Source organism: Burkholderia sp. AU27893 (genome assembly GCF_002223205.1).
Lineage (GTDB): Bacteria > Pseudomonadota > Gammaproteobacteria > Burkholderiales > Burkholderiaceae > Burkholderia.
On record NZ_NKFD01000001.1, the window covers coordinates 627906 to 684405 of the forward strand.

Genomic DNA, 56500 nt, shown 5'->3' on the forward strand with positions numbered 1-56500 from the left:
CTCGTCGATCTCGACTTCCCGCAGGCGCAGCGCACGGCCGCCGCGATTGCGCACGAGATCGCCGGCGCGCGCGTGCTGCCGCTGCAGGCGGACGTCGCGCGGCAGGACGCGGTGCGCGACGCACTGGCGCAGACCGAGGCGGCGTTCGGCCCGCTCGACGTGCTGGTGAACAACGCAGGCATCAACGTGTTCGCCGATCCGCTGGCGATGACCGACGACGACTGGCGACGCTGCTTCGCGGTCGACCTCGACGGCGTGTGGCACGGCTGCCGCGCGGCGCTGGAAGGAATGGTCGAACGCGGCCGCGGCAGCATCGTGAACATCGCGTCGACGCACGCGTTCAGGATCATCCCGGGCTGCTTTCCGTACCCGGTCGCGAAGCACGGCGTGCTGGGCCTCACGCGCGCGCTCGGCATCGAATACGCGGCGCGCAACGTGCGCGTGAACGCGATCGCGCCGGGCTACATCGAGACGCAGCTCACGCGCGACTGGTGGGACGCACAACCCGACCCGGCTGCCGCGCGCGCCGACACGCTCGCGCTGCAGCCGATGAAGCGGATCGGCCGGCCGGAGGAGGTCGCGATGACGGCCGTGTTCCTGGCGTCCGACGAGGCGCCGTTCATCAATGCCGCGTGCATCACCGTCGATGGCGGGCGCGCGGCGCTGTATCACGACTGACGCGATTGACGTAACGATTCGAAAGACCGCACGTGCGACGGCCGCGCGCACGCTGCGTCGAAACCAACAAGCGGCTGCATCCTGTTCGATGAAAACAAGGAGACACTGGAGATGAAACGCAGAACGTTCGTAACGCTGGCGGCCGCGGCCGCGGTGGTGATGGGCAGCCCGGTCGCGCATGCGGCCGACCCGGTCAAGATCGGCTTCCTCGTGAAGCAGCCGGAAGAGCCGTGGTTCCAGGACGAGTGGAAGTTCGCCGAAATCGCGGCGAAGCAGAAGGGCTTCACGCTCGTGAAGATCGGCGCGCCGTCCGGCGAAAAGGTGATGAGCGCGATCGACAACCTGTCCGCGCAGAAGGCGCAGGGCTTCATCATCTGCACGCCCGATGTGAAGCTCGGGCCGGGCATCGTCGCGAAGGCGAAGTCGCACAACCTGAAGATGATGACGGTGGACGACCGCCTCGTCGACGGCGCGGGCAAGCCGATCGAGGCGGTCCCGCACATGGGGATCTCCGCGTACAACATCGGCAAGCAGGTCGGCGACGGCATCGCGGCCGAGATCAAGAAGCGCGGCTGGGACATGAAGGACGTCGGCGCGATCGACATCACCTACGAGCAGCTGCCGACCGCGCATGACCGCACCAGCGGCGCGACCGACGCGCTGGTGGCCGCCGGCTTCCCGAAGGCGAACGTGATCGCGGCGCCGCAGGCGAAGACCGACACCGAGAACGCCTTCAACGCGGCGAACATCGCGCTCACGAAGAATCCGCAGTTCAAGCATTGGGTGGCGTACGGCCTGAACGACGAAGCCGTGCTCGGCGCGGTGCGTGCGGCGGAAGGGCGCGGCTTCAAGGCGGACAACATGATCGGCATCGGCATCGGCGGTTCCGATTCTGCGCTGAACGAGTTCAAGAAGCCGCAGCCGACGGGCTTCTACGGCACCGTGATCATCAGCCCGAAGCGCCACGGCGAGGAAACCTCGGACCTGATGTACACGTGGATCACGCAGGGCAAGGCACCGCCGGCGCTGACGCTGACGACCGGCATGCTCGCGACGCGCGACAACGTGTCGAAGGTGCGTGACGAGATGGGGCTCGCGTCGAAGTAAGCGGCTTGCCGGCTGCGGCGGCCACGCGGCAGCCGGCGATCGATGGATCTGCAAGAGTAGGGAGACGACGTGTCAGCGGCACTGCGTTTTGACAATATCGGCAAGGTCTTTCCCGGCGTGCGCGCACTCGACGGCATCTCGTTCGACGTGCACGCGGGCGAGGTGCATGGCCTGATGGGCGAGAACGGCGCGGGCAAGTCGACGCTGCTGAAGATTCTCGGCGGCGAATACCAGCCCGATGCGGGCAGCGTGCTGGTCGACGGCCAGCCCGTGCAGTTCGCGAGTGCGGCCGCGTCGATCGCGGCCGGCATCGCGGTGATTCACCAGGAGCTGCAGTACGTGCCCGACCTGACGGTCGCGGAAAACCTGCTGCTCGGCCGCCTGCCGAATGCGTTCGGCTGGGTGAGGAAGCGCGAGGCGAAGCGTTTCGTGCGCGAGCGGCTCGCGGCGATGGGCGTCGATCTCGATCCCGATGCGAAGCTCGGGCGGCTGTCGATCGCGCAGCGGCAGATGGTCGAGATCTGCAAGGCGCTGATGCGCAATGCGCGCGTGATCGCGCTCGACGAACCGACCAGCTCGCTGTCGCATCGCGAGACCGAAGTGCTGTTCAAGCTCGTCGACGACCTGCGTGCGCAGGGCCGCGCGCTGATCTACATCTCGCACCGGATGGACGAGATCTACCGGCTGTGCGACGCCTGCACGATCTTCCGCGACGGGCGCAAGATCGCGTCGCACGAATCGCTCGCCGACGTGCCGCGCGAACGGCTCGTCGCCGAGATGGTCGGGCGCGAGATTTCGGATATCTACCATTACGCGCCGCGCACGCTCGGCGACGTGCGGTTCGCGGCCGAAGGCATCGACGGCCCGGCGTTGCGCGAACCCGCGAGCTTCTCGGTGCGCGCGGGCGAGATCGTCGGTTTCTTCGGGTTGGTCGGCGCGGGCCGCAGCGAACTGATGCGGCTCGTGTACGGCGCGGATCACCGGCGCGCGGGCGTGCTGACGCTCGACGGCGCGCGCATCGACGTGAAGCGCACCGGCGACGCGATCCGCCACGGCATCGTGCTGTGCCCCGAGGACCGCAAGGAAGAGGGGATCATCGCGATCGCGTCGGTCGCGGAGAACATCAACATCAGCTGCCGCCGCCATTCGCTGCGCGCGGGGCTCTTCATCAACCGCAAGGCCGAAAGCGAAACGGCCGACCGTTTCATCCAGCGGCTCAAGATCAAGACGCCGAACCGGCGCCAGAAGATCCGCTTCCTGTCGGGCGGCAACCAGCAGAAGGCGATCCTGTCGCGCTGGCTCGCGGAGCCCGACCTGAAGGTCGTGATCCTCGACGAGCCGACGCGCGGGATCGACGTCGGCGCGAAGCACGAGATCTACGACGTGATCTACCGGCTCGCGGAACGCGGCTGCGCGATCGTGATGGTGTCGTCGGAGCTGCCGGAAGTGCTCGGCGTGTCCGACCGCATCGTCGTGATGCGCGAAGGCCGGATCGCGGGCGAGCTGCCGCGCGAACAGGCGAACGAGCACGCGGTGCTGAGCCTGGCGCTGCCGCAGACGAGCGCCGTCGAGGCAGCCTGACGCAGCACACGACAATCGAATCGGACATGCACGGCGCGGGCCGTGCGATGCAGGAGCAGGAGACTCAATCATGCAAGTCAACGAAAACCTTGGCAGCGCCGCCGTGAAGCCGTCGGCCGACGCGCTGGTGCCGCAGCAGAGCGACCGCCAGAAGTGGTGGCAGCATCTGACCGAATACAGCCTGATCGCGATCTTCGCGGTGATGTTCATCACGATGTCGCTGACCGTCGATCACTTCTTCTCGATCGACAACATGCTCGGCCTCGCGCTGTCGATCTCGCAGATCGGCATGGTCGCGTGCACGATGATGTTCTGCCTCGCGTCGCGCGACTTCGACCTGTCGATCGGCTCGACCGTCGCGTTCTCCGGCGTGCTGTGCGCGATGGTGCTGAACGCGACCGACAACACGTTCGTCGCGATCATCGCGGCGGTCGCGGCCGGCGCCGCGATCGGCTTCGTGAACGGCGCGGTGATCGCGTACCTGCGCATCAACGCGCTGATCACGACGCTCGCGACGATGGAGATCGTGCGCGGGCTCGGCTTCATCGTGTCGAAAGGGCAGGCGGTCGGCGTGTCGTCGGATACGTTCATCGCGCTCGGCGGGCTCACGCTCTTCGGCGTGTCGCTGCCGATCTGGGTCACGCTGCTGTGCTTCATCGCGTTCGGCGTGCTGCTGAACCAGACCGTCTATGGCCGCAACACGCTCGCGATCGGCGGCAACCCGGAAGCCTCGCGGCTCGCGGGGATCAACGTCGAGCGCACGCGCGTGTACATCTTCCTGATCCAGGGCGCGGTGACGGCGCTCGCGGGCGTGATCCTCGCCTCGCGCATCACGTCGGGCCAGCCGAACGCCGCGCAGGGCTTCGAGCTGAACGTGATCTCCGCGTGCGTGCTCGGCGGCGTGTCGCTGATGGGCGGCCGCGCGACGATCTCGGGCGTCGTGATCGGCGTGCTGATCATGGGCACCGTCGAGAACGTGATGAACCTGCTGAACATCGACGCGTTCTACCAGTACCTCGTGCGCGGCGCGATCCTGCTCGCGGCCGTGCTGCTCGACCAGCTGAAGAACCGCGGCGTCCGCGACTGACCCGATCCGCTCTCACGGAGACGAACCGCATGACCATCGACACTTCCGCGCACGACCCGCACTCGGCGAGCCACGCGCGCTATGCACGGTATCCGAGCCTCGAGGATCGCGCGGTGCTGATCACGGGCGGCGCGACCGGCATCGGCGCGGCGTTCGTCGAGCACTTCGCCGAACAGGGCGCGCGCGTCGCGTTCGTCGACCTCGACGCGGCGGCCGGCGCCGCGCTCGCGGAACGCCTCGCGCACGTACGCCATGCGCCGCTGTTTCTCCCGTGCGACCTGACCGACATCGACGCGCTGCGCCATGCGATCGACGCGATCCGCGCGCGCATCGGCGCGATCGCGGTGCTCGTGAACAACGCGGCGAACGACACGCGCCACGCGATCGGCGACGTGACGCCTGCATCGTTCGACGCGGGCATCGCGGTGAACCTGCGCCACCAGTTCTTCGCCGCGCAGGCGGTGATCGACGACATGAAGCGGCAGGGCGGCGGCGCGATCATCAATCTCGGCTCGATCAGCTGGATGCTGAAGAACGGCGGCTATCCCGTCTACGTGATGGCGAAGGCGGCCGTGCAGGGGCTGACGCGCGGCCTCGCGCGCGACCTCGGCGCGTTCGGCATCCGCGTGAATTCGCTGGTGCCCGGCTGGGTGATGACCGACAAGCAGCGCCGGCTGTGGCTCGACGACGCGGGCCGCGCGGCGATCAAGGCCGGCCAGTGCCTCGATGCCGAACTGCTGCCCGCCGATCTCGCGCGGATGGCGCTGTTCCTCGCGGCCGACGACAGCCGGATGATCACCGCGCAGGACGTGATCGTCGACGGCGGCTGGGCCTGACCGTTCGCACGACCCGCATCGTTTCTTCGACGAAGGAAAGGAGTTCACCATGACCGCCACGTCCTCGAGCGCATCGTCGTCCACCAGCCAGTCGCGCCGCGCGCGCCTGGCCGCCGCCGCGCAGCCGGTCAGCCCCGGCCCGCAGACGGCAGCCTTCGCGCAGGGCGTCGGCGCCGCGCATGCGGCGGCCGTCACGCTATCGAACGCATCGCTGCGGCTCGATGTGCTGCCGCATCTGGGCGGCGGCATCGCGCGCTTCGACTGGCGCGGCGACAATGGCGCGCTGATGCCGGTGTTCCGCCGCTGCGAGCACCCGGAGACGGCGACGGACCCGAACGAGCTCGCGTGCTATCCGCTGCTGCCTTACTCGAACCGGATCGGCGACGGGCGCTTCGAGTGCGACGGGCGCAAGGTCGCGGTGCCGCGCAACCGCCGCGACGAGCCGCTGCCGATCCATGGCGACGGCTGGCTCGCGCCGTGGCAGGTGGACGATGCGACCGGCACGTCGCTGCAACTGTCGCTCGACCGCACCGCCGGCGCGCCGTATGCGTTCCGCGCGATCCAGTCGTACGAGCTCGACGACGCGACGCTGTCGATCGCGCTGACGATCGAGAACGCGGGGCGTGCGCGGCTGCCGTTCGGGCTCGGCGTGCATCCGTTCCTCGTGCGCGATGCCGCGACCGAACTGGCCGCGGCTGCCGGCGGGCTGTGGCTGTCGGGCGCGGATTTCCTGCCGGTGCGGCACGTGAGCGTGCCGCCGGCGTGGCAGTTCGGCGTCGCGTATCCGCTGCCGGCCACGCTCGTCAATCATGCGTTCACCGGCTGGGGCGGCCACGCGACGGTGAGCTGGCCGCGCCGCGGGTTGTCGCTGACGGTGGCGGCCGACGCCGACGCGTACGTGCTCTACACGCCGCCCGGCGAGGATTTCTTCTGCTTCGAGCCGGTCGATCATCCGATCAATGCGGTGAACCTGCCGGGCGGCGCGACCGCGCACGGGATGACGCTGCTCGCGCCCGGCGAGCGGCTCACGCGGCGTTTCGCGTTCACCGTCGAGCGCGCCGATGCGCGCGGCAATGCGGCTTCGCGCGAGGCACGCCGGCGACGCGGGTAAAATACGCGGTCTACCAACGGTTTGCCGCGAGTACCCGCCATGTCTTCCCCGCTTACTTTCATCGAATCGCTGCGCGCCGCGTGGCAGCGCACGAATTCGCTGCTGTGCGTCGGCCTCGATCCCGAGCCGTCGCGCTTTCCCGTGCAGTTCGACGGCCAGCCCGATGCGATCTTCGAATTCTGCCGGCAGATCGTCGACGCGACCGCGCAATACGCGAGCGCGTTCAAGCCGCAGATCGCCTACTTCGCCGCGCATCGCGCCGAAGACCAGCTCGAACGGCTGATCGCGCACATCCACCTCCAGCATCCGGGCCTGCCGGTGATCCTCGACGCGAAGCGCGGCGACATCGGCAGCACGGCCGAGCAGTATGCGCGCGAAGCGTTCGAGCGCTACCGCGCGGATGCCGTCACCGTGAACCCGTACATGGGCTACGACTCGGTCGAGCCGTACTTCGAGCACGAAGGCAAGGGCGTGATCGTGCTGTGCCGCACGTCGAACCCGGGCGGCTCCGACCTGCAGTTCCTCGACACGAACGGTCGGCCGCTGTACCAGGTCGTCGCCGACCTCGCGGCGAACAAGTGGAACGCGAAGAACGGCCAGCTCGGCCTCGTGGTCGGCGCGACGTTCCCGAAGGAAATCGAGATCGTGCGCGGGATCGTCGGCGACATGCCGCTGCTGATCCCCGGCATCGGCGCGCAGGGCGGCGACGTGCAGGCGACCGTCAACGCGGGCCGCACGGCCGACGGCACCGGCATGATGATCAACTCGTCGCGCGCGATCCTGTACGCGAGCAAGGGCGAGGATTTCGCCGAAGCTGCGGCGCTCGCCGCGCAGAAGACGCGCGACACGATCAACGCGCATCGTTGACCGGTTGCACCGGTTGCCCGTCCGGGCAGCCGGTTCCGGCGGGCTCCCACGCGCGAGCCCGGCGCTTCCCTCCCGTCTTTCCGCTCTTCCGCATGCCCGGCCCGCACTGGCGCATGCGGACAACTTCCCGTCGCTTACGCACCGCATCCCCGCGCGCCAATCGCGCGATGCTGCCGCTTGTCATCGATCCGTAACGAAAATGTCAAGAAAGGAGCGACGCCATGCCCAAGCTGTCCCGACGTCTTCTGAGCGCGCTTGCCGCATCGTTGTGCATGAGCTTCGCCCATGCGGCGGATCTCTCGCACTGGCCGGCCGATAGCGCGAAGGCGCTGAACGAGATGATCGCCGCGCACGCGCACCGTGGCGACTACGCGGTGTTCGATGCCGACAACACGACCTACCGCTACGACCTCGAGGAGTCGCTGCTGCCGTACCTCGAGCGTCGCGGCGTGCTGACGCGCGACACGCTCGACCCGTCGCTCAAGCTGATCCCGTTCAAGGATTCCGCCGACTACCGGGAATCGCTGACGAGCTATTACTACCGGCTGTGCGAGATCGACGACCTGGTCTGCTACCCGTGGATCGCGCAGGCGTTCGCCGGGCAGTCGCTGGCCGACCTGAAGCGCCACGTCGACGCGATGCTCGCCGACGGCCAGCCGATTCCGATCCGCTACTGGCAGGGCGACAAGGTGGTCGACGGCACGGTGAACCCGCCGCGTTTCTTCCGCGGGATGCAGGAGCTGTACAACGCGCTGCGCGAGAACGGGATCGAGGTCTACGTGATGACGGCCGCGCACGAGGAGCTCGCGCGGCTCGTGCTGTCCGACCCGAAGTACGGCTACAACGTGAAGCCGCAGAACGTGATCGGCGTGACGACGCTGCTGCGCAACCCGGCGACCGGCGCGCTGACCACCTCGCGGTTGCAGATCAAGGCCGGCCAGTACGACGAAGCCGCGAACCGCAGCCTGGTGATCACGCCGTTCCTGATGAACCCGATGACGTGGTACGAAGGCAAGCTCGGCTCGATCGTCGGCTGGATCGACCAGTGGAAGAAGCCGGTGCTCGTCGCGGGCGACACGCCGACGTCCGACGGCTACATGCTGCTGAACGCGACCGACGTCGCGCGCGGCGGCGTGCGCGTGTGGGTGAACAAGAAGGACAAGCAGATGGCGCAGATCCGCGCGTGGTCGGACGAATCGGCCGCGCGGCAGAAGTCGCTCGGCCTGCCGGTGACGGCGGACAAGAACTGGATCGTCGTGAAGCCCGACGCGATCCAGTAAGCGGGCAGGCGGGGGCGCGGCGCGCGCCTCCGGCCCGATCAGCCCTCGCGCTCGTCGAGCAGCTTCAGCAGCCCGCGCAGCGCATGCGCGGCCGCCTGCGTGCGGATCTGTTCGCGGTCGCCCTTGAACACGAGCGTTTCGACGTCGGTATGCAGCCGATTGCTCCAGCCGAACGACACGGTGCCGACCGGCTTCTTCTCGCTGCCGCCTGCGGGGCCCGCGATGCCGGTGACGGACAGCGCGACCTGCGCGCGGCTGTTGCGCAGCGCGCCTTCGGCCATCGCGCGCGCGACCGGCTCGCTGACGGCGCCGTGCTTGTCGATCAGGTCGGGCGGCACGCCGATCATCTCGATCTTGGCCTGGTTCGAGTACGTGACGAAGCCGCGCTCGAACCACTGGCTGCTGCCGGAGATATCGGTGATCGCCGCGGCGATCATGCCGCCGGTGCAGGATTCGGCGGTGGCGAGCGTCAGGTGCTCGTCACGCAGCTTGTTGCCTGCGCGGATCGCAAGCTGGTGGACGACGGAATCGGTTGGCATGCGCGTCGGGAAACGGAAGTCGGAAAATCGGTCAGCCGACGACGGAGCGCCACAGGGCGATCACGAGCAGCGTCATGAACGCGGCGACCAGGTCGTCGACCATGATGCCGAGCCCGCCTTTCAGGCGGCGGTCGAAATAGCGGATCGGCGGCGGCTTGAGCATGTCGAAGAAGCGGAACGCGACGAACGCCCACAACTGGCCGACGAAGGTCGCGGGCGTGACGAACAGCATCACGAGCCAGATCGCGACGATCTCGTCCCAGACGACGGCGCCCGGATCGGCCGAGCCCATCTTCCTCGCGGTGAAACCGGTCAGCCACGTGCCGGCCACGAAGCCGGCCGCGATCAGCGCCCACCATTCGGGCACCGTCAGGTAGCGGTTGAGCACGACGAACGTCAGCCAGCCGAACAGCGAGCCGAACGTGCCGGGCATGATCGGCGCGAGCCCGCTGCCGAAGCCGAGCGACACGATGTGCGCCGGGTGCGACAGCATAAAACGCGCGGTCGCGCGCCGCGGCGCGTTGCCGCCGGATGCGGCGCCGGGCTCGGCCGCGGTGTGCGCGGGCGTCGGGTCAGTCTGCATGGAAGTGGTCGAAGCCGTGCAACGTGAGAGCGAGGGGCGCGCCGGCCGCGTCGCGCCACGTGATCGCGGGCTGCTCCGACGGCGCGGACAACGCGCGTATTGTACCGATTCGGGTAACCGCCACGCCGGCCGTCACGCCCGCCGCCTCGACCGCCGCGCGGGCCGCCGCCGGCGCGGTGAAGCACAGTTCGTAATCGTCGCCGCCGGCCAGCGTGCAGCGGCGCTGCACGTCGGGCGCCAGCGTCGCGAGCGCGGCCGAGCGCGGCACCGCGTCGGCATCGATCTCGGCGCGCACGTTCGAGCGGGCCAGGATGTGCTGCAGGTCGCCGGCGAGGCCGTCCGAGAGATCGAGCGCCGCGTGCGCGACGCCCGCGAGCGCGAGGCCGAGCGCGATGCGCGGCTCGGGGTACTCGAGCGCGCGCCGGAACGCGGCTGCTTCGTTTGCGCCGGCCGTCCATTCGCCGCGCGCGACGCCGAGACCGGCGCGCGCATCGCCGAGCGTGCCGGACACCCAGACGTCGTCGCCGTCGCGCGCGGCGTCACGCCGCAGTACCGCATCGGGCGCGACTTCGCCGAACACGGTCACGCACAGGTTCAGCGGGCCGCTCGTCGTGTCGCCGCCGATCAGCTCGCAGCCGTAGCGCTCGGCGAGCGCGAACAGCCCGTTGCTGAACGCTTCCAGCCATGCGGCGTCGGCCCGCGGCAGCGCGCACGCGAGCGTGAACGCGCGCGGCTCGGCGCCCATTGCCGCGAGGTCGGACAGGTTGACCGCGAGTGTCTTGTGGCCGAGCGCGTCGGGCGCGACGTCGGGGAAGAAGTGGCGGCCTTCCACCAGCATGTCCGTCGAAATGGCCAGCAATTTCCCGGATCGGGGCGCGATCAACGCGCAGTCGTCGCCGATGCCGAGCGTCGACGCGCGCGCGCCCTGCGCGGCGCGGCGCGTGAAGAAGCGTTCGATCAGCGAAAACTCGGAGAGGGCGGCTGGCACGGCGGATGGATCCGAAACGGTGGAAGGAACGGCATTGTACGAGGCGAGCGGCGGCGTTCCTGCACCGTTCAGTACAATTTTGTCGCGGCTGTTGCACCCGAATCGCCGGTCTGGCGGCCGATGATTGGCGCTACAATGCCGTCGAAGAGTTATTCTAATCCGCCCGCCAAGAGACACATGTCTACCCAAGCCTCCTCCAAAGCCAAACTTCGCGAAGCCGCGCTCGACTATCACGAATTCCCGACCCCCGGGAAAATCGCGATCGCCCCGACCAAGCAGATGATCAACCAGCGCGACCTCGCGCTCGCGTACTCGCCGGGTGTGGCGTACGCGTGCGAGGAGATCGTCGAGAATCCGCTCAACGCGGCACGCTTCACCGCGCGCAGCAACTTGGTCGGCGTCGTCACGAACGGCACGGCGGTGCTCGGTCTCGGCAACATCGGCCCGCTCGCGTCGAAGCCGGTGATGGAAGGCAAGGCGGTGCTGTTCAAGAAGTTCGCGGGCATCGACGTGTTCGACATCGAGCTGAACGAGTCGGATCCGCACAAGCTGGTGGACGTGATCGCCGCGCTGGAGCCGACCTTCGGCGGGATCAACCTGGAAGACATCAAGGCGCCGGACTGCTTCATCGTCGAGCGCGAAGCGCGCAAGCGGATGAAGATTCCGGTGTTCCACGACGACCAGCACGGCACCGCTATCGTGGTGGCCGCGGCCGTCACGAACGGGCTGAAGGTCGTCAACAAGGACATCAAGAAGGTCAAGCTCGTTGCGTCCGGCGCAGGTGCGGCCGCGCTCGCGTGTCTCGACCTGCTGGTCGACATCGGCCTGCCGCTCGAGAACATCATCGTGACCGACCTGGCGGGCGTGGTCTACAAGGGCCGCACCGAGCTGATGGACCCGGACAAGGAGCGTTTCGCCCGCGAAACGGAAGCCCGGACGCTGGCCGAAGTGATCGACGGCGCGGACATCTTCCTCGGCCTGTCGGCTGCCGGCGTGCTGAAGCAGGAGATGGTGAAGGGCATGGCCGAGCGCCCGCTGATCCTCGCGCTCGCGAACCCCACACCGGAAATCCTGCCGGAACTCGCACTCGAAGTGCGGCCGGACGCCGTGCTGGCCACGGGCCGCACCGATTACCCGAATCAGGTCAACAACGTCCTGTGCTTCCCGTTCATCTTCCGCGGCGCGCTCGACGTCGGCGCGACGACGATCACGCGTGAAATGGAGATCGCGGCCGTCAATGCGATCGCCGAGCTCGCGCAGCACGAGCAGAGCGACATCGTCGCGACCGCGTACGGCATCCAGGACCTGTCGTTCGGGCCCGAATACCTGATTCCGAAGCCGTTCGATCCGCGCCTGATCGTGAAGATCGCGCCGGCCGTCGCGCAGGCCGCGATGGACGGCGGCGTCGCGACGCGCCCGATCGAGGACATGGACGCGTACAAGCAGCACCTGCAGCAGTTCGTGTACCACAGCGGCACGACGATGAAGCCGATCTTCCAGATTGCGCGCGCCGCGCCGGAAGAGAAGAAGCGCGTCGTGTTCGCGGAAGGCGAAGAAGAGCGCGTGTTGCGCGCCGTTCAGATCATCGTCGACGAAAAACTCGCGAAGCCGATCCTGATCGGCCGCCCGTCGGTGATCGAGCACCGTATCCATCGCTACGGCCTGCGCCTGACGCCGGGTACCGATTTCACGGTCGTCAACACCGAGCACGACGAGCGCTACCGCGATTTCTGGCAGACGTACTACAAGATGATGGCGCGCAAGGGCATCAGCGAGCAGCTCGCGCGCGTCGAGATGCGCCGCCGCACGACGCTGATCGGCTCGATGCTGGTGAAGAAGGGCGAAGCGGACGGGATGATCTGCGGCACGATCAGCACCACGCACCGCCACCTGCACTTCATCGACCAGGTGATCGGCAAGCGCCCGGGCTGCAGCGTGTACGCCGCAATGAACGGCCTCGTGCTGCCGGGCCGCCAGATTTTCCTCGTCGACACGCACGTGAACGTCGATCCGACCCCGGAAGAGCTGGCCGAGATCACGATCATGGCCGCGGAAGAAGTGCGCCGCTTCGGCATCGAGCCGAAGGTCGCGCTGCTGTCGCACTCGAATTTCGGCACGAGCAACGCGCCTTCGGCGAAGAAGATGCGCGATACGCTCACGATCCTGCAGGAACGTGCGCCGGAGCTGAAGGTGGACGGCGAGATGCACGGCGACGTCGCGCTCGACGCGGCGCTGCGCAAGGAGATCCTGCCGGAATCGACGCTGGAAGGCGAAGCGAACCTGCTGATCCTGCCGAACATCGACGCCGCGAACATCGCGTACAACCTGCTGAAGACGGCCGCGGGCAACAACATCGCGATCGGGCCGATCCTGCTGGGTGCGGCGCAGCCGGTGCACGTGCTGACCGAATCGGCGACCGTTCGCCGCATCGTCAACATGGCGGCGCTGCTGGTCGCCGACGTGAACGCCACGCGCTGAGCCAGAACGAACGCGCCAGGCCGGTCGAACCGGCGTGGCGCGTCGGGCGAAATTGTAAACAAAAGCAAAAAGAGGCGTGCCCGCAATGGGCACGCCGCGGGCAGGGCGCAAACGCGCTTCCCTCAAGCAACATCAGCATCTCTCCGCTCCAGGTAATGAGCGTGGCAAGGAGGCAGAGTCTCGCCAAGCGAGAGATGCCGCCTGTATTTTATCTCATGTAAGATAAATGTAGTGTTATTTCGGTAAAAAACGCGCCATTCCGGGTATCACTGGCCTTTCGATTCCCAAACGGACATTGATTCGCGCGGCCAATAACGCTACGCTAACGCCTTTGTTGGTCGTCAACTACTTGATTTAACAGCGGGAACCCTGGTTCATGGCACGCAAGTGGCTCCGCAACGGCGCGCTCGCGTCCGTCTTCGCGATGTTCGCGATGGGTATCGTCGGCACGCCGACGGGCAGTCTGGTTTCCGCCGCTTACGCACGGGAGGCCGTTCCGGCCGACGTGGCGGCGAGCGGGCTCGATACGATTCCGACCGCTCGTCTTCCGCGCGAGGCCGTGACCACGCTGGGCCTGATCGGCGCCGGCGGTCCCTATCCGTACGAGAAAGACGGCGTCGTGTTTGGCAACCGCGAGCGGATCCTGCCGAAAGCGAAGCGCGGCTACTACCATGAGTACACGGTGCCGACGCCGCGTGCCCGCAATCGCGGGGCGCGCCGGATCGTCTGCGGCGGGCCATTGCGCCGGATCGACAACTGTTATTACACGGGCGACCACTACAACAGTTTTAAACGTATTGTTGAATGACTTCGGGACGAATGGCATGAGCGACTCCATCTACGCGCACGAAACGGCGGCGGCGGAACTGTTCGCGGCCGGCGACGGCAATCTGTTTCAGCGCGTGATCCAACTGCACGCGGCGGCGCAGGCCGGCGGCACGCCGGAGCAACAGGAAGCCGAGCCCGGGCTTTCATCGAACGAGGAGCCTATGAGCCTTTTCACGACCGTGCGACCCAATCTCGTGCAGTCGATCCGCGCGTTCCGCGTGCAGGATCTTGCCGACGAAGCCGGCCGGCTCGGCCAGCATTTCCTGTATGCGTTTTGCGGCGCCGCGCAGTCGAAGCAGGAAGTGATGGAAACGATCGCGACGTCGTTCCTGTTCCCGAAGCATTTCGGGAAGAACTACGACGCGCTGTACGACTCCCTGACCGACCTCGTCGCGAAGGCCGGCGCGCAGCCCGGTTTCGTGATCGTCCTCGAAGGGCTGCCGATCGCGCAGAAGTTCGACAAGGAAGGGCGCGAGACGCTGCTCGACGTGTTCCGCGAGGCGGCCGAATTCTGGGCCGAGCGCAAGGTCGCGTTTCGCGTGTTCTATTCGTTCGCGTAAGCGCACGTCGGCCCGCGGCCGGTTCGGCGAATCACCCTTCGGAAGCCCGCTTCGAGCGGGCTTTTTTGCACCTGCGTGATGCGGACGGGCTGGAACGGCGCGTGGCCCACTGACATTGTCCTTTCATCCGGCACCTTTTTTCGAGACAATCTCGATCGGCCCGGTCGCGGCAGCGGCCGCACCGGGCGCATACAACAAACCATCGAGAGAGGGCTGTCTTCCCATGAATATTTCCCGTTCCGCACGCGCCGTCGTGCTGCCCCTGCTGGTCGTGGCGGGCGCCGCGCATGCGGCGCCGCTCACGCCCGAGCAGACCGTCGACCTTTACATCGGCGCATTCGTCAACGGCGATGTGTCGAAAGCCCGCGAATTCAACGATGCGGTGCGCACGAGTTACGGCGGCAAGGACGCGCTCAACGTCGACGTTCTGTCGAAGATGGGCGATTCGATGCGCAAGGACATGGCCGAAGACTTGCTGGCGCCGATGCCGCCGAAGGCGAGTGCCGCATTGCGTCCGTCGGTGCAGAGCATGGCCGCAGCCTATCAGCGTGCGATCAATCGCTCGGAGTGCAAGCCAACCGGGTCGTCGCAGCAACCGAACTCGGCTCGCGAGGGCGAGACGATCGCGACGGTTGAATTTGCGTGCCGCGTTCCGGATGTGAGGCCCGGCGCGAAGGCGCTGGAGGCGAAGGTCGGCAACGGCCGTCTGAAGAATGATGCAGCCCGGATTGCCGCGTTCAATGCGATCTTCTCCGGCATGGCGAAGGTGCTGGACGCAGCGCCGGTCACGTACCCCGTGACGGGCAAGATCGATGTCTACAGCCTCGACGGCGGCTGGACGACCGGTAGCCCGCAAGACGTGCTGACGCCGGTGCTCGATGCGTTGTCAGAAGCGATGCCGCATGGCTCGTCGAGCGACAAGTAAGTTGCGATAGACCGCCGCATCGCAACGGGCCGCATTTCCGCGGCGATGCCGGCCGCTTGTCGCGCAGCGGCCGGGTGGTGTGCGGTCAGGGCGTGTCGCGCCGTCTTGCGCAGGCACGACTACTCATCACCACCCGCCCCAGCGCGCCGCGAGCGCGGCGAGCACGGCCGCGCCGGCCGTCTCGGTCCGCAGCACGCGGGGCCCGAGCGACAGCGCGGTGAACCCGCGCGCGCGTGCCGCATTTTCCTCGTCGGGCGACAGCCCGCCTTCCGGCCCGATCAGCAGCGTGACGGTTGCAGCGGGCGGCGTGCCGGGCAGCGACGCGAACGGGATGCTCGCGCGCGGCGACAGCAGCAGCCGCAGTTCGCCGTCGGCCGGTGCCGCCGGCAGCGTATCGAGCCACGCGTTGAAGCCGGCGACCGGCGCGACGTCGGGCACGCGGTTGCGCCCGCATTGCTCGCACGATGCGCGCACGACGCCGCGCCAGTGCGCGACGCGCTTGTCCGCGCGCTCGCCGGCGAGCTTCACGACGCCGCGCGCGGTCGACAGCGGCACGACCGCCGTCACGCCGAGCTCGACCGCCTTCTCGATCACCCAGTCCATCTTGTCGCCGCCGGCGATGCCTTGCGCGAGCGTCACGCGATAGGGCGGCTCGGCCTCGGCCGGTTCGAACGTGTCGATCTGCGCGAGCGCGCTGCGCTTGTCGATCTCGACGAGCCGTGCGCGGTACTGGCCGCCGGTGCCGTCGAACAGCGCGAGCACGTCGCCGGGCTGCAGGCGCAGCACCTGTGCGTGGCGCGCGACTTCGGCCGGCAACGCGAGCGTGGCGTCGGCGCGCAGGGCTGCGTCGACGAAAAAGCGCGGCACGGCCGCGGTGGTGGTGGCTTCGTTCATGCGTGTAACGGTTGGGGTCATGCGTCGAGACGGCGCCCGAGCGCCCATCGGTAGCCGTCGAGATCCTCGATCTGCGCGAACCGGTCGCCCCAGAACTGATCCTGCGGCGCGCTCAGCGACTTCGCGCCCGCGTCGAGCGCGCGCTGCCAGGTGGCGTCGACGTCGTCGACATACAGGTAGAACGATTGCGGCGCGGTCGCGTTCGCACTTTTCGGCGTGCGCGCGGTCGAGCCGAATGCGCCTTCGGGCGCGAACATCACGATCAGCTGGCCGCGATAGGCCATCTCGACATGCATGATCGCGCCGTCTTCGTCGTGCACGTCGCGCAGCTCGAAGCCGAATGCGGCCTTGAAGAAATCGATGGCCGCGCGCGCGTTGCGTACGGCCAGGTAGGGCGTCAACCAAGGCACGTTGGCCGGACGTGGATCGGTCATGAAAATCTCCTGTGGGGGCGCTTGGGCACGTGTTCTGATTCCATGCCCGGGCGTTCGTTCAGGGGGGGGCGGCACGGCGTCCAGGACGTTCCGCCTCGGTGCCATGCATCACGAATCCTGCAAGGACGCGACGGAAAAACGGAAGCGTGGCGGCCGCGCGGACGCTCAGCGGCGAACGCCCAGTGTATCGCGCAGCGCGCGCGGCAGGGCAAAGAGGGACGCATGCAGCCGCGCATCGTAGTAGCGCAAGCCCTGGACGCGGCGGGTCGCGAGCCGTTCGTCGATGTCGTGGGCGAACAGCGCGGCCGCGTCGAGCGTGTCGCTCGCGATCGCCATCAGCCACTGCGAGCCGTACAGCGGCACGTGCGCGGACAACGGATCGACGACCGCGAAGCTCGCGCGGAGGTCGTCGAGCAGCGCGGCGATGCGCGCCGCGTGGAACACCGGCGAGCCGAGGTGCATCGAGATCGCGCCGCACGGCGTCAGGATCCGCTTGAGCCGCGCATAGAACGCGCGGGTATAGAGGCCGGCCGCCGGCGAATCGGGCGGCGTAAGGTCGAACACGACGAGATCGAAATGCTCGACGGTCGACTCGACGAAATGCGCGGCGTCGCCGATCACGACCTCGACGCGCGGGTCGTCGAGCGCACCCTGGTGCACGTCGTCGAGATACCGGCGCGCCATCCCGACCACCTCGTCGTCGAGTTCCGCGATCACGATCCGCGCGATGCACGCATGCTTGAGCAACTGGCGCGCCGCACCGCCGTCGCCGCCGCCGAGCACGAGCGCCTTGCGCGGCGACGGATGCGCGAGCGCGGCCGGGTGCGTCATGCACTCGTGATAGACGTACTCGTCGCCGACCGACGTCATCGGCCGGCCGTCCAGCGTGAACAGGCGGCCGAGCTGCGGGGTTTCCCAGACCTCGATCCGCTGGTGCGGCGACGCGACGTGCGCGAGCCGCCGGGCGTTCGGGAAGCCGTAGGCGGAGTCGGGCGTAGGGTGGAAAAGGAGAGTCGTGCTCACGGGCGGGCCACTCAGGGCTGGCAGTTCCGACGTCTGAATTATAGGAGGCGGGCGGTTTGACGGAAAACCGTGCCGGAACACTACTCGCCGACAAGGGAAATGTCAGCCCATCTGTTAAAATGACGAGCTTTGCAGCCCCGTCCGTAGGCTCCGTCCGCTTCGCGTCCGTCAGGCGCCGCACCGCGCGCCGGGAACGATTGACGCTCGAGCTTCCGGATGCCGCCGTGCCCCCGTTTCCTCGACTCGTTCTCCGGACTCGACATGACGACTTCGTCTCCCGCCTCCACCACCCTGATGGCCAATGCGATCCGTGCGCTCGCAATGGACGCCGTCCAGCAAGCGAACTCCGGCCACCCCGGCATGCCGATGGGCATGGCCGAAATCGGCGTCGCGCTCTGGTCGCGCCATCTGAAGCATAACCCGACGAACCCGCACTGGGCAGACCGCGACCGCTTCGTGCTGTCGAACGGCCATGGCTCGATGCTGCTGTACTCGCTGCTGCACCTGACCGGCTACGACCTGCCGATCGAAGAGCTGAAGAATTTCCGGCAGCTGCACTCGAAGACGCCGGGCCACCCGGAATACGGCATCACGCCGGGCGTCGAGACGACCACCGGCCCGCTCGGCCAGGGTCTCGCGAACGCGGTCGGCATGGCGCTCGGCGAAGCGCTGATGGCCGACGAGTTCAACCGTGACGGCGCGAAGATCGTCGATCACCACACGTACGTGTTCCTCGGCGACGGCTGCCTGATGGAAGGCATCTCGCACGAAGCCTGCTCGCTCGCCGGCACGCTGAAGCTGAACAAGCTGATCGCGCTGTACGACGACAACGGCATCTCGATCGACGGCGACGTCGTGAACTGGTTCCACGACGACACCCCGAAGCGTTTCGAAGCGTACGGCTGGAACGTGATCCCGAACGTGAACGGCCATGACGTCGACGCGGTCGACGCAGCCATCGCGAAGGCGAAGCTGTCGGACAAGCCGACGCTGATCTGCTGCAAGACGGTGATCGGCCAGGGCGCGGCGACCAAGGCCGGCGGCCACGACGTGCACGGCGCGGCGCTCGGCGCGGAAGAAATCGCGAAGACGCGCGCGGCGCTCGGCTGGACCTGGGAGCCGTTCGTGATTCCGCAGGAAGTCTACGCGGCATGGGACGCGAAGGAAGCCGGCAAGCGCGCGGAAAGCGAATGGGATGCGACGTTCGCGGCCTATCGCGCGAAGTTCCCGGCAGAAGCCGCAGAATTCGAGCGCCGGATGGCCAACCGGCTGCCGGCCGACTGGGCCGAAAAGGCTGCGGCGATCATCGCCGGCGCGAACGAGCGTGGCGAGACGGTGGCGACCCGCAAGGCGTCGCAGCAGGCGATCGAAGGCCTGGCTGCCGCCCTGCCCGAACTGCTCGGCGGCTCGGCCGACCTGACCGGCTCGAACCTGACCAACTGGAAGGCATCGAAGGCCGTCCGTGCGAATCCGGAAGGCCCGGGCGTCCAGCTGGGCAACCACATCAACTACGGCGTGCGCGAATTCGGCATGAGCGCCGCGATCAACGGCCTCGCGCTGCACGGCGGCCACAAGCCGTTCGGCGGCACGTTCCTGACGTTCTCCGACTACAGCCGCAACGCGCTGCGCGTGGCTGCGCTGATGAAGGTGCCGTCGATCTTCGTGTTCACGCACGACTCGATCGGCCTCGGCGAAGACGGCCCGACGCACCAGTCGATCGAGCACGTGTCGAGCCTGCGCCTGATCCCGAACCACGACGTATGGCGTCCGGCCGACACGGTCGAGACGGCCGTCGCCTGGACCCACGCGGTCGCTGCCGACCGTCCGTCGAGCCTGATCTTCAGCCGCCAGAACCTGGCGTTCAACCCGCGTACCGATGCGCAGATCGCGAACATCGAGAAGGGCGGCTACGTGCTGAAGGACTGGGACGACGAGATCGTCGCGCGCAAGATCATCCTGATCGCGACGGGCTCGGAAGTCGAACTCGCGATGAAGGCCGTCGAGCCGCTCGCGCAGCAAGGCATCGCGGCACGTGTCGTGTCGATGCCGTCGACCAACGTGTTCGACCGCCAGGACGCCGAATACCGTGAGCGCGTGCTGCCGCACGGCGTGCGCCGCGTCGCGATCGAAGCGGGCGTGACGAGCTTCTGGCACAAGTACGTCGGCCTCGAAGGCGGCGTCGTCGGGATCGACACGTTCGGCGAATCGGCGCCGGCCGGCGTGCTGTTCAAGTACTTCGGCTTCACCGTCGAGCACGTCGTCGAGACCGCCAAGGCCGTGCTGGCCTAAAGAGACAGACGCGACGCGCGCCACCCCTCGCGCGCGTCGCACCGTGAAGCTGCACGAAACGAATTTTTTCAGCCATCAGGAGATAGACCATGACGATTCGCGTCGCAATCAACGGCTACGGCCGCATCGGCCGCAACACGCTGCGCGCGTTCTACGAGAACGGCAAGAAGCACGACATCGAGATCGTCGCGATCAACGATCTGGGCGATGCGAAGACCAACGCGCACCTGACCCAGTACGACACCGCGCACGGCAAGTTCCCGGGTGAAGTGTCGGTCGACGGCGACTACCTCGTCGTGAACGGCGACAAGATCCGCGTGCTGGCGAACCGCAACCCGGCCGAACTGCCGTGGGGCGAGCTGGGCGTCGACGTCGTGATGGAATGCACGGGCTTCTTCACGACGAAGGAAAAGGCCAGCGCGCACCTGAAGGGCGGCGCGAAGAAGGTGATCATCTCGGCACCGGGCGGCAAGGATGTCGACGCGACGATCGTCTACGGCGTGAACCACGACGTGCTGAAGGCCGAGCACACCGTCATCTCGAACGCATCGTGCACGACGAACTGCCTCGCGCCGCTCGTCAAGCCGCTGAACGACAAGATCGGCCTTGAAACCGGCCTGATGACGACGATCCACGCGTACACGAACGACCAGGTGCTGACGGACGTCTATCACGAAGACCTGCGCCGCGCGCGTTCGGCCACGCACAGCCAGATCCCGACGAAGACGGGCGCTGCTTCGGCCGTCGGCCTCGTGCTGCCGGAACTGAACGGCAAGCTCGACGGCTACGCGATCCGCGTCCCGACGATCAACGTGTCGATCGTCGACCTGTCGTTCATCGCGAAGCGCGACACGACGGTCGAGGAAGTCAACGCGATCATGAAGGAAGCATCGGAAGGCGCGCTGAAGGGTATCCTCGGCTACAACGACGCACCGCTGGTGTCGATCGACTTCAACCACAACCCGGCTTCGTCGACGTTCGACGCCACGCTGACCAAGGTGTCGGGCCGCCTCGTGAAGGTGTCGAGCTGGTACGACAACGAGTGGGGTTTCTCGAACCGCATGCTGGATACGGCTGTCGCATTCGCGAACGCGAAGTAATCCTGCACGTTGCGCGGCCGCCGCAAGGCGGCCTGCGCGGCGAACGAGCCCGGCCCGGTTTTTCCGGCCGGGCTTTTTTATGGCCCGCCGTTATGGCTCGATGCGGCCGTCACCTGCTCGAGCGCGGCGACGAACGCCCGCTTCAGCGGGCTGTCGAGGTCGGTCCACGCGAGGCCGATGCCGGTGCGGTGCCCGGCCAGGTCGAGCGGCCGCGCGAGCACGTTCGGCGGCAGCGCGCTGGCGGCCTCCGCCGGAATCAGCCCGATGCCCATCCCCGCCGCGACGAGCGCGAGCATCGTCGTGAATTCCCCGAACTCCTGCGCGATCTCGAGCGTCGTGCCCGCGCGGCTCAGCGCGAGCAGCATGTCGTCGTGAAAGCCCGGCGCGTAGCGGCGCGCGAGCACGAACGCGGGCTGGCCGCGCAGCGCGGCCGGCGCGATCGCATCGTGCCCGGCGAGCGGGTGGTCGAGCGGCAGCGCGACGACGAAACCCTCCTCGAGCACCACGCGCGTGTCGATGCCCGCATACGCGGCCGGCAGCCGGATCATCCCGAAATCGATCCGCCGGTCGCGCAGCGCGGCGATCTGGTCGGGTGTCGGCAGGTCCTTCAGCTCGAGCGTGATCAGCGGATAGCGCTCGCGCATCGTGCGCAGCACGGCCGGCAGCAGCGCGGGCAGCACCGACGACACGAACGCGATCCGCAGCGTGCCGATCTCGCCGCGGCTCGACAGCCGCGCCAGCTGTTCCGCGCGCGCGGCCTGCTGCAGCGTGGCGCGCGCTTCGGGCAGGAACACGCGCCCTGTGTCGCTCAGTTCGACCTTGTGCCGGTCGCGCTCGAACAGGCGCGCGCCGAGTTCTTCCTCGAGCGCCTTGATCTGCATGCTCAGCGCGGGCTGTACGATGAACAGGCGCTGCGCGGCGCGCCCGAAATGCAGCTCTTCCGCGAGCGTGACGAAGGCGCGCAATTGCTTGAGTTCCATGGGCGGCGGGCATGAGAATGCGGTGATCAGGTTTCATGATAACCGGATCAAAAAAGACCATTGGCGCGGCGCCCGGCAGGCAGCCGAAGATACCGTCAACGCGAGACCGGCCGCGATGGGCCGCCGGCTCGACTTGCACGAGGAGACACGCATGACCCACGCGCTTGAACGGTTTCGCCTCGACGGCCGCCGCGCACTGATTACCGGTTCCGGCCGCGGGATCGGGCTGACGCTCGCCCGCGGGCTGGCCGAAGCGGGGGCCGCGATCGTCATCAACGATCGCAATGAGGAAAAGGCCGCCGCGCTCGTGCAGCACCTGCGCGAGGAGGGTTTCACGGCCGACTACGCGGTATTCGACGTTGCCGAGCATGCGCAGGTGCGCGCGGCGATCGATGATTTCGAGGTGCGCGTCGGTGCGATCGACATCCTCGTGAACAACGCGGGCATCCAGCGCCGCGCACCGCTCGACGCGTTCGAGCCCGACGACTGGCATGCGCTGATGCGCGTGAACCTCGACGGCGTGTTCAACGTCGCGCAGACGGTCGCGCGGCACATGATCGCGCGCGGCCGCGGCAAGATCATCAACATCTGCTCGGTGCAGAGCGAGCTCGCACGGCCGACGATCGCGCCGTACGCGGCGACCAAGGGCGCGGTGCGGATGCTGACGAAAGGGATGTGCGCGGACTGGGCGCGCCACGGCATCCAGGCGAACGGCCTCGCGCCCGGCTATTTCGAAACCGAACTCAACCGCGCGCTGGTGGACGACGCGGCGTTCTCGGACTGGCTGTGCAAGCGCACGCCGGCCGGCCGCTGGGGGCGTGTCGACGAACTGTGCGGCGCGGCGATCTTCCTCGCGTCGGCCGCTTCCGATTTCGTGAACGGCCAGACGCTGTTCGTCGACGGCGGGCTGACCAGTGTCGTCTGACAAGGAGGCTGTCATGCGTATGCGTTGCATGTGTGTCGTGATCCACGGGCCGAACGACCTGCGGGTCGAAGAGCAGGACGCGGGCGAGATCGGCCCGGGCCAGGTGCGCGTCGAGGTCGCGATGGGCGGCATCTGCGGCTCCGATCTCCATTACTTCCGGCACGGCGGTTTCGGCGCGATCCGGCTGCAGCAGCCGATGGTGCTCGGCCACGAGGTGGCCGGCACGGTTGCGGAAGTCGCGCCGGACGTGACGTCGGTGAAGGTCGGCGATCGCGTCGCGGTCAATCCGAGCCGGCCGTGCGGCGCGTGCCGCTATTGCCTCGAAGGGCTGCCGAACCAGTGCCTGGACATGCGCTTCTACGGCAGCGCGATGCGGATGCCGCACGTGCAGGGCGCGTTCCGCAATGCGCTCGTGTGCGACGCGGTGCAGTGCGTGAAGGTTGCCGACCACGTGCCGCTGTCGCTCGCGGCGCTCGCCGAACCGTTCGCGGTCGGGCTGCATGCGGTGTCGCGCGCGGGTCCGCTGATCGGCAAGCGCGTGCTGGTGTCGGGCTGCGGGCCGATCGGCGTGCTGGCGGTGGCAGCGGCGCGCGTGCACGGCGCGGCGGAGATCGTCGCGACCGACGTCGTCGAGGCGCCGCTGGCCGTGGCGAGCGCCCTTGGCGCCGACCGCACGATCAATGCGGCGGCCGATGCCGGCTGGGTCGAGCGCTACGGCGCCGACAAGGGCACGTTCGACGTGATGATCGAGTGTTCGGGCAATGCGCGCGCGCTGCGTGACGGGCTGGACGTGATGCGTCCGCGTGGGGTCGTCGTGCAGCTCGGGCTCGGCGGCGATGTCAGCCTGCCGCAGAACGTCGTGGTCGCGAAGGAACTGTCGATCTGCGGGTCGTTCCGTTTTCATGCGGAATTCGCGCTCGCGGTGCAGTTGATCAACGCGGGACGCGTCGACCTGCGCCCGGCCGTCACGCGCGTGTTCCCGATGCGCGATGCGAACCTCGCGTTCGAACTGGCCGGTGACCGGCAGCGCGCGATGAAGGTGCTGATCGACTTCGCGGACGAGGCCGCGTGACGATCACGCGCTAGCGCGCGACGGACGGACTCGACGCCATCAAAAAGGCACGCCCGCGATTTGCGCGGCGTGCCTTTTTTCGTCGTGCGGCGAACACGCGTTACTGCGTTACTGCGTTACTGCGTGACCTGCCGCGCGCCGACGCGCTGCGACGCGAGCCACAGCGCGATCAGCACGCCGGCAAGCGCAGCGCCCGCGATGCACACGCCGCGCCAGCCGTCGATGCCGTACGCGACGCTCGCCGCGAACGACCCGAATGCGCCGCCGATGAAGTAGCTCGTCAGGTAGATCGTCGTCACGCGGCTGCGCGCGTTGCCGGCCAGCGCATAGATCACGCTCTGGTTGGAGATGTGCATGCCTTGCACGCCGACGTCGAGCAGCAGGATGCCCGCGATCAGCGCCGCGAGCGAATGCGCGCCGGTGGCGATCAGCGCGAACGACGCGAGCACGGCCGCCGCGAACAGCCCCGTCGCCGCATTGCCGTGGCCGCGATCGACGAGCCGGCCGGCCGACGTCGCCGCGAGCGCGCCCACCGCGCCGACGATGCCGAACAGGCCGATCTGCCCTTCGGAATAGCTGTACGGCGGCTGGCTGAGCAGGAACGTGAGGCCCGTCCACAGCAGGCTGAAGCACGCGAACACGAGCGCGCCGTAGGTCGAGCGCAGTGCGATCAGCGGTTGTGCGCGCACCAGCGCGACGAGCGACTTCATCAACACCGCATAGTCGAGGCGCGCATCGCGGCGATCCTTCGGCAGCTTCACGGCGAGCACGACGGTCAGGGCAGCCACCATCACCGCCGCGATGCCGTACACCGCACGCCAGCCGAACCCGTCGGCGATCGCACCGGCCGCGACGCGCGCGAGCAGGATGCCGAGCAGCAGCCCGCTCATCACGGTGCCGACCGCGCGGCCGCGCGAGCGCGCATCGGCGAGCGATGCGGCGAACGGCACGAGCAGCTGCGTCGAACAGGTGACGAAGCCGACCGCGACGTTCGCGACGACGAACATCGTGAAGTTCGTGCTGAACGTGACCGCGACCAGCGCGACGACGTTGAGCATCAGCAGCCGTACGATCAGCGTATGACGGTTGACCGCGTCGCCGAGCGGGACGATCAGCAGCAGGCTCGCCGCATAGCCGAGCTGGGTCAGCGTGACGAGATAGCCGAGCTCGGTCGGCGCGCGCCCGAAGCTGCGCGCGATTGCGGCGAGCAGCGGCTGAGCGTAATAGATGTTGCCGATAACGATGCCGCACGCGCAGGCGAACAGCAGCGTCATGGCGCGGGTCAGGGGAGGGTGGGTGTCGTGATGCGGTTCCATGGTCGCGAAAAACAGCGGCGCCGGCCGGCGGCACGGAGCCGTCGGTTGCGCGAGGTGACGGAAATCGGGGCCGGCGTCGACGGATCGGCGGTGAGCCGATGCGCGCCGGGCGGATCGCGGCCGGGCCCGGATCGGGCGGGCGGCGGATCGTCGTGCGGCGGGCGGAGGCAGGGCGGGCCCGGGCGAGCCGTTCCGGTGTGGTGACAGCGGTCATGCACGGGAACGGATGTGCGTATGATGCGGGAATCGAACCATAGCGTCCAAGACTGGATCGTTATGCGCTTCATTGGCAAAACCAATACCTCCGCCGCCATGCTCCTGCGCCACATCCGCTATTTCCTGGCCGTCGCCGAGCAGCGCAGTTTCACGCGCGCGGCCGACGCGCTGCACGTCTCGCAGCCGACGCTGTCGCATCAGGTGCGCCAGCTCGAGGACACGCTCGGCGTGCCGTTGTTCGACCGCTCGGGCCGCACGGTGCAGCTCACCGAGTTCGGCGAAGTCTATGCGCGCCACGCGCGCGCCGCGCTGCACGAGCTCGAGGCGGGGCAGCGCGCGCTGCACGACGTCGCCGATCTCGGCAGCGGGTCGCTGCGGCTCGCGATGATGCCGACCTTCGCGGCCTACCTGAGCGGCTCGCTGATCGACGCGTTCCATGCCGACCATCCGAACATCGCGCTGACGATCGATGCGATGCCGCAGGCGCGCATCGAGGCGCTGCTCGCCGACGACCGGCTCGACGCGGGCTTCGCGTTCATGCCGCCGCGCGCGCCGGACATCGACGCGCTGCCGCTGTGGGACGAGCCGCTCGCGCTCGTGACGGGCCGCACGCACCGTCTCGCGCGGCGCCGCCGTGCGCTGACGCCGGCCGAGCTCGGCGGTGAGCCGCTGGTGCTGCTGAGCCGCACGTTCGCGACGCGCGAGCGCATCGACCGGTATTTCATCGAGCACGGCGCGCAGCCGAAGATCGCGATCGAGACGAATACGGTCAGCGCGGTGCTGGCGCTCGTGCGGTGCGGGCGGCTCGCGACGGTGCTGCCCGACGCGGTCGCGCGCGAGAGCGCCGACCTGTGCGCGCTGGAGATCGATCCGCCGCTGCCCGCGCGCACGGCCGCGCTGCTCACGCGCAAGGGCGCGTACCGCAGCGTCGCGGCGCGTGCGTTCATCGCGCGTGCGCTCGCGTATCGCGATCTGTCGGGAGGTTGACCGGCAAGACCGGGCGGCGCGCGCAACGGGCGGCCGCCCGGGCCGTCATGTGCGCGGGGTCGGGAAGAAGATGCCCGCGCGCTGCGCGGCATTCGCGATGTGCGTTTCGATCGCGATGCCGGCGGCGCCCGCATCGCGCGCGATCAGCGCGTCGACGATCGCGCGGTGTTCCTGCCACGTCGACAGCAGCAGCTCGCGCCGGTAGAACGGCATGCGCTGGCTTTCCTTCATGATGTCCGCGCTGCTGCGCAGCACCGATTCGATCGCCGCGTTGCCGGCGAGGTGGATGATCCGCATGTGGAAGTCGAAGTCGAGCTGCGATGCCGCGTCGAGTGCACTTTCGGTGAGCGCGACGTGCAGGTCGGCGAGGTTGTCCTCGAACCACGCGATGTCGTCGTCGCTGACGACGTGCGCGGCCATCCGCGCGGCGAACCCTTCGAGCGCATAGCGCATCTGGTACGTGTCGGGCGGCGACGACTGCTCGGCGAAGCGCCATGCATGCGCGGCCGTGGCCTGCGCGCTTTCGACATACACGCCCTTGCCGGCGCGGATGCGCAGCATCCCGAGCGCCTCGAGCGTCGACAGCGCCTCGCGCAGCGACGCGCGGCTGATCTCCAGCTCCTCGGAGAGCTGGCGCTGGGCCGGCAGCAGGCTGCCGACCGGATAAACGCCTGCCTCGATCCGGTCGCGGATCGTCGCGATGGCGGCGTCGGTCACGGTATGCGGAACGTTTTTCATGATGTGAACTTGGGCCGGTCTGACCGGCATTGTAATCCGCACGCAGGCGGTGCATGGCCGGCCTACGGGAAAGCCACGACCCGACCTTGCCCGGTGCATCGAAACCGGGCGAGCAGGGGCGGGAAATCCCTATTTTGTCCGTCCTTGACGCGACTATATCGGCTTCCTACTATCCACCATAACATCACTGGTCTTACCAGTATGAACAGACGAAACTGCAACCGTTGGATCGGGAGAGCGCCGTGTCGAAATTCCTCAATTCGCTGTTTGGCCGGGTAGTCGTCGCATTGATTCTAGGGATCGCGCTCGGCGCGTTCTTCCCGCATTTCGCCGAGTCGCTGCGACCGCTCGGCGACGGCTTCCTGAAGCTGATCAAGATGGTGATCGGGCCGATCGTGTTCTGCGTGGTGGTCAGCGGGATGGCCAACGCGGGCGACCTGAAGAAGGTCGGCCGGGTCGGCCTGAAGGCCGTGATCTACTTCGAGATCATGACGACGCTCGCGCTCGGCATCGGCCTCGTGCTCGCGTGGCTCACGCGCCCGGGCGTCGGGATGAACATCGACCTGCGCTCGCTCGACGCGTCGTCGCTCGCGACGTACGCGAAGAACGCCGAAAGCCTGAAGGACACGGCCGGCTACCTGATGAAGATCATCCCCGAGACCGCGATCGACGCGTTCGCGAAGGGCGACATCCTGCAGATCCTCGTATTCGCGGTGCTGTTCGGCTCCGCGCTGTCGCTGCTCGGCGACAAGGCGCAGCGCGTCAACTCGCTGATCGAGGAACTGTCGCACGTGTTCTTCCGGATCATCGGCTTCATCATCAAGCTCGCGCCGCTCGGCGTGCTCGGCGCGATCGCGTTCACGACCGGCAAGTACGGCGTCGCGTCGCTCAAGCAGCTCGGCTACCTGGTCGCGGTGTTCTACCTGAGCTGCTTCGTGTTCGTCACGGTCGTGCTCGGCGTCGTGATGCGGCTCGCGGGCTTCTCGGTGTTCAAGCTGATCCGCTACCTGCGCGAGGAACTGTCGATCGTGCTCGGCACGGCGTCGTCGGACGCGGTGCTGCCGCAGGTGATGCGCAAGCTCGAATACATGGGCGTGAAGGATTCGACGGTCGGCCTCGTGATCCCGACCGGCTATTCGTTCAACCTCGACGGCTTCTCGATCTACCTGACGCTTGCCGTGCTGTTCATCGCGCAGGCCACCAACACACCGCTGTCGACGCATGACCTGATCGTCGTGCTGCTCGTGTCGCTCGTCACGTCGAAGGGCGCGCACGGGATCCCGGGCTCGGCGATCGTGATCCTCGCGGCGACGCTGTCGGCGATCCCCGCGATTCCGGTGCTCGGCCTCGTGCTGATCCTGCCGGTCGACTGGTTCGTCGGCATCGCCCGCGCGCTGACCAACCTGATCGGCAACTGCGTCGCGACGGTGGTCGTCGCGGTGTGGGAGAACGACATCGATCGTGCCCGCGCGACCCGCGTGCTGAATCGCGAGCTGCGCTACGTGCCGGCCGAAGAGGAAGGCCGCGCGGCACCGGTCGCCGGCGACCAGGCTCACGCGCTCTGAGCGCACCCCCGCGCGGGGCGGCTTCCCCTGGTCGTTCCGCGCACCCGAATGCATGCGGCCGGCGCCTCGATGCGCCGGCACGCGATCCCACATCAGGAGACGACATGGCAGCCCCCATCCTCGATCCGAATGCGCCGGCCTTCACGCGGCGCTACATGAACCTTGCCGACCCGCGCCTCGGGGCGCAGGCGCTCTTTGCCAGCGACGAATTCTTCGCGCCGAAGGAGCGCATGCTCAATCCCGAGCCGGCCGTGTTCATCCCCGGCAAGTACGACGACCACGGCAAGTGGATGGACGGCTGGGAAACGCGCCGCAAGCGCACGACCGGCCACGACTTCTGCGTGGTGCGGCTCGCGCGGCCGGGCGTGATCCACGGCGTCGACCTCGATACGAGCCATTTCACCGGCAACTTCCCGCCGGCCGCGTCGATCGACGCGTGCGTCGCCGAAGGCGACACGCCGCCTGATGACGCGCAATGGCGCCCGATCGTCCCGGCGACGACGCTGCAGGGCAATTCGCATCACTACGTGAGTGTCGACGATGCGCAGCCCTATACGCACCTGCGCGTGAACCTGTACCCGGACGGCGGTCTCGCCCGGCTGCGCGTGTACGGCCAGCCGCAGCGCGACTGGCGCCAGGTGCCGGCCGGCGAGCTCGTCGATCTCGCGGCGATCGAGAACGGCGGCTACCTGGTGGCGGCGAACAACCAGCACTTCGGCCCAGCGTCGCAGATGCTGATGCCGGGGCGCGGCGTGAACATGGGCGACGGCTGGGAAACGCGGCGCCGCCGCGAGCCGGGCAACGACTGGGCGATCGTCGCGCTCGCGCGGCCGGGCATCATCCGGCGCGTCGAGGTCGATACCGCGTTCTTCAAGGGCAATTTCCCCGACCGCTGCTCGCTGCAGGCCGCGCGGGTCGCGGGCGGCACCGACGATTCGCTCGTCACGCAGGCGATGTTCTGGGCCGAACTGCTCGGCGAGCAGAAGCTGCAGATGGACCACGTCCACACGTTCGACCAGCTTGCCGCGCTCGGCCCCGTCACGCACGTGCGTTTCAACATCTTCCCGGACGGCGGCGTGTCGCGCCTGCGTCTGTGGGGCGAGCCGGCTTGACGGAGGGCAACGGCATGAGCGAATCCCGGATCCTGCGCGTCGAGCGCCTGACGCGCGAAGCGTTCGCGCCGTTCGGCGACGTGATCGCGCTCGAAGGCGCGCGGCATTTTCCGATCAACGGCGGCACGACCGAGCGCTTCCACGATCTCGCGACGATCGACGTATGCGCGGACGGCGGCCGTCCGCTCGTCAGCGTGTTCCGCGCGCAGCCGCGTACGCTGCCGGTCGCGGTCACGCTGATGGAGCGCCATCCGCACGGCAGCCAGGCATTCATCCCGCTCGCGGCCGTGTCGCGCTACGCGATCGTCGTCGCGCCCGCGGGCGAATTCCGGCCGGACGCGATGCGCGCGTTCCTCGCGCAAGGCTGGCAGGGCGTGAATTATGCGAAGGGCGTCTGGCACCATCCGCTGCTCGCGCTCGACGCGGTCAGCGATTTCGTGATCGTCGATCGCGGCGGGCCGCAGCCCAATTGCGACGAGATCCCGCTCGAGCGCGCGTGGGCGCTCGAGTTCGAGCCGGCCTGCGCGGCCTGACGCAACGGCAACGCCCGGCTCCGGCTGCCTGGCGGCAGCCCGGGGGGGCGTGTCGAAGGGTTTCCGAAAGCCTGGGCGCACGACCCGCGCGGCGGTGCGTCGCCGCCATCCCGAAAAGAACACGGCCCGGGCGGCGAGATGCCGGCCGGGCCGTGCTGCGTGCGCGAGGCGCGCGAATCAGTGCTTGCGGTGCGGGCAGTTCTCGGTCGTGCACGAACCGTACATCGCGAGCGAGTGCTCCTGGAGCTTGAAGCCGCGCTCCTTCGCTATCGCCTGCTGGCGGCCTTCGATCTCGGCGTCGAAGAATTCCTCGACACGGCCGCAATCGAGGCACACGAGGTGATCGTGGTGCGAGCCTTCGTTCAGTTCGAACACGGCCTTGCCGGATTCGAAGTTGCTGCGCGTGAGCAGGCCGGCCTGCTCGAACTGCGTCAGCACGCGATAGACGGTGGCCAGCCCGATGTCGAGCTGCTCGTTGAGCAGGTTCCGGTAGACGTCTTCTGCCGTCAGGTGGCGCACCGGGCTTTGCTGGAAGATCTCGAGAATCTTGAGGCGCGGTAGGGTGGCCTTTAGCCCGATATTCTTGAGATCCGTCGGATTGGTCATGGCTAGGCATCCCTAGAGTACAATGCAGGGCTTCAATGTTACCGGCTTTTCGCCGTTCCAGAAACACGCGCGGCCTGCACACGGGCCTGCACGGTGAGGGAAATGATTCCAGAATCTCTTTCGCACTTTCAGAGGAGCCGCATGCGGAGTGTCATCATCGCTGCCGCCGCCGTTGCCGCGCTGGCTGGTTGTTCGTCGTACGACAGCGTGACGCAGCGCATCGCGCAGAGCATCACCCCCTACCGGATCACCGTCGTGCAAGGCAACTTCGTGTCGCAGGAGAAGGCCGCGCAGTTGCAGGTCGGCATGTCGCGCGAGCAGGTGCGCGCGTTGCTCGGCACCCCGCTGCTGGCCGACATGTTCCACGCCGACCGTTGGGACTACCTCTTTTACTTCAAGCGCGGCTCGACGGCAGTCGTCCAGCAGCGCGATCTCGTCGTGACGTTCTCGGGCGATCGCCTGGCGAGCTGGACGGGGGCGGACAACCTGCCTTCGGAGCTCGACCTGCTGGCCGATATCGACGGCGACCGCGGCGGCAAGAAGGCGAAGGCGGCCGCAGCGGCGAAGAAGGCCGCCGAGGCTGCCGCCGCCGCGAGCGCCGCGCAAGCGAGCGCGCCGGCGCCGGAGGCGGTCGCCAGCCCGTCCGCCGTGCCGGCGGCCGGTGCGGTGGTCGACCAGGATGCGAACGCGCAGGCCGCCCGCGCGGCGAACCGCGCGACCAACCAGGTGTCGGGGCAGGGTTCGGGTTCGCGCCGGTTCACGCCGGCCGCGAAGGCCTCGGGCGGCGCGCCGGTGCCGGGCGGCCAGCCGCCGGGCGCCGCGCCGGCGATCCAGCCGCAGTTCCAGTTCCATCGTCCGCCGCAGCCGAACGTGTCGAACGAGGCGACGCCGGTCGGCCCGCAAGGCTCGGACAACCTGCAGAACCAGCCGCTCACCGCGCCGGCGCAGTAAGCAGCCGGCGTGCGGATACAGGGCGGCCTGCGCCGCCCGCTTTTATACCTGTCGTGTAGAAAGCCATGAAGATTGCGATTGCCGGGGCATCGGGCCGAATGGGCCGGATGCTGATCGAAGCCGTTCTCAACGATGCCGACGCGCAGCTCGTCGGCGCGCTCGACCGCGCCGATTCGCCGTTCCTCGGCCAGGACGCCGGCGCGTTCCTCGGCAAGGAAACCGGGGTCAAGCTGACCGCCGACCTCGACGCCGTGTTCGCGCAGGCCGACACCCTGATCGATTTCACGCGTCCGGAAGGCACGATGGCCCATATCGAGGCCGCGCTGCGCCATGACGTGAAGCTCGTGATCGGCACGACCGGCTTCACCGCCGAGCAGAAGGCCGAGCTGCAGGCCGCGGCGGGCAAGATCGGCATCGTGTTCGCGGCGAACATGAGCGTCGGCGTGAACGTCACGCTGAAGCTGCTCGAATTCGCGGCGAAGCATTTCTCGCACGGCTACGACATCGAGATCATCGAGGCGCATCATCGTCACAAGGTCGACGCGCCGTCGGGCACCGCGCTGATGATGGGCGAAGCCGTCGCCGGCGCGCTCGGGCGCTCGCTCGACGATTGCGCGGTGTACGGCCGCCACGGCGTGACGGGCGAGCGAGATCCGTCGTCGATCGGCTTTGCCGCGGTGCGCGGCGGCGACATCGTCGGCGATCACACCGTGCTGTTCGCCGGGATCGGCGAGCGCATCGAGATCACGCACAAGTCGTCGAGCCGCGTGTCGTACGCGCAGGGCGCGTTGCGCGCGGTCCACTTCCTGTCGGCGCGCGGCGCCGGCCTGTTCGACATGCAGGACGTGCTCGGCCTGCGCTGACACCACGGGGAAACTCCGATGGCGATACCCACCGGCGTTGTCCACTACCTCGAAAGCGGCGATGCGATCACGCATGCCGTCGCCTATGTGCTGCTGGCGATGTCCGTCGCCAGCTGGTGCTTCCTCCTCATGAAAGCCTGGCTCCTGGTCCGCGCGAAGCGGCAGGGGCCGCGCGCGCTCGCCGCGTTCTGGCGCGCGCCGTCGCTCGACGCGGGCATCGCCGCGCTCGCCGGCGCCGATCGCGAGCGCGTGTTCGTGCCGCTCGCCGAGGCCGCGCGCGATGCGGCCGACGACCACGACCCGGCTGCCCTGGCCGCGCGCGTCGAGCGCGGCGAACGCGTGCTGCGCGCGTTGCGGCACGCGATGCTGCGCTCGCAGCGGCGCCTCGAATTCGGCCAGGTGCTGCTCGCGTCGATCGGCAGCACCGCGCCGTTCGTCGGGCTGCTCGGCACCGTGTGGGGCATCTACCATGCGCTCGGCAGCATCGCCGCGAGCGGGCAGGCGCAGATCGAGAACGTCGCGGGGCCGGTCGGCGAGGCGCTGATCATGACCGCGTTCGGGCTCGTCGTCGCGATTCCCGCGGTGCTGGCCTACAACATCCTCGGGCGGCTCGTGCGCCAGCTCGCCGAGGAACTCGACGGCTTCGCGCGCGACCTGCACGTGTTCGTGTGCGCGCAGGAAGCCTGACGCGTGAACAGACCGTAGAGGAGCGACCATGGCATTCGGCGGACTCGAGCACCACAAGACGTCCGCGCCGATGGCGGAGATCAACATGACCCCGCTGATCGACGTGATGCTGGTGCTGCTCGTCATCTTCATCATCACCGCGCCGCTGATGACGCACGCGATCCGGCTCGACCTGCCGAAGGTCGCGGCCAGTGTCGCGCGCGACACGCCGCAATCCGTCACCTTGTCGATCGACGACGCGGGCAAGCTGTACTGGGACGACGCACCGGTCGCGCTCGACGCGCTGCCCGCGCGCTTCCGGGCCGCCGCCGCGGGCGGCGCGCCGCCCGAGCTGCGGCTGCGCGCATCGCGTGCGACCCGCTACGACGTGATCGCGCAGGTGATGGGCGCCGCGCAGGCCGCCGGCCTCACGCGGATCGGCTTCGTGACCGACGTGCCGCCGCAGGCGGGCGGTTCCGCGGCGGCGCCCGCCGCGCCGGCTACCCGCTGAGCGGAGCCGGCGGGCCTGTCCCGGCCGCGGGATCGGGCCGCACGCCGCAAGACCGGTCGAATGGGCCGGCGCGGGCGGTATAATCAACGTTTTTCCCGGTTGGCAGGCTTTTTTCAGGTAACCCGGAATTTTCCAGGCTACCCGGGCATGCTGCGGATTACCCGGAAAATGCCCGGAAACCGCGAACAGGTCCGGCAACAGCGAACCTGCAGGTCCGCCGGGCAAGCACGATTTTCGATCCACTCCTGCGCGCGCGCCGTCGCGTCGCTTAAAGCCTAGTCCGAACCACACCATGCACGAGAGATACGTACCCGCCGACGTCGAAGCCGCCGCCCAGGGCGACTGGCGCGCAGCCGATGCCTACAAGACGAAGGAAGATTCGCAGAAGCCGAAGTTCTACTGCGTGTCGATGCTGCCGTACCCGTCCGGCAAGCTGCACATGGGTCACGTGCGCAACTACACGATCAACGACGTGATGTACCGCTATCTGCGGATGAACGGCTACAACACGCTGATGCCGATGGGCTGGGACGCGTTCGGGATGCCGGCCGAGAACGCCGCGATGGCGAACGGCGTGCCGCCCGCGAAGTGGACCTACGACAACATCGACTACATGAAGCGCCAGATGCAGTCGATGGGCCTCGCGATCGACTGGTCGCGCGAAATCGCGACGTGCAAGCCGGACTACTACAAGTGGAACCAGTGGCTGTTCCTGAAGATGCTCGAGAAGGGCATCGCGTACAAGAAGACGGGCACCGTGAACTGGGACCCGGTCGACCAGACCGTGCTCGCGAACGAGCAGGTGATCGACGGCCGCGGCTGGCGCTCGGGCGCGCTCGTCGAGAAGCGCGAGATCCCGATGTACTACCTGCGCATCACGCAGTACGCGGATGAGCTGCTGAACGACCTCGACGGCCTCGGCTGGCCCGAGCGCGTGAAGATCATGCAGCAGAACTGGATCGGCAAGAGCTTCGGCGTGAACTTCGGCTTCCCGTACGAACTCGACGGCGAGAAGAAGCTGCTGCGCGTGTTCACGACGCGCGCCGACACGATCATGGGCGTCACCTTCTGCGCAATCGCGGCCGAGCATCCGCTGGCCACGCGCCTTGCCCAGGACAAGCCCGAGCTGCTCGCGTTCATCGATGAATGCAAGCGCGGCGGCGTCGCCGAGGCCGACGTCGCGACGATGGAGAAGAAGGGCGTCGCGACGGGCTTCTCGGTCACGCACCCGCTCACCGGCGAGCCGGTCGAGGTGTGGATCGGCAACTACGTGCTGATGAGCTATGGCGAAGGCGCGGTGATGGGCGTGCCGGGCCACGACGAGCGCGATTTCGCGTTCGCGAAGAAATACGACCTGCCGATCAAGCAGGTGATCGCGGCCGAAGGCCAGCAGTACTCGCTCGACGCGTGGCAGGAGTGGTACGGCGACAAGGAAATCGCGGTCTGCGTGAACAGCGGCAAGTACGACGGCCTGCGCTACGCGGAAGCGGTCGACGCGGTCGCGGCCGACCTGAACGCCGGCGGCTTCGGCGACAAGCAGGTCACGTGGCGCTTGCGCGACTGGGGCGTGTCGCGCCAGCGCTACTGGGGCACGCCGATCCCGATCATCCACTGCCCGTCGTGCGGCGACGTGCCGGTGCCCGAGCAGGATCTGCCCGTCGTGCTGCCGGAAGACCTCGTGCCGGACGGCTCGGGCAACCCGCTCGCGAAGTCGGAAGCGTTCCTGAACTGCACGTGCCCGAAGTGCGGCGCGGCCGCCAAGCGCGAAACCGACACGATGGACACCTTCGTCGATTCGTCGTGGTACTTCTCGCGCTACACGGCGCCGGACGCCGAGACGATGGTCGACGCGCGCACCGACTACTGGATGCCGATGGACCAGTACATCGGCGGCATCGAGCACGCGATCCTGCACCTGCTGTACTCGCGCTTCTGGACCAAGGTGATGCGCGACCTCGGCCTCGTGAAGTTCGGCGAGCCGGCGAAGAACCTGCTCACGCAGGGCATGGTGCTGAACGAGACGTACTACCGCGAGGACGCATCGGGCAAGAAGACCTGGTACAACCCGCTCGACGTGACGGTCACGCACGACGACAAGGGCCGCCCGGTCGGCGCGACGCTGAACGCGGACGGCCAGCCGGTCGTGCTCGGCGGCATCGAGAAGATGTCGAAGTCGAAGAACAACGGTGTCGATCCGCAGCTGTTGATCGACCAGTACGGCGCGGATACCGCGCGCCTGTTCACGATGTTCGCCGCGCCGCCCGAGCAGCAGCTCGAGTGGTCGGGTGCGGGCGTCGAAGGCGCGAGCCGCTTCCTGCGCCGCGTGTGGAGCTTCGGTGCGACGAACCGCGAAGCGCTCGCCGCGCGCGCGGGCTTCGATGCGGCCGCGCTCGGCGAAGCCGACAAGGCGCTGCGCCGCGAGATCTACAGCGTGCTGAAGCAGGCCGATTTCGACTACCAGCGCCTGCAGTACAACACGGTCGTGTCGGCCGCGATGAAGATGCTGAACGCGATCGACGGTGCGAAGGGCGCGACGCCCGGCGTGCTGCGTGAAACGTACGGCGTGCTGCTGCGCGTGCTGTACCCGGTCGTGCCGCACGTCACGTTCGAGCTGTGGAAGGCGCTCGGCTACGCGGACGAATTTGGCCCGCTGCTCGACGCACCGTGGCCGAAGGTCGACGAGGCCGCGCTCGAGCAGGCCGAGATCGAACTCGTGCTGCAGGTGAACGGCAAGGTGCGCGGCGCGCTGAAGGTGGCGAAGGACGCGAGCCGCGAGGCGATCGAAGCCGCGGCAGTGGCCGACGACGCGTTCGCGAAGTTCAGCGACGGCAAGCCGGCGAAGAAGATCGTCGTCGTGCCGGGCCGCCTCGTGAACATCGTCGTCTGACGGCCGCCGGCCATCGGACGTACCCAGAAGGAGCGAAGGTGATCCGCAGATCGTTTTTGATGCTCGCTGTCGGCAGCGCGGTTGCGCTGTCGGCATGCGGCTTCCAGTTGCGCGGCCAGCAGGACTACGCGTTCAAGCACCTGCTGATCGCCGGCGCGCCGGCGCCCGTCGAGGCGCGCCTCGTGCGCCTCGTCGAGGCCGGCAGCGACACGAAGATCGTCAAGTCGGCGGACGACGCCGACGCCGTGCTGACCATGTGGGAATCGCGTGGCCAGAACACGCTGACGCTCAACAAGTACGGTTCGGCGCAGGAATACGCGCTCTTCTATACGTTGCGTTATCAGTTGACGAGCAAGGACGGCACCGTGCTGATCCCGCCGAGCGCGATCGCGCTGAACCGCGCGATGACGTACAGCGACCAGTACACGAACGCGAAGGCGCAGGAAGCCGACATCCTTTACGGCGACATGCAGAGCGACGCGGTCGACCAGCTGATGCGGCGTCTCGCGATCGTCCATTCGCTGACGCCGGCGCCGGAAGACGTGGTACCGGGCGTCGCGCCGCGCGCGCCGTTGCCGCCGCCGCCGCTCTGATCGACGGCGCACGTATCGATGCAACTGCGACTTGATGCGCTGGAGCCGCACCTCGCGAAGGGGTTGGCCGGGCTCTATACCGTCTACGGCGACGAGCCGCTGCTCGCGCAGGAAGCGTGCGACCGCATTCGTGCGGCCGCGCGCGCGGCCGGCTACACCGAGCGTTCGGTGCATACGGTCGAGCGCGGCTTCGACTGGAGCGTGCTGCTCGGCGCGACCCAGGCGATGTCGCTGTTCGGCGAGCGCCAGCTGATCGAGCTGCGCATTCCGTCGGGCAAGCCCGGCAAGGAAGGCGCCGATGCGCTGAAGACGCTCGCGGCCACGCCGAACCCCGACGCGCTGATGCTCGTCACGCTGCCGCGCCTCGACGCGGCCACGCAGAAATCCGCGTGGTTCACCGCGCTGCAGAACGGCGGCGTCGCGCTGAAGATCGATCCGGTCGACCGCGCGCAGCTGCCGAACTGGATCGGCCAGCGCCTCGCGCTGCAGGGCCAGCGCGCGGCGCCCGGCGAGGACGGGCGGCGCGCGCTGCAGTTCATCGCCGAGCGCGTCGAAGGCAACCTGCTCGCCGCGCACCAGGAAATCCAGAAGCTCGGGCTGCTGTATCCGCAGGGAGCGCTGTCGTTCGAGCAGGTGCACGACGCGGTGCTGAACGTCGCGCGTTACGACGTCTTCAAGCTGAACGAAGCGATGCTCGCCGGCGACGCCGCGCGGCTCGCGCGGATGATCGACGGGTTGAAGGGCGAGGGCGAGGCGATCGTGCTCGTGATGTGGGCCGTCGTCGAGGAATTGCGCACGCTGCTGCGGATCAAGCGCGGCACGACGGCCGGCAAGCCGCTGGCAACGCTGCTGCGCGAGAACCGCGTGTGGGGGCCGCGCGAGCGGCTGATCGGTCCCGCGCTGAATCGCGTGTCCGAAGCCGTGCTCGAGAAGGCGCTCGCGTTTGCCGCGAAGCTCGACCGTCAGGTCAAGGGGCTCACGGCCGTCGCGCCGGGCCGTCGTACGCAGGACGAACCGCCGCCCGATCCGTGGGACGGGCTGTTCCAGCTCGCGATGACGGTGGCCGGTGCCCGCGGCGAGCGACCGCCGACCGCGGGGCGCGTGCGACGCTAAGTCCCGTTCGGGCCTTCAGCGCGCGCTGCGCAACCCGCTTACAATGTTTCGATAGCTGGCGCGGCCCTCCGGCCGCCGCCGCTCACGCTTCCCCACGAATTCATGCCGCCCCGCGCGGCGCGCTTCTCGAGTCACACGATGGATATCGATCAGTACATGACCGACCTGGGCCGTCGCGCCCGGCACGCTTCCCGCGCGATGGCGCGCGCCAGCACGGCCGCGAAGAACGCGGCGCTCGACGCCGTGGCGCGCGCGATCGAACGCGACGCGCAGGTGCTGAAGGACGCGAATGCCCGCGATGTCGCCCGTGCCCGTGAAAAGGGGATGGATGCCGCGTTCGTCGACCGCCTGACGCTGTCGGACAAGGCGCTGAAGACGATGGTCGAAGGCTTGCGCCAGGTGGCGTCGCTGGCCGATCCGATCGGCGAGATCGGCAACCTCAAGTACCGCCCGAGCGGCATCCAGGTCGGCCAGATGCGTGTGCCGCTCGGCGTGATCGGCATCATCTACGAATCGCGCCCGAACGTGACGATCGACGCGGCTGCGCTGTGCCTGAAGTCGGGCAACGCGACGATCCTGCGCGGCGGCTCCGAAGCGCTCGAATCGAACGCCGCGCTCGCGAAGCTGATCGGCGAAGGGCTCGAAGCCGCCGGCCTGCCGCAGGACGCGGTGCAGGTCGTCGCGACGGCCGATCGCGCGGCGGTCGGCAAGCTGATCACGATGACCGAATACGTCGACGTGATCGTGCCGCGCGGCGGCAAGAGCCTGATCGAGCGCCTGATCAACGAGGCGCGCGTGCCGATGATCAAGCACCTCGACGGCATCTGCCACGTGTACGTCGACGATCGCGCCGATCTCGCCAAGGCGCTGACCGTCTGCGACAACGCGAAGACGCATCGCTACGGCACCTGCAACACGATGGAGACGCTGCTCGTCGCAAGCGGTATCGCGGCGACGCTGCTGCCGCCGCTCGGCAAGCTGTATCGCGACAAGCAGGTCGAACTGCGCGTCGACGCGGCCGCGCGCGCGGTGCTCGCCGATGCGGGCGTCGGCCCGCTCGTCGACGCCACCGAGGAAGACTGGCACACCGAGTATCTCGCGCCGGTGCTCGCGATCAAGGTCGTCGACGGCCTCGACGCCGCGATCGAGCACATCAACCACTACGGCTCGCACCACACGGACGCGATCGTCACCGAGGATCACGACCGCGCGATGCGGTTCCTGCGCGAGGTCGATTCGGCGAGCGTGATGGTCAACGCATCGACGCGCTTCGCGGACGGCTTCGAATTTGGCCTCGGCGCGGAAATCGGCATCTCGAACGACAAGCTGCACGCACGCGGCCCCGTCGGCCTGGAAGGGCTGACGTCGCTGAAGTACGTCGTGCTCGGACACGGCGAAGGCCGCCAGTAAACAGCGAGGCACACAATCGATGGCGATGCTCTGGGTCAAGACGTTCCATATCGTTCTGATCGCCGCGTGGTTTGCAGGGTTGTTCTACCTGCCGCGCATCTACGTGAACCTGGCCATGGAAACCGATCCGGCCGCCGTGCGTCGCCTGCTGCTGATGGCGCGCAAGCTGTTCCGCTTCATGACGATGATCGCGGTGCCGGCGCTGGCCTGCGGGCTGTGGCTCTGGCTGTCGATCGGCATCGGGCAGGGGCAGGGCTGGATTCACGCGAAGGTGACGGTCGTGCTGCTGCTGATCGTCTATCACGCGTATTGCGGGCACCTGCTGCGGGTGTTCGAGCGCGGCGAGAACACCCGCACCGACAAGTGGTATCGCGTGTTCAACGAGCTGCCGGTGCTCGGCATGCTCGCGGCGGTCGCGCTGGTCGTGATCAAGCCGTTCTGAGCGGCAGGGCCGGCGAGGTTGCCGGCGCTGCCTGATGCGCAACGGCGCCCCGCGGGGCGCCGTTTGTCGTTTACGGTTCGTGCGCGGTCGGCGCGGCGTCTGCTCAATCCTTCGTGCCGTCGTCGATCCGGCGGCGCGTGATCGCCTCCTTCGCACGGCCGACCCGTTCCATCAGCGCGGGGCCGCGCGACAGCGCGACGCCGACCGCGAGGATGTCGCCGATCGCGAGATGCGACATCCGCGACGTCATCGGCGAGAACACGTCGGTTTCCTCCGCGACGTTCGACGCGAGACTCACCGTTGCGAGCTTCGCGAGCGGCGAATGGCTCTGCGTGATCGCGACGACCTTCGCGCCGCATGCGAGCGCGGAGCGTGCGGCGTCGACGATGTCACGCGTGCGGCCGGTGTTCGAGATCGCGACGACGACGTCGTGCGGGCCGAGCAGCGCCGACGACATCGAGAACGTGTGCGGATCCGAATACGCGACACTCGGCACGCCGAGCCGGAAGAACTTGTGCTGGATGTCCTGCGCGGCGATACCGGAGCCGCCGGCGCCGTAGAACTCGATCCGCGACGCGTTCGACAACAGCCCGATCGCCTCGGCGACGCTGCCGGCGGACAGGCTGTTGCGCACTTCGATCAGTGCGCCGATCGTGCGGTCGAACACCTTGCCGATGATGCCGGGCGCCGGTTCGTCGGGCTCGACGTCGCGATAGACCGACGACACGCCCGGCGCGACGCTCTGCGCGAGCCGGATCTTGAATTCGCGAAAGCCGCTGCAGCCGAGCGCCTGGCAGAATCGCGCGATCGTCGGCTGGCTGACGCCCGCGCGCGTCGACAGCTCGGTCATCGCGAGGTCGAGCACCTCGCGCGGCGCGGCGAGGATGTAGTCGGCGAGCTTGCGCTCGGACGGGCGTAACTCGGTGCGGATCGCTTCAATGCGGGGCAGCATGGGACGGCAGGAGGAAATCGGGTTCGGATGAGCGAGTGTATCGCAATCGAATTGTAGAAAATCTACAAGAAAATACTAGCGCGGGCGCAGTGCTTTCATCGCGGAGAATTAGGGTTTTCACTAGGTATCGCCTTGCTGGTGGCGGGAATGAGGGTTGCGGGTCGACGAATCCGCATTGCATGCTTGTAGTTTTTCTACTAGACTGGCTTCGTTCTGTCGATGCATTCGACCGTCCCCACGATTCCAACCGCCGGTGTCGGCCGGCATACAGGAGCGCCCAGCATGACGTCGCTGCACCCCACTCTGGCGAAGGTCACCGAACGCGTGATCGCCCGCAGCCAATCGACCCGTTCCGCCTATCTGCAGCGCATCGACGGCGCGCAGGGCAAGTTCCCGGCGCGCGGCGCGCTGTCGTGCGCGAACCTCGCGCACGGCTTCGCCGGCCTCGAGGGTAACGACAAGTTCTCGATCAAGGCGATCCGCGAGCCGAACATCGGCATCGTGTCCTCGTACAACGAGATGCTGTCCGCGCATGCGCCGTACAAGGATTTCCCCGAGATCATCAAGGCGGCCGCGCGCGAGAACGGCGGGGTCGCGCAGTTCGCGGGCGGCGTGCCGGCGATGTGCGACGGCGTCACGCAGGGCAACCCGGGGATGGAGCTGTCGCTGTTCTCGCGCGAGGCGATCGCGATGGGCACGGCGATCGCGCTCACGCACAACATGTTCGACGCGGCGCTCTGCCTCGGCATCTGCGACAAGATCGTGCCGGGCCTGCTGATCGGCGCGCTGCAGTTCGGCCACCTGCCGACGATCTTCGTGCCGGCCGGCCCGATGACGAGCGGCCTGTCGAACGACGACAAGGCGAAGATCCGCCAGCAGTTCGCGACCGGCCAGGTCGGCCGCGACGCGCTGCTCGAAGCCGAATCGGCCGCGTATCACGGCCACGGCACCTGCACGTTCTACGGCACCGCGAACAGCAACCAGATGCTGATGGAGCTGATGGGGCTGCACCTGCCGGGTTCGGCATTCGTCCACCCGCACACGCCGCTGCGCACCGCGCTCACCGCCGAGGCCGCGCGCCGCGTGCTCGACCTGACCGTCGAGCGCGGCCACTACACGCCGATCGGCCACGTGATCGACGAGAAGGCGATCGTCAACGGGATCGTCGCGCTGCTCGCGACGGGCGGCTCGACCAACCACACGCTGCACCTCGTCGCGATCGCGCGCGCGGCCGGCATCCTGATCGACTGGAACGATTTCGACGAACTGTCGGCCGTCGTGCCGCTGCTCGCGAAGATCTACCCGAACGGCAAGGCCGACGTGAACCATTTCCACGCGGCGGGCGGCGTGGCCTTCCTGGTCCGCAACCTGCTCGAAGGCGGGCTGCTGCACGAGGACGTGACGACGGTCGCCGGCAAGGGTCTCGCGCACTACACGAAGGAGCCGAAGCTGATCGACGGCAAGCTCGCCTGGGTCGACGGCGCGGCCGAGAGCCACGACACGAAGGTCCTGCGCGGCATCCGCGACCCGTTCCAGCCGGACGGCGGCCTGCGCCTGATGCAGGGCCGCCTCGGCCGCGGCGTGATCAAGATTTCGGCGGTCGCGCCCGAGCACCGCAAGGTGACGGCGCCCGCGATCGTGTTCGATTCGCAGGAAGCCGTGCAGGAAGCATTCGATCGCGGCGAGCTGAAGCGCGATTTCGTCGCGGTGGTGCGCTTCCAGGGCGCGCGCGCGAACGGGATGCCCGAGCTGCACCGTTTGACGCCGCTGCTCGGCGTGCTGCAGGATCAGGGTTTCCACGTCGCGCTGGTCACCGACGGCCGCATGTCGGGCGCGTCGGGCAAGGTGCCGGCCGTGATCCACGTGTCGCCGGAAGCGTTGCTCGCCGGCCCGCTCGGCAAGGTGAAGACGGGCGATACGCTCGTGATCGACGCGGAAGCCGGCGTGCTCGACATCGAGGTCGACGCCGCCGAGTGGCAGGCGCGCCCGGTCGCGCAGCCGCTGCACCAGGCCGAGAACGAAGTCGGTTTCGGGCGTGAACTGTTCGGCGTGTTCCGCGCGGCCGCCGCTCCGGCCGAGCAGGGCGCATCGGTTTTCGGCGCGCTGGTCGGCGAAACGGCCGCCCACGTCGCCGCATGAATTTCAAGGAGCCAATTCAATGAAGACGATTGCTGAAATCGTGAAGCTGGGCCCGGTCATCCCGGTGCTCGCATTCGACTCGGTCGAGCAGGGCGAACACGTGTCGCGTGCACTGCACGCAGGCGGCGTGAAGGTGCTCGAGATCACGCTGCGCACGCCGGCCGGCCTGGAAGCGATCCAGCGCGCCAGCCAGCTCGCGGACGACATCGTCGTCGGCGTCGGCACGATCACGAAGCCCGAGCATTGCGAGCAGGCCAAGCGCGCGGGCGCGAAGTTCGGCGTGTCGCCGGGCCTGACGAAGGAACTGCACCTCGCGTCGCTCGACGCGGGCCTGCCGCTGCTGCCGGGCGTGATGACGCCGAGCGACATCATCCAGGCGCTCGAATTCGGCTACGAGATCGTGAAGTTCTTCCCCGCGCAGCAAGCGGGCGGCGTGCCGATGCTGCAGGCGTTCCATGGCCCGTTCCCGGCGCTGAAGTTCTGCCCGACCGGCGGCATCACCGTCGAAACCGCACCGAATTTCCTGAAACTGCCGAACGTCGTGTGCGTCGGCGGCTCGTGGCTCACGCCGAAAGCCGCGCTCGCCGCGCAGGACTGGGCCGAAGTCACGCGCCTCGCGCAAGCCGCGAGCCAGCTTCCCCGTTAAGACTTGTACGGAATGACGGTTCAGCCCTCGGAAAGCGAGCCTTAGTGCTTGTTTTACCGAGGGTTTTTGCTGATGGAACCGGTTCTATCCGCGGACCGTAAAGATAAGTAAAATTCAGCGTCCTGACGGGGTGGGTACCCCCCGTGTTTCGGAGACCTGCATAGCCGGGCATACTCGCAACAACTCGCCCGGCTCGAACAATTCTAGGAGGAGTGCCACATGGGGGCTGTCCAAGGCAGCATGCTGCTCGTATTCACGCTGATCGCGATTGCCGCGCTGATCCTGATGATCGCGCGCTTCAAGATCTACCCGTTCCTGGTGCTGATCATCGTTTCGCTCGGCCTCGGCCTGGTCGTCGGCATGCCGATGGACAAGATCGTCAAGTCGTTCGAGACGGGCACCGGCGGTACGCTCGGCCACATCGCGATCGTCGTCGGCCTCGGCACGATGCTCGGCAAGATGATGGCCGAATCGGGCGGCGCCGAACGGATCGCGACCACGCTGATCGACTGGTTCGGTGAAAAGAACATCCACTGGGCGATGATGTTCGTCGCGATCATCGTCGGCCTGCCGGTGTTCTTCGAAGTCGGCTTCGTGCTGCTGATCCCGATCGCGTTCAACGTCGCGAAGCGGACCGGCAAGTCGCTGCTCGTCGTCGGTCTGCCGATGGTGGCCGGCCTGTCCGTCGTGCACGGCCTGATCCCGCCGCACCCGGCCGCGCTGCTGGCCGTGCAGCAATACGGCGCCGACATCGGCAAGACGATCGCGCTCGGCCTCGTCGTCGGTGTGCCGACCGCGATCATCGCGGGCCCGCTGTTCGCGCTGACGATCTCGAAGTTCGTGAAGCTGCCGGAAAACAATCCGCTCGCCGCGCAGTTCGTCGACACGAACACGGACGGCCGCAAGCGCGAACTGCCGAGCTTCGGCATCACGCTGTTCACGATCCTGCTGCCCGTCGTGCTGATGCTGGTCGGCAGCTGGGCCGACCTGGTGTTCACGCCGAAGTCGCTGCCGAACAACCTGCTGCGCTTTGCCGGCAACTCCGACGTCGCGCTGCTGATCGCCGTGCTGGTCAGCTTCTGGACCTTCGGCGCGAAGCAGGGCTTCAACCGCGACCAGATCCAGAAGTTCTGCAGCGAGTGCCTGGCGCCGATCGCCGGCATCACGCTGATCGTCGGTGCGGGCGGCGGCTTCGGCGGCGTCCTGCGCGACAGCGGGATCTCGCAGCAGATCGTCGAGACCGCGAAGCATGCCAACCTGTCGCCGCTGCTGCTCGGCTGGTTCGTCGCGGCGCTGATGCGTCTCGCGACGGGTTCGGCGACGGTTGCGATGACGACCGCCTGCGGCATCGTCGCGCCGATCGCGGCGGCGTCGGGCGCGTCGGTCCGGCCGGAGCTGCTCGTGCTCGCGACGGGCTCGGGCTCGCTGATCTTCTCGCACGTGAACGACGGCGGCTTCTGGCTGATCAAGGAATATTTCGGGATGACGGTGGGCCAGACCTTCAAGACCTGGTCGCTGCTCGAAACCATCATCTCGGTGCTCGGTCTGAGCTTTACGCTACTGCTGAGCGTGGTTCTGTAACAAGGGGTAGTCAATGATTCTGATCGCAATGGGCGTGTCGGGCGCCGGCAAATCGCTGATCGGCGAAATGCTGGCGGAACGCCTGTCGTGCAGCTATACCGATGGCGACGCGTTTCACAGCGCGGCGAACAAGGAAAAGATGCATCACGGCATTCCGCTGACCGATGAAGACCGCTGGCCGTGGCTGCGCACGATCCGCGCGGCCATCGAGGAAAAGCAGCGTGCCGGTGAGACGGCCGTGTTCACGTGCTCGTCGCTGAAGCGGTCGTACCGCGACGTGCTGCGTGGCACCGACACCGACGTGCGGTTCGTGTATCTGAAGGGCTCGTTCGAGGTGTTGCACGAGCGCCTGAAGAGCCGCACCGGCCATTTCTTCGATCCGTCGCTGCTGAAGAGCCAGCTGGACACGCTCGAGGAGCCGGGCCCGGACGAAGCGATCGAGGTCAGCATCGAGCTGACGCCCGAGCAGATCGTCGATCAGGTCATGCTGAAGATCGGTACCGCGCAGCAGCACTGAGCGCGGTTCGCGGCAATCTTCATAAAAAAGGCGCCTTCGGGCGCCTTTTTCGTTGGCGGCTCGCCGGTCTCGGGCCGGTCACGCCGCGTGTGCTTGCTTCGCGATGCCGTCGAGCAGCACGTCGAGCATCGTGTCGTGCACGGCGGCCGGATCGAGCTGCGCATAGAGCGGGGCGGCCGCCTTGACCAGCGGATGCGCGGCGTCGGACAGCGCGTCCATTTCCGCGAGCTCGACGTCGTTCGCGGCGCGCGTGAGGCCGCCGGCTTCGGCCGCGGCCAGGCCGATCACGCTCGCATACCAGCCGACGCACACCGACGGCAGCGCCGCGCGCGGGATGCCGGCGTCGGCCAGCGCGCGATGCACGGCCTCGATGTGTGCGAGATCGGCGGGCCCGGTACTCATGTGCCGCTGCAGCAGCGCGAACGCGGCCGGGTAGCGCAGCGCGAGCGCGCGGTACTGGCGTGCGAGGTCGCGCAGCCGTTCGCGCCACGGCAGCGCGGCGTCGACCGGCACGAGCGAGCGCGACAGCGCGTTCGCGATCGCGCGGCTCAGGCCTTCCTTCGACTTGAAGTGGTACAGCACGCTCATCGGGTCGCAGCCGACCGTTTGCGCGAGCTTGCGCACGCTGAACGCGGCTTCGCCGACGTCTTCGAGCAGCGCGAGCGCGGCCGCGACGATCGCCTCCTTGTCGAGGCCGCGCGGGCCCTGGGCGGGTTTGTCTTTCATCGATGCGGGCTGGCGGGCCGGTACGGCACCGGCTGTAAACTTGACGAAAGCTTATTCTACACTGTAGAATTATTTCTGCGGTGTAGAAATTGGGTGTCCCGGCACCTTTCAATACGTGCTTTCGCACAGTCCGGGATCCAGGCGGCACGAGCGTGCCCGCCGTCAACACGGGCCATCACGCCCCTTTTCTCGTTGACACCCATGTGGAACCGGCTGCCCCACCCGCGAAGCCTCGAAGCCTCGAAGCAACGAGGCCCTTCGACTGGCGGCCCAAGACCATGCAAGTGCAATCATGACTTCCAGCAACACCCCCCTGATCCAGGGCGAATCGCGTTTCGAACCAACGCAACTGAACATCGAAAAAGACAACTGGAACTGGTGCGACCCGGCCCGCTACGACGGCGAGCGCCCGGCGAACTGGTACGAGGCGTCGCTGTCGCGCCATACGAACAGCGCGCCGCTCGGGCACGATGCCGTCTGCGACGTGCTCGTGATCGGCGCGGGCCTGCTCGGCGCATCGGCCGCGCTGCATCTCGCGGAAGCGGGTGTCGATACGATCCTCGTCGACAAGCACCACGTCGGCTCGGCCGCATCGGGCCGCAACGGCGGGCAACTGACGCCCGGCCTCGCGCGCTGGGAAGCCGCCGACATGATCGACTACCTGTCGCACGACGACGCGAAGCGGCTGTGGCGCTTCGCATCGGCCGAATCGATGGACCTGATCGATGCGATCGGCGCACGTTATGCGCTCGAGCTCGATCGCAAGCGCGGCCACATCACCGCGGCGGTCCACCCGGGCCACATGAGCGCGCTGCTGGACGGCGCGGATGCGCGCCGTCATCTCGGCGACGCGGGCGTGACGCTCGTCGGCCGCCATCAGCTGCATGACGAATACGTGCGCTCGGGGCTGTATCACGGCGCGGCGATCGACGCGATCGGCGGGCAGATTCATCCGCTCGCGCTGGTGCGCGGCCTCGTGCACGGCTTCCGGCTGAACGGCGGCGCGCTGTTCGAGGGCACCGAGGTGCTCGAGCTCGACGAGACGCCGGCGGGCGTCGTCGCGACGACGCCGGGCGGCACGATCACCGCGCGCCGCGGCGTCGTGCTCGCGCTGCACAACACGACGTTCCGGCTGCTCGACGACGGCGCGGCGACCACGGTGCCGTTCTTTACCTACGTGAGCGTGACGGCGCCGCTCGACGTCGACGTCGCGACGCTGATGCCGGCCGGCATGCCCGTGTACGACACGCAGTTCCAGATCGACTATTACCGGCCGGTGCGCGGCAACCGCCTGCTGTTCGGCGGGCAGGGCACCGGCAGTTGCTGGGCGCAGCCGGACGTGAACGCGTACCTGCTGACGCGGTTGAACACGGTGTTCCCGCAGCATGACGGCCGGTTCGCACTCGACTACTGCTGGAGCGGTGTCAGCGACTTCACGCTGAACGGCGCGACCGACAGCCGCAAGACCGACGGCCGTGTGCCGATGTACATGGTGCAGGGCTGGAGCGGCCACGGCGTCGCGCAGACGGTGCGGATCGGCAAGGCGATCTGCGACGATTTCGTCGGACGCAACGACGATTTCTCGATGCTGACCGGCATCGACCATCGCGCGATTCCGCTCGGCCGCCAGTTGTCGCCGATCGCGATTCCCGCCGCGAAGGCCGCGATGAGCGTGATGAGCGCGCTCAACCCGGGGCGGATGATCTCGTTCTGATACTGCCGCGGCAGCCAACGAAAAAGCCCGATGCGATCGCTCGCATCGGGCTTTTTTACGTGCGCAGACGGCGGCGCTTACGCGATCCGCTTCGCGAGTTCGACGGCCTTGCCGATGTACGACGCCGGCGTCATCGCGAGCAGGAGATCCTTCGCCTCTTGCGGGATCGCGAGCGTGCCGACGAATTCCTGCAGCGCTTCGCGCGTGATGCCCTTGCCGCGCGTCAGTTCCTTCAACTGCTCGTACGGGTTCTCGATGCCGTAGCGGCGCATCACCGTCTGCACCGGCTCGGCCAGCACTTCCCAGCAGTTGTCGAGGTCTTCGTTCAGCCGCTGCGGGTTCACTTCGAGCTTGTCGAGGCCGCGGATCAGCGAGTCGTACGCGAGCAGCGAGTAGCCGAGCGCGACGCCCATGTTGCGCAGCACCGTCGAGTCGGTCAGGTCGCGCTGCCAGCGCGACACCGGCAGCTTGTCGGCGAGGTGGCGCAGCGTCGCGTTCGCGAGGCCGAGGTTGCCTTCCGAGTTCTCGAAGTCGATCGGGTTGACCTTGTGCGGCATCGTCGACGAGCCGATTTCACCGGCTTTCGTCTTCTGCTTGAAGTAGCCGACCGAGATGTAGCCCCACACGTCGCGGTCGAGGTCGAGCAGGATCGTGTTCGCGCGCGCCACGGCGTCGAACAGCTCGGCCATGTAGTCGTGCGGCTCGATCTGGATCGTGTACGGGTTGAACGTGAGCTTCAGGCGGTTCTCGATCACGTCGCGCGAAAACGCTTCCCAGTCGAATTCCGGATACGCCGACAGGTGTGCGTTGAAGTTGCCGACCGCGCCGTTCATCTTGCCGAGGATCTCGACCTTCTCGATGCGCGTGATCGCACGGGCGAGGCGGGCCGCGACGTTCGCGAGTTCCTTGCCGAGCGTCGTCGGGCTGGCCGGCTGGCCGTGCGTGCGCGACAGCATCGGCTGCTCGGCATGCGCGTGCGCGAGTGCGACGAGGCGCTGGTAGACCGTGCGCAGCGCCGGCAGGATCACGTGTTCGCGCGCGCCGGCGAGCATCATGCCGTGCGACGTGTTGTTGATGTCTTCCGACGTGCACGCGAAGTGGATGAATTCGCTGGCCTTTTCGAGTTCTTCCTGGCCTTTCACCGATTCCTTCAGCCAGTATTCGACGGCCTTCACGTCGTGGTTCGTCACGCGCTCGATGTCCTTGATGCGGGCGGCGTCGTGCGCGGTGAAGCGCTCGGCGAGCTGCAGCAGGAACTGTTCGGACGCATCGGAGAAGCGCGGGACTTCCGCGAAGCCGGCGCGCGACAGCGCGATCAGCCAGTGCACCTCGACGGTGACGCGGTGGCGCATGAAGGCGGCTTCGGAGAGCCAGTCGCGCAGCGCTTCAGTCTTGCTGGCGTAGCGGCCGTCGATGGGCGAAAGCGCGGTGAGGGCGAAAAGCGTATCGGGACGAGTGTCGGACATGATCGGGCGGGCCTTGGGGCCGGGTCGAGCGAGGGGAGGGAGAATCCGGCATTTTACCATCGGCGCGGGACGATCCCGGCCGCGCGCGGCCGGCGGGCGCTGCCGCGTGCCGATACCGCGCCGGCACCCGTTCGCGGCGGGGCGCCGGGCCGCTCGCCGCACCGCCGGCCGGGGCCGCCCGCCGGTAGAATGCAGGCTTCTTCCCGACCGCCGCCCGCCGCGCCCGCCTGCATGGAACTGAAATGGCTCGAAGACTTCGTCTCGCTCGCGGAAACGCGCAGCTTTAGCCGGTCCGCCGAGCTGCGGCACGTGTCGCAGCCGGCGTTTTCGCGGCGCATCCAGGCGCTCGAGGCATGGCTCGCGACCGAACTGATCGATCGTTCGGTCTATCCGACGCGGCTCACGCAGGCCGGGCAGATCTTCTACGAGCAGGCGCTGACGATGCTGTCGCAGGCGCACGAGGCGCGCACGCTGCTGCGCGGCCACGTCGGCGCGCCGGTGCCGACGATCGAGTTCGCGGTGCCGCACACGCTGTCGCTCACGTACTTCCCGCGCTGGCTGCAGCGGATCGAGGCGAAGATGGGCCAGGTCCACACGCGGCTGCGCGCGCTGAACGTGCACGACGCGGTGCTGTCGCTCGTCGAGGGCGGCTGCGATCTCGTGATGGGCTACCACCACCCGAGTCATCCGGTCGCGCTCGATCCGGCGCGCTACGACATGCTGATCCTCGGCAGCGAGCCGATCAGCCCGTTCTCGGCGCCGGGCCGCGCGGGGCGGCCGCGCTATACGCTGCCCGGCACGGCCGACGCGCGCGTGCCGTACCTGTCCTATACGCCGAACGCGTATCTCGGCCGGATGACGGAAGTCATCGTCGCGAATGCGACGACACCGCTGTTCCTCGATCGCGTCTACGAGACCGACATGGCCGAAGGGCTGAAGGCGATGGCGCTCGCGGGCCACGGGATCGCGTTCCTGCCGCACAGCGCGGTCGAGGATGCGGTCGCGGGCGGCCGCCTGATCCGGCTCGACCGGTCGGTGCGCGGCGGCGCGTACCCGTTCACGCTGACCATGGAGATCCGGCTGTACTGCGACAAGCTCGCGCTGCAGGGCGACGATCCGCGGCAGAAGCTCGTGCGTGCGCTGTGGGACGTCGTGCGCGACGAACTGCGCGAAACCGCGGGTTAACCGTGGGCGGTTAACCGCCGGCCTGCTGTCGTCGAGCTTGCGATGCCTGCCGGGCGGCTGTCCGGCGGACGTCCCGCCTCCGGGAAACACGATTTTTCATGCACGCGATGCACGATCGATCGCGGGCGTTCTTGCGCAAATCGACCGCAGATTTGCGAAAAATCGCGATCATGCAAGAAACGCATAATCGAATAAGCAAACGGCATTGGATAAAAAAAACGGGTTTTTCGACAATGTGCGCACCTGTTGACCGTTGGAGCATCCATGTCTTCGCAATTGCAGTCCATCCCGTCCTACCTGCACGCCGACGATCTCGGCCCGTGGGGCAACTACCTTCAGCAAGTCGACCGCGTCGCGCCGTATCTCGGTTCGCTGTCGCGCTGGCTCGAAACGCTGAAGCGCCCGAAGCGCATCCTGATCGTCGACTGCCCGATCGAGCTCGATAACGGTACCGTCGCGCACTTCGAAGGCTATCGCGTGCAGCACAACGTGTCGCGCGGCCCGGGCAAGGGCGGCGTGCGTTACCACCAGGACGTGACGCTGTCGGAAGTGATGGCACTGTCCGCATGGATGTCGGTCAAGAACGCGGCCGTGAACGTGCCGTACGGCGGCGCGAAGGGCGGTATCCGCGTCGACCCGCGCAAGCTGTCGCGTGGTGAGCTCGAGCGCGTGACGCGCCGCTACACCAGCGAAATCGGCATCATCATCGGCCCGAACACCGACATCCCGGCGCCGGACGTCAACACCAACGAACAGGTGATGGCGTGGATGATGGACACGTACTCGATGAACCAGGGCCAGACGTCGACCGGCGTCGTGACCGGCAAGCCGATCGCACTCGGCGGTTCGCTCGGCCGCAAGGAAGCAACGGGCCGCGGCGTGTTCGTCGTCGGCAGCGAAGCGGCGAAGAAGAAGGGCCTCGAGATCGAAGGCGCACGCATCGCGGTGCAGGGCTTCGGCAACGTCGGCGGCATCGCGGCGAAGCTGTTCCAGGAAGCGGGTGCGAAGGTGATCGCGGTGCAGGATCACACGGGCACGATCTACCAGCCGGCCGGCCTCGATTCGAACAAGCTGCTCGACCACGTCGCACGCACGGGCGGCGTCGCGGGCTTCGAAGGCGCGGAGCCGATGCCGAATGACGAGTTCTGGACGGTCGAAACCGACATCCTGATCCCGGCGGCACTGGAAAACCAGATCACCGAGAAGAACGCAGGGAAGATCCGCACGAAGATCGTCGTCGAAGGCGCGAACGGCCCGACGACGACGGCGGCGGACGACATCCTGACCGCGAACGGCGTGCTGGTGATCCCGGACGTGATCGCGAACGCGGGTGGCGTGACCGTGTCGTACTTCGAATGGGTGCAGGATTTCTCGAGCTTCTTCTGGACGGAAGACGAGATCAACCATCGTCTCGAACGCGTGATGCGCGAAGCGTTCTCCGGCGTGTGGGCGGTCGCGGAAGAGCACAAGGTGTCGGTGCGTACCGCAGCGTTCATCGTTGCGTGCAAGCGCATCCTGATGGCGCGCGAAATGCGCGGCCTGTACCCCTGATCGGCGGTTGCCGATTTCAGATCGGTTGACTACGATCAATCCATGACGCAATCCGTCCGGTTGCGTGCATGAACCCTCGCGGGCGGTGCCGAATCCGGCATCGCCCGCGCGCGCATTCAGGCGCCGGAAGGGCGCCCGAAGCCGGGAGGACGGCTTCGCGCAGCGCGATGCGTAGTGCGGTAAACAACCAGTACTTTCAAAAATATTACTTTGATACACTGGCGCGGGTTTTAGCCAAGGAGATGACCAAAATGAAATACCAAAAGGCAGTCCTGATGTTCGCGGCGCTTTGCGCGTTCGCAAGCGGCGCGCATGCTCAGGAGACGGGCACGCTGAAGAAGATCAAGGACACGGGCGTGATCGCGCTGGGGCACCGCGAATCGTCGATTCCGTTCTCCTACTATGACCAGAACCAGCAGGTGGTCGGCTATTCGCGCGAATTCCAGCTGAAGGTGGTCGACGCGGTGAAGAAGAAGCTGAACCTGCCGAACCTGCAGGTGAAGAACATTCCGGTCACGTCGCAGAACCGCATCCCGCTCGTGCAGAACGGCACGGTCGACATCGAGTGCGGCTCGACCACCAACAACGTCGAGCGCCAGCAACAGGCTGCGTTCTCCGACACGATCTTCGTGATCGGCACGCGCCTGATGACGAAGAAGGATTCGGGCGTCAAGGATTTCGCCGACCTGAAGGGCAAGACGGTCGTGACCACCGCCGGCACGACGTCGGAGCGCCTGCTGCGCAAGATGAACAACGACAAGCAGCTGGGCATGAACATCATCAGCGCGAAGGATCACGGCGATTCGTTCAATACGCTGGAATCGGGCCGCGCGGTCGCGTTCATGATGGACGACGCGCTGCTCGCGGGCGAGCGCGCGAAGGCGAAGCAGCCGGGCGAGTGGGTGATCGTCGGCACGCCGCAATCGGAAGAAGCGTACGGCTGCATGATGCGCAAGGGTGATGCGGACTTCAAGAAGGTCGTCGACGACGCGATCTCGCAAGTGGAGAAGTCGGGCGAAGCCGCGAAGATCTACGCGAAGTGGTTCGAGAACCCGATCCCGCCGAAGGGGCTGAACCTGAACTTCCCGCTGTCCGATTCGATGAAGAAGCTGTACGCGAACCCGAACGACAAGGCGCTCGACTGACCGCAGGGCCGTTGATGCAGAAATGACGCTAATGAGACGGAAGAGGCCCCGCTTCTTCCGTCTCTTTTTGCTGGAGTCTTGCCCATGTCTTACCACTGGAACTGGGGCATCTTCCTGAGCCCCGTATCGACCGGCGAGCCGACGACTTATTTCGGATGGCTGATGTCCGGCTTCTGGGTGACCATCGAAGTGTCGCTCGTCGCCTGGGTCATCGCGCTGATCGTCGGTTCGCTGTTCGGCGTGCTGCGCACCGTGCCGAACAAATGGCTGTCCGCGATCGGTACCGTGTACGTGTCGATCTTCCGGAACATTCCGCTGATCGTGCAGTTCTTCGTCTGGTATCTCGTGATACCGGAGCTGCTGCCCGCGTCGATCGGCACCTGGATCAAGCAGCTGCCGCCCGCCACGCAGTTCTTTACCGCGTCGATCATCTGTCTCGGCCTGTTCACGGGCGCGCGCGTGTGCGAACAGGTGCGCTCGGGGATCAACGCGCTGCCGAAGGGCCAGCGCGCCGCCGGCCTCGCGATGGGTTTCACGCAATGGCAGACGTACCGCTACGTGCTGCTGCCCGTTGCGTACCGGATCATCGTGCCGCCGCTCACGTCGGAATTCCTGAACATCTTCAAGAACTCCGCCGTCGCGTCGACGATCGGCCTGCTCGACCTGTCCGCGCAGGCGCGCCAGCTCGTCGACTACACCGCGCAGACGTATGAGTCGTTCATCGCGGTGACGCTCGCCTACGTGATCATCAACCTCGTCGTGATGGCGTTCATGCGCTGGATCGAAGGCCGTACGCGGCTGCCCGGCTATATCGGAGGCAAGTGATGCATCAGTTCGACTGGAGTAGTATTCCCGGCGCGCTGCCGACGCTGTGGACGGGGGCGGTCGTCACGTTCCAGATCACGCTGATCGCGATCGTGGTCGGGATCGTCTGGGGCACGCTGCTCGCGTTGATGCGGCTGTCGGGCGTGACGCCGCTCGCGTGGTTCGCTAAAGCGTACGTGACGGTGTTCCGTTCGATCCCGCTCGTGATGGTGCTGCTGTGGTTCTTCCTGATCGTGCCGCAGCTGCTGCAGGGCGTGCTCGGGTTGTCGCCGACGATCGACATCCGTCTCGCGTCGGCGATGGTCGCGTTCTCGCTGTTCGAAGCCGCGTATTATTCCGAGATCATCCGCGCCGGCATCCAGGCGGTGCCGCGCGGGCAGGTGAACGCCGCGTTCGCGCTCGGCATGAACTACGCGCAGGCGATGCGCCTCGTGATCCTGCCGCAGGCGTTCCGCGCGATGGTGCCGCTGCTGCTCACGCAGGCGATCGTCCTGTTCCAGGATACGTCGCTCGTGTACGTGATCAGTCTCGCGGACTTCTTCCGCACGGCGGCCAACATCGGCGATCGCGACGGCACGACCGTCGAGATGGTCCTGTTCGCCGGCGCATGCTATTTCGTGATTTGCTCGTTGGCGTCTGCACTCGTCAAGGGTCTCCAGAAAAAGGTCACAAGATGATTTCCATCAAGAACGTTTCGAAGTGGTACGGCCAGTTTCAGGTTCTCACCGACTGCACGACCGAGGTCAAGAAAGGCGAAGTGGTCGTCGTGTGCGGCCCGTCGGGCTCGGGTAAATCCACGCTGATCAAGACCGTGAACGGCCTCGAGCCGTTCCAGCAGGGCGAGATCCTCGTGAACGGCCAGTCGGTCGGCGACAAGAAGACGAACCTGTCGAAGCTGCGCTCGAAGGTCGGGATGGTGTTCCAGCATTTCGAGCTGTTCCCGCACCTGTCGATCACCGAGAACCTGACGCTCGCGCAGGTCAAGGTGCTCGGCCGCGGCAAGGACGAGGCGAACGAGAAGGGCATGAAGCTGCTCGAGCGCGTCGGCCTGAAGGCGCATGCGCACAAGTTTCCCGGCCAGCTGTCGGGCGGCCAGCAGCAGCGTGTCGCGATCGCGCGCGCGCTGTCGATGGATCCGATCGCGATGCTGTTCGACGAGCCGACGTCCGCGCTCGACCCCGAGATGATCAACGAAGTGCTCGACGTGATGGTCGAACTTGCGCAGGAAGGGATGACGATGATGGTCGTCACGCACGAGATGGGCTTCGCGAAGAAGGTCGCCCATCGCGTGATCTTCATGGACAAGGGCGCGATCGTCGAGGACGACCGCAAGGACGATTTCTTCTCGAATCCGAAATCGGAACGCGCGAAGGACTTCC

The 56500-nt window shown here is 67.5% G+C and carries 53 protein-coding genes (2 of these 53 only partly in view); 40 read left to right on the plus strand and 13 right to left on the minus strand.

The genetic code is table 11. From position 1 onward, the window contains the following. The 8 genes from CFB47_RS02980 to CFB47_RS03015 form a co-directional block, all read left to right on the plus strand. Positions 1-678, plus strand: partial view of an SDR family oxidoreductase gene (locus CFB47_RS02980; protein ID WP_089456536.1) — the 3' portion only. Its footprint begins 102 nt before the window's first position; 678 of the gene's 780 nt are visible here — the last part of the coding sequence; its start codon lies beyond the left edge, outside the window; it ends in the stop codon at positions 676-678. A 111-nt stretch (positions 679-789) separates the two neighbouring features. Beyond that, complete coding sequence (locus CFB47_RS02985) at positions 790-1785, plus strand: arabinose ABC transporter substrate-binding protein (protein ID WP_039353007.1); 996 nt, start codon at positions 790-792, stop codon at positions 1783-1785. A 69-nt stretch (positions 1786-1854) separates the two neighbouring features. Next, positions 1855-3366 carry an L-arabinose ABC transporter ATP-binding protein AraG gene (gene araG, locus CFB47_RS02990; protein WP_089455563.1) on the plus strand — a complete coding sequence of 504 codons (1512 nt, stop codon included), beginning with the start codon at positions 1855-1857 and terminating at the stop codon, positions 3364-3366. Positions 3367-3436: 70 nt separating this feature from the next. Beyond that, a complete protein-coding gene (gene araH / locus CFB47_RS02995) occupies positions 3437-4453 on the plus strand; it encodes an L-arabinose ABC transporter permease AraH (RefSeq protein WP_089439200.1) in 1017 nt (338 codons plus the stop codon). A 29-nt stretch (positions 4454-4482) separates the two neighbouring features. Next, positions 4483-5289 carry an SDR family NAD(P)-dependent oxidoreductase gene (locus tag CFB47_RS03000; protein ID WP_089460405.1) on the plus strand — a complete coding sequence of 269 codons (807 nt, stop codon included), beginning with the start codon at positions 4483-4485 and terminating at the stop codon, positions 5287-5289. A gap of 49 nt (positions 5290-5338) precedes the next feature. Further along, positions 5339-6400 carry an aldose 1-epimerase gene (locus CFB47_RS03005; RefSeq protein WP_089460406.1) on the plus strand — a complete coding sequence of 354 codons (1062 nt, stop codon included), beginning with the start codon at positions 5339-5341 and terminating at the stop codon, positions 6398-6400. A 39-nt stretch (positions 6401-6439) separates the two neighbouring features. Continuing rightward, on the plus strand, positions 6440-7267 hold the full coding sequence (pyrF, locus tag CFB47_RS03010) for an orotidine-5'-phosphate decarboxylase (RefSeq protein ID WP_011350899.1): 828 nt from the start codon (positions 6440-6442) through the stop codon (positions 7265-7267). 221 nt (positions 7268-7488) lie between these two features. Continuing rightward, positions 7489-8547: a phosphorylcholine phosphatase gene (locus CFB47_RS03015; RefSeq protein ID WP_089439203.1), complete on the plus strand. Its 1059-nt coding sequence runs from the start codon at positions 7489-7491 to the stop codon at positions 8545-8547. Positions 8548-8585: 38 nt separating this feature from the next. On the opposite strand, the gene CFB47_RS03020 is transcribed toward CFB47_RS03015, so the two are convergent. Genes CFB47_RS03020 through thiL form a run of 3 tightly spaced genes read right to left on the minus strand, consistent with a single transcriptional unit; the run spans position 8586 to position 10657 of the window. Further along, positions 8586-9086, minus strand: a complete 501-nt coding sequence (locus tag CFB47_RS03020; RefSeq protein WP_034186407.1) for a CinA family protein — start codon at positions 9084-9086, stop codon at positions 8586-8588. A gap of 31 nt (positions 9087-9117) precedes the next feature. Beyond that, positions 9118-9669 (minus strand): phosphatidylglycerophosphatase A, encoded by a 552-nt coding sequence (locus CFB47_RS03025; protein WP_089455566.1) that lies wholly within the window; start codon positions 9667-9669, stop codon positions 9118-9120. Continuing rightward, positions 9659-10657, minus strand: coding sequence for a thiamine-phosphate kinase (gene thiL / locus CFB47_RS03030; protein ID WP_089439205.1), 999 nt, complete (start codon positions 10655-10657; stop codon positions 9659-9661). The genes CFB47_RS03025 and thiL overlap by 11 nt, the downstream gene beginning before the upstream one ends. A gap of 135 nt (positions 10658-10792) precedes the next feature. Between thiL and CFB47_RS03035 the strand changes: the two genes are divergently transcribed. The 4 genes from CFB47_RS03035 (at position 10793) to CFB47_RS03050 (ending at position 15448) form a co-directional block, all read left to right on the plus strand. Continuing rightward, complete coding sequence (locus tag CFB47_RS03035; RefSeq protein ID WP_278190120.1) at positions 10793-13135, plus strand: NADP-dependent malic enzyme; 2343 nt, start codon at positions 10793-10795, stop codon at positions 13133-13135. Between the two features lie 376 nt (positions 13136-13511). Continuing rightward, complete coding sequence (locus CFB47_RS03040) at positions 13512-13943, plus strand: ribonuclease domain-containing protein (protein WP_031398890.1); 432 nt, start codon at positions 13512-13514, stop codon at positions 13941-13943. A gap of 16 nt (positions 13944-13959) precedes the next feature. Then, entirely contained in the window at positions 13960-14523 is a 564-nt protein-coding gene (locus CFB47_RS03045) for a barstar family protein (RefSeq protein WP_089439207.1), read from the plus strand. Between the two features lie 223 nt (positions 14524-14746). Continuing rightward, on the plus strand, positions 14747-15448 hold the full coding sequence (locus CFB47_RS03050) for a hypothetical protein (RefSeq protein WP_089460407.1): 702 nt from the start codon (positions 14747-14749) through the stop codon (positions 15446-15448). A gap of 126 nt (positions 15449-15574) precedes the next feature. Here the strand turns inward: CFB47_RS03050 and CFB47_RS03055 are convergent, their stop codons facing one another. From CFB47_RS03055 to speE, 3 genes are all read right to left on the minus strand, one after another. Next, positions 15575-16342, minus strand: a complete 768-nt coding sequence (locus CFB47_RS03055; RefSeq protein ID WP_089439209.1) for a 16S rRNA (uracil(1498)-N(3))-methyltransferase — start codon at positions 16340-16342, stop codon at positions 15575-15577. A 17-nt stretch (positions 16343-16359) separates the two neighbouring features. Next, positions 16360-16776 (minus strand): glyoxalase/bleomycin resistance/extradiol dioxygenase family protein, encoded by a 417-nt coding sequence (locus tag CFB47_RS03060; protein WP_089455569.1) that lies wholly within the window; start codon positions 16774-16776, stop codon positions 16360-16362. A gap of 165 nt (positions 16777-16941) precedes the next feature. Further along, a complete protein-coding gene (gene speE, locus CFB47_RS03065) occupies positions 16942-17799 on the minus strand; it encodes a polyamine aminopropyltransferase (RefSeq protein ID WP_089460408.1) in 858 nt (285 codons plus the stop codon). Between the two features lie 216 nt (positions 17800-18015). Between speE and tkt the strand changes: the two genes are divergently transcribed. Both tkt and gap read left to right on the plus strand, forming a co-directional pair. Further along, on the plus strand, positions 18016-20088 hold the full coding sequence (tkt, locus tag CFB47_RS03070; RefSeq protein ID WP_089439212.1) for a transketolase: 2073 nt from the start codon (positions 18016-18018) through the stop codon (positions 20086-20088). A gap of 89 nt (positions 20089-20177) precedes the next feature. Then, a complete protein-coding gene (gene gap, locus CFB47_RS03075) occupies positions 20178-21188 on the plus strand; it encodes a type I glyceraldehyde-3-phosphate dehydrogenase (protein ID WP_059500962.1) in 1011 nt (336 codons plus the stop codon). 77 nt (positions 21189-21265) lie between these two features. Here the strand turns inward: gap and CFB47_RS03080 are convergent, their stop codons facing one another. Continuing rightward, positions 21266-22168: a LysR family transcriptional regulator gene (locus CFB47_RS03080; RefSeq protein ID WP_089460409.1), complete on the minus strand. Its 903-nt coding sequence runs from the start codon at positions 22166-22168 to the stop codon at positions 21266-21268. A gap of 151 nt (positions 22169-22319) precedes the next feature. Here CFB47_RS03080 and CFB47_RS03085 point away from each other — a divergent pair, with 151 nt between their 5' ends. Both CFB47_RS03085 and CFB47_RS03090 read left to right on the plus strand, forming a co-directional pair. Further along, positions 22320-23093, plus strand: coding sequence for an SDR family NAD(P)-dependent oxidoreductase (locus tag CFB47_RS03085; protein WP_089461331.1), 774 nt, complete (start codon positions 22320-22322; stop codon positions 23091-23093). Positions 23094-23106: 13 nt separating this feature from the next. Beyond that, positions 23107-24165, plus strand: a complete 1059-nt coding sequence (locus tag CFB47_RS03090) for an L-idonate 5-dehydrogenase (protein WP_089455571.1) — start codon at positions 23107-23109, stop codon at positions 24163-24165. A 116-nt stretch (positions 24166-24281) separates the two neighbouring features. On the opposite strand, the gene CFB47_RS03095 is transcribed toward CFB47_RS03090, so the two are convergent. Then, on the minus strand, positions 24282-25481 hold the full coding sequence (locus CFB47_RS03095; RefSeq protein ID WP_089460410.1) for an MFS transporter: 1200 nt from the start codon (positions 25479-25481) through the stop codon (positions 24282-24284). A gap of 312 nt (positions 25482-25793) precedes the next feature. Here CFB47_RS03095 and cynR point away from each other — a divergent pair, with 312 nt between their 5' ends. Then, positions 25794-26684, plus strand: coding sequence for a transcriptional regulator CynR (gene cynR, locus CFB47_RS03100; RefSeq protein WP_089461332.1), 891 nt, complete (start codon positions 25794-25796; stop codon positions 26682-26684). Positions 26685-26729: 45 nt separating this feature from the next. Here the strand turns inward: cynR and CFB47_RS03105 are convergent, their stop codons facing one another. Beyond that, positions 26730-27452, minus strand: coding sequence for a FadR/GntR family transcriptional regulator (locus CFB47_RS03105; RefSeq protein ID WP_089439216.1), 723 nt, complete (start codon positions 27450-27452; stop codon positions 26730-26732). A gap of 212 nt (positions 27453-27664) precedes the next feature. Between CFB47_RS03105 and CFB47_RS03110 the strand changes: the two genes are divergently transcribed. The 3 genes from CFB47_RS03110 (at position 27665) to CFB47_RS03120 (ending at position 30632) form a co-directional block, all read left to right on the plus strand. After that, positions 27665-28987 carry a C4-dicarboxylate transporter DctA gene (locus CFB47_RS03110; protein WP_089440347.1) on the plus strand — a complete coding sequence of 441 codons (1323 nt, stop codon included), beginning with the start codon at positions 27665-27667 and terminating at the stop codon, positions 28985-28987. 104 nt (positions 28988-29091) lie between these two features. Then, positions 29092-30099, plus strand: coding sequence for an allantoicase (alc, locus tag CFB47_RS03115; RefSeq protein WP_089439217.1), 1008 nt, complete (start codon positions 29092-29094; stop codon positions 30097-30099). Between the two features lie 14 nt (positions 30100-30113). Next, positions 30114-30632: an ureidoglycolate lyase gene (locus CFB47_RS03120; protein WP_089456540.1), complete on the plus strand. Its 519-nt coding sequence runs from the start codon at positions 30114-30116 to the stop codon at positions 30630-30632. Positions 30633-30809: 177 nt separating this feature from the next. Here the strand turns inward: CFB47_RS03120 and fur are convergent, their stop codons facing one another. After that, a complete protein-coding gene (gene fur, locus CFB47_RS03125) occupies positions 30810-31238 on the minus strand; it encodes a ferric iron uptake transcriptional regulator (RefSeq protein ID WP_043191276.1) in 429 nt (142 codons plus the stop codon). A 141-nt stretch (positions 31239-31379) separates the two neighbouring features. Here fur and CFB47_RS03130 point away from each other — a divergent pair, with 141 nt between their 5' ends. The 9 genes from CFB47_RS03130 to CFB47_RS03170 all read left to right on the plus strand — a co-directional run bounded on the left by CFB47_RS03130 (position 31380) and on the right by CFB47_RS03170 (position 40674). Further along, the gene (locus CFB47_RS03130; RefSeq protein ID WP_089460411.1) at positions 31380-32189 is read left to right on the plus strand and encodes an outer membrane protein assembly factor BamE; all 810 of its coding nucleotides are present in this window, start codon (positions 31380-31382) and stop codon (positions 32187-32189) included. A gap of 65 nt (positions 32190-32254) precedes the next feature. Then, positions 32255-33052 (plus strand): 4-hydroxy-tetrahydrodipicolinate reductase, encoded by a 798-nt coding sequence (dapB, locus tag CFB47_RS03135; RefSeq protein ID WP_089424479.1) that lies wholly within the window; start codon positions 32255-32257, stop codon positions 33050-33052. Positions 33053-33070: 18 nt separating this feature from the next. Further along, complete coding sequence (locus CFB47_RS03140) at positions 33071-33739, plus strand: MotA/TolQ/ExbB proton channel family protein (RefSeq protein ID WP_089424480.1); 669 nt, start codon at positions 33071-33073, stop codon at positions 33737-33739. Between the two features lie 28 nt (positions 33740-33767). Further along, positions 33768-34229 carry a biopolymer transporter ExbD gene (locus CFB47_RS03145; protein WP_089460412.1) on the plus strand — a complete coding sequence of 154 codons (462 nt, stop codon included), beginning with the start codon at positions 33768-33770 and terminating at the stop codon, positions 34227-34229. Between the two features lie 292 nt (positions 34230-34521). After that, a complete protein-coding gene (gene leuS, locus CFB47_RS03150) occupies positions 34522-37116 on the plus strand; it encodes a leucine--tRNA ligase (RefSeq protein WP_089439222.1) in 2595 nt (864 codons plus the stop codon). A gap of 38 nt (positions 37117-37154) precedes the next feature. After that, a complete protein-coding gene (gene lptE / locus CFB47_RS03155; protein ID WP_089439223.1) occupies positions 37155-37709 on the plus strand; it encodes an LPS assembly lipoprotein LptE in 555 nt (184 codons plus the stop codon). Between the two features lie 18 nt (positions 37710-37727). Beyond that, the gene (gene holA, locus CFB47_RS03160; RefSeq protein ID WP_089460413.1) at positions 37728-38822 is read left to right on the plus strand and encodes a DNA polymerase III subunit delta; all 1095 of its coding nucleotides are present in this window, start codon (positions 37728-37730) and stop codon (positions 38820-38822) included. 138 nt (positions 38823-38960) lie between these two features. After that, on the plus strand, positions 38961-40232 hold the full coding sequence (locus CFB47_RS03165) for a glutamate-5-semialdehyde dehydrogenase (RefSeq protein WP_089460414.1): 1272 nt from the start codon (positions 38961-38963) through the stop codon (positions 40230-40232). Positions 40233-40251: 19 nt separating this feature from the next. Continuing rightward, positions 40252-40674, plus strand: a complete 423-nt coding sequence (locus CFB47_RS03170; RefSeq protein ID WP_089460415.1) for a CopD family protein — start codon at positions 40252-40254, stop codon at positions 40672-40674. Positions 40675-40777: 103 nt separating this feature from the next. Here the strand turns inward: CFB47_RS03170 and CFB47_RS03175 are convergent, their stop codons facing one another. Further along, positions 40778-41626: a MurR/RpiR family transcriptional regulator gene (locus CFB47_RS03175; protein ID WP_039361495.1), complete on the minus strand. Its 849-nt coding sequence runs from the start codon at positions 41624-41626 to the stop codon at positions 40778-40780. 282 nt (positions 41627-41908) lie between these two features. Here CFB47_RS03175 and edd point away from each other — a divergent pair, with 282 nt between their 5' ends. The 4 genes from edd to CFB47_RS03200 all read left to right on the plus strand — a co-directional run bounded on the left by edd (position 41909) and on the right by CFB47_RS03200 (position 46509). Continuing rightward, entirely contained in the window at positions 41909-43765 is a 1857-nt protein-coding gene (edd, locus tag CFB47_RS03180; RefSeq protein WP_089455577.1) for a phosphogluconate dehydratase, read from the plus strand. Between the two features lie 19 nt (positions 43766-43784). Continuing rightward, positions 43785-44411, plus strand: coding sequence for a bifunctional 4-hydroxy-2-oxoglutarate aldolase/2-dehydro-3-deoxy-phosphogluconate aldolase (gene eda / locus CFB47_RS03185; RefSeq protein ID WP_011350938.1), 627 nt, complete (start codon positions 43785-43787; stop codon positions 44409-44411). Between the two features lie 219 nt (positions 44412-44630). Further along, positions 44631-45992 carry a GntP family permease gene (locus CFB47_RS03195; protein WP_046544930.1) on the plus strand — a complete coding sequence of 454 codons (1362 nt, stop codon included), beginning with the start codon at positions 44631-44633 and terminating at the stop codon, positions 45990-45992. 13 nt (positions 45993-46005) lie between these two features. Next, complete coding sequence (locus CFB47_RS03200) at positions 46006-46509, plus strand: gluconokinase (RefSeq protein ID WP_069255766.1); 504 nt, start codon at positions 46006-46008, stop codon at positions 46507-46509. 78 nt (positions 46510-46587) lie between these two features. Here CFB47_RS03200 and CFB47_RS03205 read toward each other — a convergent pair whose 3' ends face one another. Then, the gene (locus CFB47_RS03205) at positions 46588-47235 is read right to left on the minus strand and encodes a TetR/AcrR family transcriptional regulator (RefSeq protein ID WP_089460416.1); all 648 of its coding nucleotides are present in this window, start codon (positions 47233-47235) and stop codon (positions 46588-46590) included. A 292-nt stretch (positions 47236-47527) separates the two neighbouring features. Between CFB47_RS03205 and CFB47_RS03210 the strand changes: the two genes are divergently transcribed. Beyond that, on the plus strand, positions 47528-48949 hold the full coding sequence (locus CFB47_RS03210) for an FAD-binding oxidoreductase (protein WP_089460417.1): 1422 nt from the start codon (positions 47528-47530) through the stop codon (positions 48947-48949). Positions 48950-49026: 77 nt separating this feature from the next. Here CFB47_RS03210 and purB read toward each other — a convergent pair whose 3' ends face one another. After that, the gene (gene purB / locus CFB47_RS03215) at positions 49027-50415 is read right to left on the minus strand and encodes an adenylosuccinate lyase (protein ID WP_089439230.1); all 1389 of its coding nucleotides are present in this window, start codon (positions 50413-50415) and stop codon (positions 49027-49029) included. Positions 50416-50646: 231 nt separating this feature from the next. Between purB and CFB47_RS03220 the strand changes: the two genes are divergently transcribed. The 6 genes from CFB47_RS03220 to CFB47_RS03245 form a co-directional block, all read left to right on the plus strand. Next, positions 50647-51600: a LysR substrate-binding domain-containing protein gene (locus CFB47_RS03220; protein ID WP_011350944.1), complete on the plus strand. Its 954-nt coding sequence runs from the start codon at positions 50647-50649 to the stop codon at positions 51598-51600. Between the two features lie 264 nt (positions 51601-51864). Next, entirely contained in the window at positions 51865-53151 is a 1287-nt protein-coding gene (locus CFB47_RS03225; protein WP_089439231.1) for a Glu/Leu/Phe/Val dehydrogenase, read from the plus strand. A gap of 251 nt (positions 53152-53402) precedes the next feature. After that, positions 53403-54296 (plus strand): glutamate/aspartate ABC transporter substrate-binding protein, encoded by an 894-nt coding sequence (locus CFB47_RS03230; RefSeq protein WP_179243611.1) that lies wholly within the window; start codon positions 53403-53405, stop codon positions 54294-54296. A gap of 84 nt (positions 54297-54380) precedes the next feature. After that, positions 54381-55121 carry an amino acid ABC transporter permease gene (locus CFB47_RS03235; protein WP_039361471.1) on the plus strand — a complete coding sequence of 247 codons (741 nt, stop codon included), beginning with the start codon at positions 54381-54383 and terminating at the stop codon, positions 55119-55121. Next, positions 55121-55798: a glutamate/aspartate ABC transporter permease GltK gene (gene gltK, locus CFB47_RS03240; protein ID WP_089439233.1), complete on the plus strand. Its 678-nt coding sequence runs from the start codon at positions 55121-55123 to the stop codon at positions 55796-55798. The genes CFB47_RS03235 and gltK overlap by 1 nt, the downstream gene beginning before the upstream one ends. Further along, positions 55795-56500, plus strand: partial view of an amino acid ABC transporter ATP-binding protein gene (locus CFB47_RS03245; protein WP_089439234.1) — the 5' portion only. Its footprint extends 20 nt past the window's final position; 706 of the gene's 726 nt are visible here — the first part of the coding sequence; the start codon lies at positions 55795-55797; its stop codon lies beyond the right edge, outside the window. The genes gltK and CFB47_RS03245 overlap by 4 nt, the downstream gene beginning before the upstream one ends.

Excerpts from the sequence above, each read along its gene's own strand:
- CFB47_RS02985 (WP_039353007.1), top strand. The coding sequence starts at position 790 with ATGAAACGCAGAACGTTCGTAACGCTGGCGGCCGCGGCCGCGGTGGTG.
- araH (WP_089439200.1), top strand. The coding sequence starts at position 3,437 with ATGCAAGTCAACGAAAACCTTGGCAGCGCCGCCGTGAAGCCGTCGGCC.
- CFB47_RS03000 (WP_089460405.1), top strand. The coding sequence starts at position 4,483 with ATGACCATCGACACTTCCGCGCACGACCCGCACTCGGCGAGCCACGCG.
- CFB47_RS03005 (WP_089460406.1), top strand. The coding sequence starts at position 5,339 with ATGACCGCCACGTCCTCGAGCGCATCGTCGTCCACCAGCCAGTCGCGC.
- pyrF (WP_011350899.1), top strand. The coding sequence starts at position 6,440 with ATGTCTTCCCCGCTTACTTTCATCGAATCGCTGCGCGCCGCGTGGCAG.
- CFB47_RS03015 (WP_089439203.1), top strand. The coding sequence starts at position 7,489 with ATGCCCAAGCTGTCCCGACGTCTTCTGAGCGCGCTTGCCGCATCGTTG.
- CFB47_RS03020 (WP_034186407.1), bottom strand. The coding sequence starts at position 9,086 with ATGCCAACCGATTCCGTCGTCCACCAGCTTGCGATCCGCGCAGGCAAC.
- CFB47_RS03025 (WP_089455566.1), bottom strand. The coding sequence starts at position 9,669 with ATGCAGACTGACCCGACGCCCGCGCACACCGCGGCCGAGCCCGGCGCC.
- CFB47_RS03035 (WP_278190120.1), top strand. The coding sequence starts at position 10,793 with ATGCCGTCGAAGAGTTATTCTAATCCGCCCGCCAAGAGACACATGTCT.
- CFB47_RS03040 (WP_031398890.1), top strand. The coding sequence starts at position 13,512 with ATGGCACGCAAGTGGCTCCGCAACGGCGCGCTCGCGTCCGTCTTCGCG.
- CFB47_RS03045 (WP_089439207.1), top strand. The coding sequence starts at position 13,960 with ATGAGCGACTCCATCTACGCGCACGAAACGGCGGCGGCGGAACTGTTC.
- CFB47_RS03050 (WP_089460407.1), top strand. The coding sequence starts at position 14,747 with ATGAATATTTCCCGTTCCGCACGCGCCGTCGTGCTGCCCCTGCTGGTC.
- CFB47_RS03055 (WP_089439209.1), bottom strand. The coding sequence starts at position 16,342 with ATGAACGAAGCCACCACCACCGCGGCCGTGCCGCGCTTTTTCGTCGAC.
- CFB47_RS03060 (WP_089455569.1), bottom strand. The coding sequence starts at position 16,776 with ATGACCGATCCACGTCCGGCCAACGTGCCTTGGTTGACGCCCTACCTG.
- tkt (WP_089439212.1), top strand. The coding sequence starts at position 18,016 with ATGCCGCCGTGCCCCCGTTTCCTCGACTCGTTCTCCGGACTCGACATG.
- gap (WP_059500962.1), top strand. The coding sequence starts at position 20,178 with ATGACGATTCGCGTCGCAATCAACGGCTACGGCCGCATCGGCCGCAAC.
- CFB47_RS03080 (WP_089460409.1), bottom strand. The coding sequence starts at position 22,168 with ATGGAACTCAAGCAATTGCGCGCCTTCGTCACGCTCGCGGAAGAGCTG.
- CFB47_RS03085 (WP_089461331.1), top strand. The coding sequence starts at position 22,320 with ATGACCCACGCGCTTGAACGGTTTCGCCTCGACGGCCGCCGCGCACTG.
- CFB47_RS03090 (WP_089455571.1), top strand. The coding sequence starts at position 23,107 with ATGCGTATGCGTTGCATGTGTGTCGTGATCCACGGGCCGAACGACCTG.
- CFB47_RS03095 (WP_089460410.1), bottom strand. The coding sequence starts at position 25,481 with ATGGAACCGCATCACGACACCCACCCTCCCCTGACCCGCGCCATGACG.
- cynR (WP_089461332.1), top strand. The coding sequence starts at position 25,794 with ATGCTCCTGCGCCACATCCGCTATTTCCTGGCCGTCGCCGAGCAGCGC.
- CFB47_RS03105 (WP_089439216.1), bottom strand. The coding sequence starts at position 27,452 with ATGCCGGTCAGACCGGCCCAAGTTCACATCATGAAAAACGTTCCGCAT.
- alc (WP_089439217.1), top strand. The coding sequence starts at position 29,092 with ATGGCAGCCCCCATCCTCGATCCGAATGCGCCGGCCTTCACGCGGCGC.
- CFB47_RS03120 (WP_089456540.1), top strand. The coding sequence starts at position 30,114 with ATGAGCGAATCCCGGATCCTGCGCGTCGAGCGCCTGACGCGCGAAGCG.
- fur (WP_043191276.1), bottom strand. The coding sequence starts at position 31,238 with ATGACCAATCCGACGGATCTCAAGAATATCGGGCTAAAGGCCACCCTA.
- CFB47_RS03130 (WP_089460411.1), top strand. The coding sequence starts at position 31,380 with ATGCGGAGTGTCATCATCGCTGCCGCCGCCGTTGCCGCGCTGGCTGGT.
- dapB (WP_089424479.1), top strand. The coding sequence starts at position 32,255 with ATGAAGATTGCGATTGCCGGGGCATCGGGCCGAATGGGCCGGATGCTG.
- CFB47_RS03140 (WP_089424480.1), top strand. The coding sequence starts at position 33,071 with ATGGCGATACCCACCGGCGTTGTCCACTACCTCGAAAGCGGCGATGCG.
- CFB47_RS03145 (WP_089460412.1), top strand. The coding sequence starts at position 33,768 with ATGGCATTCGGCGGACTCGAGCACCACAAGACGTCCGCGCCGATGGCG.
- leuS (WP_089439222.1), top strand. The coding sequence starts at position 34,522 with ATGCACGAGAGATACGTACCCGCCGACGTCGAAGCCGCCGCCCAGGGC.
- holA (WP_089460413.1), top strand. The coding sequence starts at position 37,728 with ATGCAACTGCGACTTGATGCGCTGGAGCCGCACCTCGCGAAGGGGTTG.
- CFB47_RS03165 (WP_089460414.1), top strand. The coding sequence starts at position 38,961 with ATGGATATCGATCAGTACATGACCGACCTGGGCCGTCGCGCCCGGCAC.
- CFB47_RS03170 (WP_089460415.1), top strand. The coding sequence starts at position 40,252 with ATGGCGATGCTCTGGGTCAAGACGTTCCATATCGTTCTGATCGCCGCG.
- CFB47_RS03175 (WP_039361495.1), bottom strand. The coding sequence starts at position 41,626 with ATGCTGCCCCGCATTGAAGCGATCCGCACCGAGTTACGCCCGTCCGAG.
- edd (WP_089455577.1), top strand. The coding sequence starts at position 41,909 with ATGACGTCGCTGCACCCCACTCTGGCGAAGGTCACCGAACGCGTGATC.
- eda (WP_011350938.1), top strand. The coding sequence starts at position 43,785 with ATGAAGACGATTGCTGAAATCGTGAAGCTGGGCCCGGTCATCCCGGTG.
- CFB47_RS03195 (WP_046544930.1), top strand. The coding sequence starts at position 44,631 with ATGGGGGCTGTCCAAGGCAGCATGCTGCTCGTATTCACGCTGATCGCG.
- CFB47_RS03200 (WP_069255766.1), top strand. The coding sequence starts at position 46,006 with ATGATTCTGATCGCAATGGGCGTGTCGGGCGCCGGCAAATCGCTGATC.
- CFB47_RS03205 (WP_089460416.1), bottom strand. The coding sequence starts at position 47,235 with ATGAAAGACAAACCCGCCCAGGGCCCGCGCGGCCTCGACAAGGAGGCG.
- CFB47_RS03210 (WP_089460417.1), top strand. The coding sequence starts at position 47,528 with ATGACTTCCAGCAACACCCCCCTGATCCAGGGCGAATCGCGTTTCGAA.
- purB (WP_089439230.1), bottom strand. The coding sequence starts at position 50,415 with ATGTCCGACACTCGTCCCGATACGCTTTTCGCCCTCACCGCGCTTTCG.
- CFB47_RS03220 (WP_011350944.1), top strand. The coding sequence starts at position 50,647 with ATGGAACTGAAATGGCTCGAAGACTTCGTCTCGCTCGCGGAAACGCGC.
- CFB47_RS03225 (WP_089439231.1), top strand. The coding sequence starts at position 51,865 with ATGTCTTCGCAATTGCAGTCCATCCCGTCCTACCTGCACGCCGACGAT.
- CFB47_RS03230 (WP_179243611.1), top strand. The coding sequence starts at position 53,403 with ATGAAATACCAAAAGGCAGTCCTGATGTTCGCGGCGCTTTGCGCGTTC.
- CFB47_RS03235 (WP_039361471.1), top strand. The coding sequence starts at position 54,381 with ATGTCTTACCACTGGAACTGGGGCATCTTCCTGAGCCCCGTATCGACC.
- gltK (WP_089439233.1), top strand. The coding sequence starts at position 55,121 with ATGCATCAGTTCGACTGGAGTAGTATTCCCGGCGCGCTGCCGACGCTG.